Source organism: Aeromonas sp. S12(2024), assembly GCF_041402305.1.
In the GTDB taxonomy this organism is placed as follows: Bacteria; Pseudomonadota; Gammaproteobacteria; order Enterobacterales; family Aeromonadaceae; genus Aeromonas; species Aeromonas veronii.
This window is the reverse complement of record NZ_JBGLRB010000008.1, coordinates 1-57671: the sequence shown is the minus strand read 5'-3', so window position 1 is coordinate 57671 and position 57671 is coordinate 1. Positions and strand designations below refer to the sequence as shown.

Sequence of the window (57671 nt, the reverse complement as noted above, 5' to 3'; positions counted from 1 at the left end):
GAATGCGGCACAGACTCAGGCTACGATGGACGGACTATTTATCTGTATATCACTTGTGCCGATATTGGGTAGCATATTACGGGTGATTATCATGACCCGCTACAATTTCACCGAAGATAAGCACGCCAAAGTACGTCATGCTCTAAATAAATGGCGATCCATTTCGTCTCTTTAACATAAAAACAATAAATGCTTTACCATAAAATATACTGCCAGTCGAATTGAGCGCCTCTATCCATTCAACTTGACTGGCAAATCCCATTCAAGAAAATGACAACTATAATGATTGATAAATTATTTTTTCGTTGCATTGCGCATAGGAAAAGCAACCAACATAAGATACATGAATCATCGAAAGCCACTAGGTAAACTTTGGTTAAAGTATATTACACGATAATAAATATCCATTGCCTCCATTGATCTTTAAGGAGTTCAAATTTGTCGGTTTATTTCTGGCACAATATCGTTATTGTGCCAATCGCTCTCTGCATTCTGGTTTTCTGGCTCGACACCGCCAACCTCGGTCTCTGTGCAGCCTTTCTGACCACAGGATCTTTTGCCTTGCAAGTTATACAAATCATAAAGACCCAAGAAACCAGGGCCATCTCAACCAATATGTATCTGGCCTTCAGCTGTGGCGTACTTCTATGGTTGATCTACGGCCTGCGCACTAACGACATGCCCATCACCATAGCAAACAGCATTACTCTCGCTCTGGCCTGCGCCGTCCTGATGCTCAAGCTGCATAACGAAAGGAACTGATGAGCATTCATACAACCTGGGGCTGGCACTCGGGGATCACGACGGCTTCTGTCTTGAGGCGAAGCAGCTGCCGGACAGCCCCAATCGCCCCGAGCTGGGCGACCCCTGGCTGTTGCCGGGCGGGCGTTATCACCACCAGACCCGCTACCGCTTTATCCGCGACTAACTTAAAGAATTCATGATTTTTACATAGCCTCAGCAGTCACAATCGAGCAAGATATGCCGCCCCGAGACCCTTTCGGGGCGTTTTTACATCAACGAAGTTAAGGATTGTTTGTTCGATGACTGACACTTATAGCCTGCTGGTCGCCTTTATTCTGGGCGTCGTCGAGGGGCTGACCGAGTTCCTCCCCGTCTCCTCCACCGGCCACATGATTATCGTCGGCCATCTGCTGGGCTTTGAAGGGCCCAAGGCTGCCACCTTCGAAGTGGTGATCCAGCTTGGCTCCATCCTCGCCGTCGTCGCCGTCTTCTGGCGCCGCCTGTTTGGCCTGATTGGCATCCACTTTGGCCAGAAGCCCTCTCAGGATCATGCCACCCTGTCGCTGATCCACGTCATCCTCGGCATGCTGCCCGCCATCGTGGTCGGTCTGGCCATCCACAGCTGGATCAAGGCCAACCTGTTTGGTCCGCAGACCGTCATGTACGCGCTGGTCGCGGGGGGCATCCTGCTGATCATCGCCGAGAAGTTCCGCCCGGCCGTCACAGCCGAAACCCTGGATGACATCAGCTACAAGCAGGCGTTCGGCATCGGTCTGTTCCAGTGTCTGGCCCTGTGGCCCGGCTTCTCCCGCTCCGGCGCCACCATCAGTGGTGGCATGCTGATGGGGATCAGCCGTCACGCTGCCGCCGAGTTCTCCTTCATCATGGCAGTGCCCATGATGGTTGCGGCCAGCGGGCTTGATCTCTACAAGAGCCGCGATTTCCTCTCGATGGCCGACTTCCCGATGTTTGCAGTGGGCTTTATCACCGCTTTCGTGGTAGCGATGTTTGCGATCAAGACCTTCCTGACATTGATCCGCCGCATCGACTTCATCCCGTTCGCCATCTACCGCTTTATCGTGGCATTCGCCGTCTATCTGGTGTTTGTCGCCTGACCGGCAGCCTGCAATGAAATGACAAAAGGGACCTATCTGGTCCCTTTTCATATGGCGTCATGGTGCTCAGTAGAGGTGCTGGCTGATGCCGTTCAGCAGCCGCGACAGCCCCTTGGTGAACTGCACCGGCGCATCCTGTACCGTGTAGCAGAGGCAACCATCGGGCGTATGCGGGCTGTGGGAGTGGCTGGCATCGCGCCAGATGAAATCCCCCGCCTTGTAAAGGGTATCGCCATCCTGAATATTGCCCGCCAGCAGCAGGGTCAGCTCATAACCCTGATGGGTGTGCTCGGGGATGCGGCCGCCCGCTTCGATATGGAGCAAACTGGCGCGCGCGCCCATCTCGTCCAGCGGCAAACTATGCTGACGAATAGCCCCGATATGGCGCCACTTGGGCGAACGATAGCGGGCCAGCACCCGTGGCAAACGGTAGGCGTGCCCGGCCACCTCCAGCTCGCCGTGCTGCGTTCGGGGCTGGTCATGTGTTGGCTCGGAGAGGGGCTCTGCCAGCGGCTGGGCCAGAATATCCGCCAGCATGGCGTCGAATCCGGCGTCCAGCGCCACGTCATCGCGGGAGTCCAGCTCGGGCTCTACTGTCGAGGCAAGATATTGCTGCGCCAGCTCCTCTTCGAATGTCTTTAGTCGGGCAGCACAATCGGGGCAGAGTTCACAGTGGGCGGAAAGCCCTACCGCCAGCGGCAGAGGGAGCTCGTCGGCGGCGAAGGCACGCAACATAGGGTCGGTCGGATGGGCTTTAATCATGGCCTTGCTCCACTTGCTCTTTCAGTTTCTGTAACGCCAGCCGGAGGCGGGACTTGATGGTACCGAGCGGCACGCCGAGTCGCTCCGCCAGCTCCTGCTGGGAGAACTCCTGCAGATAGATGCCACGCACCACCTGCTGTTGCGGCTCAGGCAGGGTGCCCAGATAGTGGGCCATCTGACGGGTCAGCACCGCATCCTCACCCCCGCTCAGATGCTCCTCTTCGGCTTGAAACTCCAGCACCGGCCACAGCTCTTCGGCACAGAGATCCTCCTTGCTGGCGCGACGCCGGCGCAGCATGTCGAAGCACTGGTTGCGCATCACGGTATAGATCCAAGTGGTCGGCGCCCCCTTCTCGGGGTGGTAGAGACGCGCCTTCTGCCACACCAGCAGCATGGTCTCCTGCACCAGCTCCATGGCGTTGGCTTCGCTGCCGAGGTGGCGCAGGCCGTAGCTGCGAATACGCGGCGCAAAGTGTTGGAACAGGCGGGCAAAAGCAGCCTTGTCGGCCTGCTCTGCCACCCTGATCAGCAGAGATTTGAGGTCGCCATCCGGGTTATCCATCACGGGCGAGGTCCTGCGTATGGTCGAGTGTGGTTGGCCAGTATATGCCATTGCGCCATCCCTTTGGTGTGCTGTCGAACATGCTGTGGTGATGACTTGTACGGCGCTGCGGCGCTGGCGGATCTGCGGGTCAGAAAAAATCAGTGGCTGGCCACAAGTACCCCCTTGAGCAGGGCGATGGCGGGCTGATTGTCGGCAGCGGCCAGCAGCAGCTGCTTCTGTTCGGGGGGGATAGGCAGCACTTCCAGCCAGCGCTGGGCCACCCAGTTACCATCGTCCCAGCGGGGGGCGGGATAGAGGGCAGCATAGTCGGGATAGTCGGCAAACACCTCCCGCAATGCCTCGACCAGCGGTTGCTGATCGGGATGGAGCCGGCGGGGCGGCCAGGCCGTCAGCGGCGTCACCTCGCCGATACGCAGGCCATCCTGCTCCTGCCACAGATCCTCTATCTGCACCCGCTCCACCCCCTGCACCGTGATCCCCAGCATGCCGTCCGGCAGCCGGTCGAAATCGATGATGGTGACCCGGGTGGCGATGGGCAGCATGTTGCGCAGGGCGTCGGGCTGACGAGGGTCCACCATGCAGAGGGCAAAGCCGGACTCCCCCGCCTCGGCGATCATCCGCTGGTATCTCGGTTCGAAGATCCGCAGCGGCATGACGCCGCCGGGCAGCAGGTGGGCAGATAGGGGAAACAGCGCCAGTCGCATCGCAAACTCCTCGGTTGGGAACGTATGTTGATACGCCGGGCCAGAGGGAGGAGATCATTCCCGTCAGCGGAAAGGAAAAACCCTTAACAATCAGGGGAAAATAGCCTGGACAAGCCGCTTCGATATGCAGTAGAAATGGATAAGCACCGTAATTTCCGCCCAATATTCTGGAATATGGCGCTAAACGCAGTGAAATATCCGCCCGACAGCGAGCGGCGGGTCATCCCTATAGTTTTCTCGGGCCGATGCGGGTAAAATTCACGCCCTTATATATCAGTCATTTTTCGACGCGCAACCTTGGTGGTCAGTTATGAAAGAGCATATTCATCATCTACTTGAACAAACGGTAGCCAATCTCAAGTCAGCAGGCGTCCTGCCGGCGGACCTGGAAGCCCGCGTGCAAGTAGACCGATGCAAGGAAAAAGCTCACGGCGACCTGGCTACCAACCTGGCCATGCTGCTGGCCAAACCGGCCCGCAAGAATCCCCGTGAGCTGGCGGCTGCCATCATCGAGCATCTGCCTGCCTCCGACCTGATCGCCAAGGTCGAGATCGCCGGTCCCGGCTTCATCAACTTCTTCTTCGACCAGCGCTGGCTGGCCGGTCAGGTCGAGGCCATGGTGACCTCTGCCAACGCCAACGTACGGTTGCCCGCGCCACAAACCGTGGTGGTGGACTACTCCGCCCCCAACGTGGCCAAAGAGATGGCGGTGCACCACATCCGCTCCACCGTACTCGGTGACGTGGCTGCACGCGCGCTGGAGTTCCTCGGCCACATAGTGATCCGCGCCAACCACATCGGCGACTGGGGCACCCAGTTCGGCATGCTGATCGCCTATCTGGAGAAGATGTCCAACGAACACGCCAGCGACATGGCACTCAAGGATCTGGAAGCCTTCTACACCCAGGCCAAGCGTTGCTACGACGAAGACGAAGCCTTCGCCGAGCGCGCCCGTAATTACGTGGTCAAGCTGCAGGGCGGCGATGAGTACTGCCGTACCATGTGGAAGAAGCTGGTCGACATGACCATGGAACAGAACCAGATCAACTACGACCGCCTGAATGTCTCCCTGACCAACAAGGACATCATGGGCGAGTCCATGTACAACGACATGCTGCCGGAGATCGTTGCAGACCTGAAAGCCAAGGGGCTGGCGGTCGAGAGCGAAGGCGCTACCGTTGTCTTCCTGGACGAGTTCAAGAACAAGGATGGCGAGGCCATGGGCGTCATCATCCAGAAGAGCGATGGCGGTTTCCTCTACACCACCACCGACATCGCCTGTGCCAAATACCGTTATGAAACCCTGGGCGCCGACCGTGTCATGTACTTCATCGACTCCCGTCAGCACCAGCACCTGATGCAGGCCTGGACCATCACCCGCAAGGCGGGTTATGTACCGGAATCCGTCCCCCTCGAGCACCACGCCTTTGGCATGATGCTGGGCAAGGATGGTCGTCCCTACAAGACCCGTTCCGGTGGTACCGTCAAGCTGGTTGACCTGCTGAACGAAGCGGAAGAACGCGCCGCTGCCCTGCTGGAGAGCCGCAACAGCGACCTCTCTGCCGAAGAGAAGGCCAACGTGGTCAACGCCATCGCCATGGGCGCGGTCAAGTATGCGGATCTCTCCAAGAACCGTACTACCGACTACATCTTCGACTGGGATCTGATGCTGTCGTTTGAAGGCAACACTGCCCCTTACCTGCAGTACGCCTACACCCGTATCCAGTCCATCTTCCGCAAGGCCAACATCGATGCCGAGACGCTGACCGGCAACGTGACCCTGAACGAAGAGGCCGAAGAGGTGCTGGCCCAGAAGCTGATCCAGTTCTCCGACGCGGTCAACGGCGTGGCCGACAAAGGCATGCCGCACCTGCTCTGTACCTACCTGTACGAGTTGTCCGGCAACTTCATGACCTTCTATGAAGCCTGTCCGATCAACAAGGATGGCGTGGACGAAGCGACCCGTCAGAGCCGTCTGCTGCTGTGCGCCGCCACCGCCAAGGTGCTGAAACTGGGCCTCGGCGTACTGGGCATCCATACCCTGGAGCGCATGTAATAGATGGCAACCCGGGATTATGTCGGCAGCCGCCCGCGACGTCGGGCGGGTGGCCGCAATACCAAGAAAGCGGCCCCTCGCCGCTTTCCTGTTATTCCAGTGCTGCTGGTCGTGGCACTGCTGGCAGGCTTTGGTGGCTTCCTTTACATGATCAATGGCAAGGGCAACGACGCCCCCACCATTGAGGAGCAGGTAAAGGCCAACAAGCCAAAAGCGCAGAATAACGGGCTGCCTCAGGAGAAGTGGAGCTACATCGAACGGCTTGAGAACAAGCAGGTCGATATCATAGAGCCGCCGACCCAGCCGGGTGTGCTGCCGCCACCGCCGGCAGATACCATGACCCTGCAGCCGGAAAAACTGCCCCAGCCGGTGCCGACCGACATTCCCCAACCGGGAACGCCCATCGGCCAGCCCAAGCCCTATCAGCCCAATCCGGCGACCACCCCTTCCACCTCCGGTGCACCGGTTGCCAGCGCGCAAGAGCAGGTGATCGACCGCAAGGCCGAACGGGAACGGATGGAGCGGGAGATCCGTGCCGAGCTGGAGCGGGAGCGCGCCGAAGCGGCCAAGGCCAAAGCGGTCACTCCGCCAGCCCAGACCGTAGCCGCCGACAGCGGTCGCTACATGATGCAGTGCGCCGCCCTGCGCTCGCAGGATTCCGCAGAGTCGCTCAAGGCGCGTATCGCCTTCACCGCCGGCCTCTCCTCCAGCCTGCAGGTGATCAATGGCGCCAACGGCACCGTCTACAAGGTGATGGTGGGCCCCTTCAACGGCAAGGCGGCCGCCGACGCGGCCAACAGCAAGCTGCAGAGCTCCGGCATCAGCGGCTGCATTCCCAAGAAAGGGTAATCCGCTTACCGATGACGCAGGGCCGGGTGGCAACACCCGGCCCTGTTCTTTTGGTGTCACTCGCCCCCCACCCTGATTGCTACCCCGTTTATCCCGACCAAAGGCAGGGTTGAAAAGCCCGTTTGCCATCCCCATCTTTCTTGCCATGCACAGTCAGGCCGTCATTCGGCTCAAGCGAGGTAAGTAAAGTGACTACCATAGTTTCAGTTCGCCGCAACGGTCAGGTCGTCATCGGTGGCGATGGCCAGGTCTCTCTTGGCAACACCGTCATGAAGGGCAACGCCCGCAAGGTTCATCGTCTCTATAACGGCAAGGTGCTAGCCGGTTTCGCTGGCGGTACCGCCGACGCCTTCACCCTGCTCGAGCGTTTCGAAGCAAAACTGCAGGCCCATCAGGGTAATCTGGAGCGCGCCGCCGTGGCGCTGGCCAAAGATTGGCGCACCGATCGTGCCCTGCGCCGCCTCGAAGCGCTGCTGGCCGTGGCCGACGAACACAAATCCTTCATCATCACCGGCAACGGTGACGTGGTGCAGCCGGAGCACGATCTCATCGCCATCGGCAGCGGCGGCAACTTCGCCCAGTCCGCCGCCATCGCGCTGCTGGAAAACACCGAGCTGGATGCCAGGACCATTGTCGAGAAGTCCCTCAAGATTGCGGGCGACATCTGCGTCTTCACCAATGGCAACCACACCATTGAAGTGCTGGACTATTCGGCGAAATAAGGCCGCCAAATAAGGCCGCCAGCCAAACCCCATTCTCCAAGGGGCGGGCCCTGCCCGCCCCGGATACAGGAACACCATCATGTCCGAGATGACCCCGAGAGAAATCGTCCACGAGCTGGATCGTCACATCATTGGTCAGGCCGATGCCAAGCGTGCCGTTGCCGTTGCCCTGCGCAACCGCTGGCGCCGGATGCAGCTCAACGAAGAGATGCGCCATGAAGTGACCCCGAAAAACATCCTGATGATCGGCCCGACCGGTGTCGGCAAGACCGAGATCGCCCGTCGTCTGGCCAAGCTGGCCAACGCCCCCTTCATCAAGGTGGAAGCGACCAAGTTCACCGAAGTGGGCTATGTCGGCAAGGAAGTGGACAGCATCATCCGCGATCTGACCGATGCCGCCATCAAGCTGGTGCGCGAAACCGAGATGGAGAAGATGAAATACCGCGCCGAGGAAGCCGCTGAAGAGCGCATCCTCGACGCCCTGCTGCCCAACCCGCGCAACACCTGGGGTGAGGAAGAGAAAGCCGACAACTCCAACACCCGCCAGATCTTCCGCAAGAAACTGCGTGAAGGTCAGCTGGATGAGAAAGAGATCGAGCTGGAACTCTCCGCCTCCCCGATGGGCGTCGAAATCATGACCCCGCCGGGCATGGAAGAGATGGCCAACCAGCTGCAGGGGCTGTTCCAGAATCTGGGCCAGAACCAGAAGAAGAAGCGCAAGATCAAGGTCAAAGAGGCCATGAAAGCGCTGATCGAAGAGGAAGCGGCCCGTCTGGTCAATCCGGAAGAGCTTAAGCAGAAAGCGATCGCAGCGGTCGAGAACAACGGCATCGTCTTCCTCGACGAGATCGACAAGATCTGCAAGCGCGGCGAGAGCTCGGGCCCCGATGTCTCCCGTGAAGGGGTACAACGCGACCTGCTGCCGCTGGTTGAAGGTTGCACCGTCAACACCAAGCACGGCATGGTCAAGACCGACCACATCCTGTTTGTCGCCTCCGGCGCCTTCCAGATCGCCAAGCCGTCCGACCTCATCCCCGAGCTGCAGGGCCGTCTGCCGATCCGGGTCGAGCTGACCGCCCTGACCACAGATGACTTTGAGCGTATCCTGACCGAACCGAACGCCTCCCTGACCGATCAGTACAAGGCGCTGATGGCCACCGAAGGGGTCAACATCGAGTTCACCAAGGATGGCATCCGCCGTCTGGCCGAAGCGGCCTGGCAGGTCAACGAGCGTACCGAGAACATCGGTGCCCGTCGTCTGCACACCGTGATGGAACGTCTGATGGAAGATATCTCCTACGACGCCTCCGAGAAGTCCGGCGAGACCTTTGTCATCGACACCGACTACGTCAACGCCCACCTAGGTGCGCTTGTCGAGGATGAGGATCTGAGCCGCTTTATTCTGTAAGCGCAGTTCTGTTTGTAAAAAAACGCCTCCAGAAATGGGGGCGTTTTGCATTTTAAGCCCCAGCCCCCTTCTCTCCTATGTCCCACTCGCACCCAGCACCAAAACACTCAACTGGTATACCTATTTTTGTATATCTTTGAATTTTATCGAATTACCCCTGACGAGATATATAAATAGACACTTGATTTGCATCAATTGCCCGCCCCGACTGACTGGGTAGCCTAGCCCCAGAATGATGTTTTATTACTCCAAACTAGAGGCAATCATGAGCAAAGTCAGACTGGTCGTTGTGGGCAACGGCATGGTGGGGCACCGCTTCATCGAAGAGTTGATCGAGCGGGCCGAGCCGGGCCGCTACGAGATCACCGTCTTCGGTGCAGAACCCCGTCCCGCCTACGATCGCGTCCATCTCTCCTCCTACTTCTCCCATCACACCAGCGAAGATCTCTCCCTCGTCAAACCCGGCTTCTACGACAAGCACGGCATCCGCCTGCTGCTCGGCGAAGCGGTGAAAAAAATCGACAGGGCCAACCGCGAAGTGCACTCCAACAAGGGCACTGTGGTCGGGTACGACAAGCTGGTGCTGGCCACCGGCTCCTACCCCTGGGTGCCGCCCATTGCGGGCAGTCAGCACCACGAGTGCTTCGTCTACCGCACCATCGAGGATCTGAAAGCCATCCGCAGCGCCGCCAGGAGTGGCAAGAGCGGGGTGGTGATTGGGGGCGGCCTGCTTGGCCTCGAAGCGGCCGGTGCCCTCAAGGCGCTGGGTCTCGAGACCCACGTGGTTGAATTTGCCCCTGTGCTGATGGCCGAGCAGCTCGACGGTCAGGGCGGCCAGCTGCTGCGCCGCAAGATCGAATCTATGGGCGTGCAGGTGCACACCAGCAAGAGCACCAGCGAAATCCTGATGCATGGCGGCGAGCAGGCGAAACACCGCCTCGCCTTTGCCGACGGCAGCCAGCTTGAAGTGGACGTGGTGGTCTTCTCCACCGGTATCCGTCCGCAAGATACCCTGGGCCGCTACGGTGATCTCGCCATCGCCGAGCGCGGCGGCATCGTCATCGACGATCACTGCCTCACCTCCGACTCCGATATCTATGCCATCGGCGAGTGCGCCGCCTGGCAGGGCCGCTTCTTCGGGCTGGTGGCACCGGGCTACAAGATGGCCCAGATCACCGTCGACCATCTGCTCGGCGGCGACAGCCGTTTCGAGGGGGCGGACATGAGCGCCAAGCTCAAGCTGCTCGGCGTCTCCGTCGGCTCCATCGGTGATGCCCACGGCCGCACCCCGGGCAGCCACAGCTATGTGTTTCAGGACGATCAGGCCGGCGTCTACAAGAAGATCGTGGTGAGCGAGGACAACAGCCGATTGCTCGGCGCCGTGCTGGTGGGTGACGTGGAAGATTACGGCAACCTGCTGCAGATGATGCTCAACGCCCTGCCGCTGCCGAGCCACCCGGACACCCTGATCCTGCCCGCCTACGCCGGTGCCAAGCCGACGCTGGGAGTGGATGCCCTGCCGGAGAGCGCCCAGATCTGCTCCTGCTTCGACGTCTCCAAGGGTGACATCGCTCAGGCCGTCGCCGAAGGTCACACCACGCTGGCCGCCATCAAGCAGCACACCAAGGCCGGTACCGGCTGTGGCGGCTGTGTGCCGCTCATCAGTCAGGTGCTCAACGCCGAGCTGGTGAAGCAGGGCATCGAGGTCAACAACCACCTCTGCGCTCACTTCCCCCACTCCCGTCAGGAGCTGTTCCATCTGGTCAAGGTGGAGGGGATCAAGAGCTTCGACGAGCTGCTGGCCAAACACGGTCAGGGCTATGGCTGCGAAGTGTGCAAACCGACCGTCGGCTCCATCCTCGCCTCCTGCTGGAACGAGCATGTGCTGAGCCCGCGCAACATCCCGCTGCAGGACACCAACGACATCTTCCTCGGCAACATGCAAAAAGACGGCAGCTACTCCGTCATCCCGCGCATGGCCGGTGGTGAAGTGACCCCGGAAGGGCTGCTGGCGGTGGCCGAAGTGGCCCGCGACTACAAGCTCTACACCAAGATCACCGGCGCCCAGCGCATCGGCCTGTTCGGGGCCCAGAAGGATGACCTGCCCGCCATCTGGCGCAAGCTGCTGGCGGCCGGATTCGAGACCGGTCAGGCCTACGCCAAGGCACTGCGCATGGCCAAAACCTGCGTCGGCAGCACCTGGTGCCGCTTCGGCGTGCAGGACAGCGTCGGCCTCGGGGTCTTCCTCGAGAACCGCTACAAAGGCATTCGCACCCCGCACAAGATGAAGTTCGGCGTCTCCGGCTGTACCCGCGAATGTGCGGAAGCCCAAGGTAAGGATGTCGGCATCATCGCCACCGACGCGGGCTGGAACCTCTATGTGGGCGGCAACGGCGGCATGAAGCCGCGCCACGCCGATCTGCTGGCTTCTGACCTCGACCGCGAGACCCTCATCAAGCTGATCGACCGCTTTATGATGTTCTACGTCACCAGCGCCGACAAACTGCAGCGCACCTCGGTCTGGCTCGGCAATCTGGAAGGGGGCGTCGACTACCTGCGCGAGGTGATCGTCGACGACAAGCTGGGACTGGCCGACACGCTCGAGCGCGATATCCAGACTCTCATCAACAGCTACGAGTGCGAATGGTCGCGCACCCTCAATGAAGAGGAGGCGCTCAAGCGCTTCAGCCACTTCATCAACAGCGACAAGCGCGATCCGGACGTCCAGTTCGTCGCCGAGCGCGACCAGCACCGACCGGCGACCCCGGCCGAGCGCATCCCCGTCTACCAGATCGAGGTGGAAACCAAATGATGAAACTTGCCTGCCAACTCAACGACATCCTGCCGGGAACCGGTGTCTGCGCACTCATTGAAGGTCGCCAGATCGCCCTGTTCCGCCCGAGCGCGGCGGCCGAGGTGTTCGCCATCGACAACCGGGATCCCTTCTTCGCCGCCAACGTGCTGTCGCGGGGCCTGATCTGCGAACACGACGGCGAGCTCTGGGTGGCCAGTCCGCTCAAGAAGCAGCGCTTTCGCCTGAGCGATGGCCACTGTTTCGACAACCCTGCGATGTCGGTGCAGAGCTACCCCGTTGAAGTGCGCGACCAGCAGGTCTGGGTCGCCGTCTAAGCCGATTTCACTCTCTTTCAGGCTGCCTGAGGGCAGCCCTTTCAAGGACTCACAAGATGTACACGGAAACCATCAACAAGTGCGCCGCCAACGCGGCCCGCATCAACCGCTTCGAGCGCAGCGACAAGCTCGGCTTCTGGCTCAGCTCCGCCATGGCAGGGGCCTATGTGGGCCTCGGCATCATCCTTATCTTCACCCTCGGCAATCTGGTGGATCCAAGCATCCGGCCGCTGGTGATGGGGGCCACCTTCGGCATCGCCCTGACGCTCGTCATCATCGCCGGCTCCGAGCTGTTTACCGGTCACACCATGTTCCTCACCTTCGGGGTGAAAACGGGCAAGATCACCATGGCCGACCTGCTGCGCATCCTGCCGCAGACCTGGGCCGGCAACCTGATTGGCTCCGTCGTGGTGGCGCTCATCTACTCCTACGGCGGCAGCCTGCTGCCGGACGCAGGCAGCCTGGCCCACAAGGTGGCACTGGCCAAGACCCAGGCACCGGCACTGACCCTGTTTATGAAGGGGATCCTCTGCAACTGGCTGGTCTGCCTCGCCATCTGGATGGCGCTGCGCACCGAAGGGGCCGCCCGCTTCATCGCCATCTGGTGGTGCCTGCTCGCCTTTATCGCCTCCGGCTACGAGCACTCCATCGCCAACATGACCCTGTTCGCCCTCTCCTGGTTTGGCGCCCACTCGGAGGCCTACACCCTGAGCGGCATCGGCCACAACCTGCTGTGGGTGACGCTGGGCAACACCGTCTCCGGCGTCCTCTTTATGGGCCTCGGCTACTGGTATGCCACCCCCAAGGCGGAGCGCCCGGTCGCAATGAGCGAGACCACCAGCACCGCCAACCAGACCCGAACCGCCTGATCCGGAGGCCCCATGGACTACTTGCCCATCTTTTGCCGACTCGACAACAAACCCGTGCTGCTGGTCGGCGGCGGCGAGGTAGCGGAGCGCAAGGCGCGCCTGCTGCTGGATGCCGGTGCCCACCTCACAGTCGTAGCACCCGAGCTCGACCCCGAGCTGGCGGAACTGGCTGCCAACGGGAGCATCGAGTGGCTGGCGGGTGAATTTGCACCGCAGCAACTGGCGGGCAAGTGGCTGGTGGTGGCAGCAACCGATCGGCGCGAGGTGAATGCGCTGGTTTACCAGAGCGCCAATCAGGCGCGGATCTTTGCCAACGTGGTGGATGACCCGAAACGCTCCAGCTTCATCATGCCGTCGATCATCGACCGCTCACCGCTGATGGTAGCCATCTCCTCCGGTGGCAAGGCGCCGGTGCTGGCCCGGCTGCTGCGGGAAAAACTGGAAGCTATGCTGCCGCAACATCTGGGGGCCGTGGCGACCTTTGCCGGCAGCCTGCGGGATCGGGTCAAGGCCCGCTTCGCCAGCATGGGCGAGCGGCGCCGCTTCTGGGAGCGGCTGCTCGGGGCGGATCGGCTCGGTCAGGCGCTGGCGCGGGGCGATAGCGCCTCTGCCCACCAGCTGGCCGACAACCTGTTTGCCGACGAAAGCCAGAGCGCTGGCGAAGTAGTGCTGGTGGGAGCTGGCCCCGGCGATCCGGGCCTGCTCACCCTGCACGCCCTGCGCCAGATGCAGCAGGCGGACGTGGTGGTCTATGACAGACTGGTCTCCGACGAGGTGATGGCGCTGGTGCGCCGGGATGCCAAGCGCATCTTCGTCGGCAAGCAGGCGGGCAACCACTGCGTGCCGCAGGAGGGGATCAACCAGCTCTTGCTGGAGGAGGCGAAGAAGGGGCAACGGGTGGTGCGGCTCAAGGGGGGCGACCCCTTTATCTTCGGCCGGGGCGGCGAAGAGCTGGAGACGCTGGTCGGCAGCGGCATCGGTTTTCAGGTGGTGCCGGGGATCACTGCGGCCAGCGGCTGCGCCGCCTACGCCGGCATTCCGCTGACCCACCGCGATCACGCCCAGAGCGTGCGCTTCGTCACTGCTCACGGCAAGGGGGGCGCCCGGGATCTCGACTGGCCGCTGCTGGCCAAAGATCGGCAGACGCTGGTGTTCTACATGGGGCTCTCATCCTGCGCCACCATCCGCGAGCAGCTGCTGGCCCACGGCAAGGCGGGCAACACCCCGGTGGCGCTGATCGAGCGCGGCACCCAACCCTGCCAGCGGGTCATTCGCGGCACTCTCGATGAGCTACCCGCGCTGGCGGTGGGGGTTGAGAGTCCGGCGCTCATCATGGTGGGTTCTGTGGTAACCCTGGCCGACCGGCTCGCCTGGTTTGGCGAGGCACCGCAGCGCCAGCGAGCCCTCGCCTGAGGGATCCTCGGCAACTCACCATGAGGCCACCAGCAGGTGGCCTCACTTTTACCCCCCTCTTCTCCTATCACGGTCATAACCTGTTGTTTTAAGTCTGGTATCCTATGGGCATTGAGCCCTTGGCTACCATCTCAGGAATTCATCCCATGTCTCTTCCCATCAAGAACAGCGCCCGGCAGCGCGCGGATGACAGATCCCGCATTCTCACCCTGCTGCTGCGCGATGATGCCCTCACCGACAGCCTGCTCGACCCGCAGGCGGTGCAGGATGCCGAGCAGCGCGATCAGACCAGCGAACTCACCGCGCTGGTCAACGGGCTGCCTGCCGCCGACGTCGCCGATGCGCTGGAGTCGCTGCCGCCCGATGAGCGTCATGCCCTGTGGGCACTGGTGGAGGAGGAGAAGCGCGGCCAGATCCTGGTCGAAGCGTCGGAGACGGTGTGGGACAGCCTGATCAGCGGGATGAGCGACAAGGAGCTGCTGCACGCCCTGCGCACCCTGGATATCGACGACCAGATCTATCTGGGCCAGTACCTGCCCCGCAACCTGATGGGGCGGCTGCTCACCTATATGGCCCCCGCCGAGCGGGATCGGGTGCGGGAGGTGATCCGCTACGGCAAGCACACCGTCGGCGCCATGATGGACTTCGAGATCATCACCATCCGCCCCGAAGTGAGTCTGGCCACAGTGCAGCGCTATCTGCGCCTGCGCGGCAAGATCCCCGCCAACACCGACAAGCTGTTCGTCATCGATCGGCGCAACCACCTGCTGGGGGAGCTGGCCCTCACCACAGTGCTGCTGCACAAACCCGCCACCCTGGTGAGCGATGTGATGGAGCGAGATCCGGTCACCTTCGATCCGGAGGATAACGACGAAGCGGCGGCCCGCACCTTCGAGCGGGATGACCTGCTCTCCGCCGCCGTGGTGGATGGCAAGGGCAAGCTGATGGGCCGCCTCACCGTCGAAGAGGTGGTGGATCTGGTCTATGAGGAGAGTGACACCGACCTGCGCCGGATGGGGGGTATCAGCGAGGATGAAGACGTGTTCGCCCCGGTCTCCAAGGCGGTCAAGACCCGCTGGGCCTGGCTTGCCATCAACCTCTGCACCGCCTTTGTCGCCTCGCGGGTGATCGGCCTGTTCGAGCACACCATCTCCCAGCTGGTGGCACTGGCGGCGCTGATGCCCATCGTCGCCGGGATCGGCGGCAACACCGGCAACCAGACCATCACCATGATAGTGCGGGCGCTGGCGCTGCAGCACATTCAGGCGGGCAACCTATCCTTCCTGCTGCTGCGGGAACTCGGGGTCGCCTTTATCAATGGGCTGGTGTGGGGTGGCACCATGGGTATTGCCACCTATCTGCTCTATCAGGATGCGGCACTCGGCGCCGTGATGACCCTGGCCATGATGCTCAACCTGCTGGTGGCCGCCCTGATGGGGGTGATTATCCCCATGACCATGACCCGCCTCGGCCGCGACCCGGCAGTCGGTGCCAGCGTGATGATCACCGCCATCACAGATACCGGCGGCTTCTTTATCTTCCTCGGGCTGGCGACCCTGTTCCTGCTGTAAACCATGCGTTGAAAACAACAAGGGAGCCACTGGCTCCCTTGTTGTTTCAGGCGCGTTTGCCCACCCCTGCCGTTAGCTGCTTATCGCTTGTCAGCGGTGATCAGCAAGCCATTGGTGTCGGGGAAGCCGATGACCAGCGCCTCTTTTTTGGCATCCGTGGTATAGGTGGTGACATAGGCGACGCGGTTATCCATCGCCCGGGCCAGAGCAGCATTCCAGAGGTTTTCGATCGGCGTGGCGGCAGCGGATTGCTTGAAGTTGCACTTGCCAAACCCGGTCATGGTCAGCTTGCTCAACCCGGCCGTCGCACTCCCCTCGCCCACCAGCGTACAACCTGCCGCCGGAAACTCGATCGCCACCGTCAGCTTGCCGCCGTTGTTGGTGGTATCCACCTTGCCCACCATGTCGCTGCTGAAGCCATCGCTGCCCGTGGCACTCCAGCTGGCCGTGGTCACCGCTTTGGTGGTCAGGGCCGTCACCGCCACATGACCGCTGAAACCGGAATAGATGGGGGAGTTGTCGGAGAACTTGGTGCCGGTCCGGGTGAAATCAAAAACCCAGCGCTTGATCTCCTTGCCCTGCAGATCGATGACCGGCTGATCCTGGAAGGTGATGAGGTTGTGGTCGTTGGTCACCGAGCTGAGCGCCGTGCTGGTGCCGAGCCGCTCGCTGTTGCGGATCAACTGCACCGGGTAGATCCCGTCTTTGTCGGCTTTCTGGTCAGCCTGACCCAGCCACTGGCTGTTGGTCTCGACCTTGCCCACCTGATGATCCACCCAGACACCCCAGTACTGCACGGTTTCACCCTTCGGGTAGACCAGCGCCAGACCATCCAGATCCTTGATCATGCGCGGCGTCGCCTTGTCACCGTCGCGGCTCAGCAGATTCGCTTGGTAAAGACCCGCCTCCGGCAGAGCCAGAGGCACCCGCTTGGCGATGCTGTTGGCAGCTTTTTCGCTGTCACAGGCAGACAGGGCCGCAGCGCAGGCGATGGCCAGCAGCGCTTTGTTGTGCATTTTCATGAAGTTTTATTCCTTGCTGTCGCTTTGTAATTTTTTAGATGCAATCAATCGCCGCTGAATTTAAGGGAAAGGTCATCTATCAGTCGAATGGAGATCTGTAACCAACCATTACAGCCTCGCAGGAGCGGCAGGCCGCGCAGCTTGCCCCGACCGCACAACGGTGACGACAGAGTGACTAACGGCGGAAAAGCAGCGAGGGTAGCGCACCAAAAAAACAGATGAAAATCAGAGTCATAACTCTATTAACAGGAGGGTAATTAGCCCGAATTGCCAGCCTGCTCACAATCGGATTCTTTTGCTGTCGATAGAATGCACCACGCTGGCATACCCATAACAAGAGAATCCAACAATGAAAACCACCCTCAAACTGAGCGCGGTGGCAGTTATCTTTTTGCTGTCCGGCTGTGATGACAACAACTCTCAGGCCCCCGGTGATCTCACTCTGCGGCTGATCGAAACCTCTGATATCCACTCCAACCTGCTGAGTTACGACTACTACCAGAACAAGCCGGATGCCTCGCTGGGCTTCGCCCGCACCGCTGTGCTGATCCGCAAAGCCCGCGAAGAGAACGCCAACAACTTGCTGATCGACAACGGCGACCTGATCCAGGGCACCCCGCTGGCCGACTATATCCACGACCAGCAGGTCAAACAGCAGTGGCTGAGCAAGCAGACCCACCCCGCCATCAAGGCGCTCAACACCATGAGCTATGATGTCGGCAACCTGGGCAACCACGAATTCAACTTCGGTCTCGACTTCCTCTCAGAGACCCTGAAAGGGGCCAACTACCCCTACATCAACGCCAACGTCTTCCAGGCCGATGCCTTCAGCCGTGATGGCAAGGGCACCATCGACTGGAGCAAGCAGAAGTTCAAACCCTATGTGGTGCTGGATCGTCAGGTGAAGGATGCCAACGGCAATACCCAGACCATCAAGGTCGGTGTGCTGGGGCTGACTCCGCCCCAGATCACCCAGTGGGACAAGCGCAATCTGGAAGGCAAGGTGGTGGTGGCCGATATGGTCGAGACCGCCGAACACTATGTACCCGAAATCCGCGCCAAGGGTGCTGACATCGTCGTGGTCGTGGCCCATACCGGCATCATAGGTGACCCGCGCGAACCCATGATGGAGAACGCCGCCCTGCCGCTGGCCAAGGTGAAGGGGGTCGATGCCCTGCTGCTGGGGCACGCCCACCGCACCTTCCCGGGTGACTACCCCAACATGACCGATGTGGACAACGAGAAAGGCACCCTGGCGGGCGTACCGACCGTGATGCCGGGCGTCTGGGGCAACCACCTCGGCATCATCGACCTGCACATGACCTGGAAAGAGGGTCGCTGGGAAGTGGCCTCCAGCCAGTCCCAGCTGCGCAAAATCGACAGCAGCGCCAGCAGCACCGAAGATCAGGCGGTAGTCGATCAGGTCATTGCCGAGCATGAGCAGGCCAACCAGTGGCTGGACGAGCCCCTCAGCAAGATCACCAAGCCGATCCACAGCTTCTTCGCACTGGTGCAGGATGACCCCTCCATCCAGATCGTCAGCGACGCCCAGCTGTGGCACGCCAAGAAGCTGCAACAGGATGGTCAGCTCAAGGAGAAATGGCCCATTCTCTCCGCCGCCGCGCCATTCCGTGGCGGTCGCAACGGCCCGACCGACTTCACCTATGTACCGGCTGGCGATATCTCCCTGCGCAACGTGGCCGACCTCTATGTCTACCCCAACACCCTGCAGGTGGTCGCCATCAATGGCGCGACCGTACAGGAGTGGCTGGAGAAGAGTGCCGTCCAGTTCAACAAGATCGATGCCGCCAGCACCGCTACCCAGTGGCTGGTGAACGAGAAGTACCGCACCTACAACTTCGACGTGATCGACGGGGTGAACTATCAGGTCGATGTGACCAAACCCGCCCGTTACGATGTGGATGGCAACAAGGTGAGCGACAGCTATCGCATCACCAACCTCACCTATCAGGGCAAGGCGATCGACCCGGCCCAGATGTTCTACGTGGTGACCAACAACTACCGCGCCAGCGGTGGTGGCAACTTCCCGGGCATCAACGCCAAGGTGATCGTCCATGAAGATCAGTTCGAAACCCGCGAAGTGCTCTCCGAATACCTCAAGGATCTGGCAGAGAAGAATCCGGCCGGTTTCGAGCCCCCGGCAGACAACAACTGGCAGCTGGCACCCCTGCCCGCCAATCTGGATCTGCGCATCTACAGCTCGCCACGCAGCGAGGCGCAAGCCCTGACCGGTGGCAAGCTGAACTATGTGGAGACCCTGCCACCCACCGATGCCAAACACCCCGGCTTTGGCGTCTACAAGCTGGTGCTGGCACCCTGAACCTCAGGGTTCATCCGGCAATAACCTCTGCAACCCCCTCATGATACGAGGGGGTTTTTGATGGTGCAGGCAGAGGGGTCAGCTCTTGTACGCCAGCCGCTCCCCGCAGCAACTCACGCAGCCCCTTTATCCCTTCACGCCACCATCCCCCTCTATCACACCATCCAGATCCCGGCTGGTCTGCCCCATCCCGCCCATAAAAAAACAGGCCCACCGAAGTGGGCCTGCTGTTATCTGCGTGATCGGGAATATCGCAATAAAAGGCGCTACTCCCGCTCCTTCACATAGGGGGTACCAAGTGCCTTGGGAGCCACAGCTCGGCCGATAAAACCGGCCAGCAGGAACACGGTCAGGATGTAGGGCAGTGCCTCGATGGCCTGCACCGGAATGGCGAAGCCACCGATGCTGACCCCTTGCAGACGGATGGCGACTGCATCGAGGAAACCGAACAGCAGACAGGCTGCCATGGCATTCCAGGGGCGCCACTTGCCGAACACCAGCGCCGCCAGCGCCATAAAGCCCTTGCCCGCACTCATATTGGGGATGAACTGGGCCGTCTGGGCCACCGCCAGATAGGTGCCACCGATACCGGCCAGCAGGCCGCCGATGAGGAGCGCGGTGTAGCGCATCCGCACCACAGAGATACCGGCGGTATCGACCGCTGCGGGCGCCTCGCCCACCGCCCGCAGACGCAGACCGAAGCGGGTACGGAACATCACCCACCAGGCCAGCGGCACGCAGGCGAACGCCACATACTCCAGCAGGGAGTGGCCGCTCAGCAGTTCGCTGTAGAGCTGGCCGATCACCGGCACATCCCACAGCTCCTTGGCATAGGGCAGATCGATGGGAGCAAAGCGGGCATCACCGGAGAGCGCCGGGGTCTGGCCACCCTGATCGAACCAGTAACGGCCCAGGGTGACGGTCAGACCGGCCGCCAGAATGTTGATGGCCATGCCGCTCACCACCTGATCACCGCGATGGGTGATGGTGGCAAAGCCGTGCATCAGGGCAAACAGGATGGAGACACCCACCCCGGCCCCCAGACCTACCCAGGCAGAACCGGAGACCGCCGCAGCCGCACCACTGGCGAACGCCGCCGCCAGCAGTTTGCCTTCCAGCGCGATATTGACCACCCCGGAGCGCTCGCAGAACATACCCGCCATGGCCGCCAGAATGAGCGGCGGCGCAGTACGAATGGTCGCATCCAGCATCAGGATCAGAATTTCAAACATGATCAGACTCCTTTAGCTTGCGCGGCTGAGCGGTTGGCAAACGCCAGATAGAGCTGCTCGATGCGCGGACGCATCATGTGCTCAAGGGCACCACAGAACAGGATCACCAGACCCTGCAACACCACCACGATGTTGCGGTCGACACCGAACTCGAAGCTGAGCTCGGCGCCCCCCTGATAGAGGAAACCGAACAGCAGGCTGGCGATGATGACGCCGACCGGGTGGTTGCGCCCCATCAGCGCCACCGCGATACCGGTGAAACCGAACCCTTCCACGAAGTTGAGCTTGATCTGGTGCAGCTCACCCTGCAGCACGTTGAGGGCAAAGAAGCCCGACAGCATGCCGGAGATCACCATCGCCAGGATCACCACCTTGGGATAGGAGATACCGGCGTAGGCAGAGGCACTCTGGCTGGCCCCGACCGAGCGGATCTCGTAACCCCAGCGGGTGTGCCAGATAAAGACCCACACCAGCGCCGCACAAATCAGCGCCCAGAAGAAGCTGATATTGAGGGGGCTGTTGGGGATCTCCATCCCGAACAGGTTCGCCAGCCCGCTCATCTTGGGCAGCCAGCTTGCTTCGGCAAACACCTTGCTCTCGGTCGCCATCGAGCCGGGCGGCTTGAACACCTCCACTAGCAGATAGGCCATCAGCGAGGCGGCGATAAAGTTGAACATGATGGTGGTGATCACGATATGGCTGCCGCGCTTGGCTTGCAGCCAGGCCGGAATAAAGGCCCAGGCCGCACCGAACAGACCACCGGCAATGATGGAGAGCGGCAACAGCAGGGCAAACGGCAGCACATCGCCGAGCATCAGACAGACCAGACCGACACCGAGCCCGCCGATATAGGCCTGACCTTCACCACCGATGTTGAACAGACCGGCGTGGAAGGCGACCGCCACCGACAGACCGGTAAAGATAAAGCCGGTTGCGTAGTAGAGGGTGAAACCAACCCCTTCACCTGTGCCGAACGCGCCGTACCACATGATCTTGGCGGCATCGACCGGGTTGATGTCGAGGTAGTAGAACAGAATGGCCGACACCAGGAAGGCCAGCAGGATGTTGACCGCAGACAAGACGCCTACGGAGACCCAGGCAGGAATACGTACTTGGCTCATCAGTGGGCCTCCTTGGCAACTTCGTCCGGCACTATGTTCGCCATCATCAGACCAATGGTGCGCTCATCCGCCTTGGCACCATCCAGCTCGCCGACGATGCGACCATCGGCAATGACCAGAATGCGATCTGCGAGGCTCATGATCTCGTCCAGCTCCACCGAGACCAGCAGCACCGCCTTGCCCTTGTCGCGCATGGCGATGATCTGCTGGTGGATATACTCGATGGCGCCGATGTCGACCCCGCGGGTCGGCTGGCCGATCAACAGCACATCCGGGTCCTGCTCCACTTCACGGGCGATCACCAGCTTCTGCTGGTTGCCACCGGAGAAGTTGGCGGTCTTGTGATCGGGATGGGGCGGGCGCACGTCCCACTTCTCCATCTTGGCCTGGCAATCCTGCTGGATCGCCTCCTTGTTCTGCAGCCACCCCTTGTTGTATTGCGGACGGCGGTGATAACCGAGAATAAAGGCCTCTTTCGCCTCGAAGCGGTTGATCAGCCCCATCTTGTGGCGATCTTCCGGCACATGACCGAGGCCGTAATTGCGCACCAGCTCGGGATCGGCCGGGTGCTCCGCGCTCACCTTGTGCACGCCGCTGCGGCTGCTGATGGTGAAGCCGCCCTTGCTCGGCTTGAGAATACCGCCAAGCAGGCTGAGCAGTTCGGACTGACCGTTGCCGGAGACCCCGGCGATGCCGACCACTTCACCGGCCCGCACCTCGAAGCTGACCGATTTGACCCGCTCCACCTTGCTGGCATCGACGTAGCTGAGCCCTTCGATCTTCAGCTTGGCTTCACCGGGCTGGGTTGGCCCCTTGTCGACCTTGAGGCGCACCTTGCGGCCCACCATCAGTTCGGCCAGCTGCTCCTTGTCGGTATCCTTGGTGGCGACGTGGGCCACCATCTCGCCACGGCGCATGATGGAGACCTGATCGGTAATGGCCAGGATCTCCCGCAGCTTGTGGGTGATGAGGATGATGGTTGCCCCCTGATCCCGCAGCTTTTTCAGCACCTCGAACAGGTGATCCGCCTCTTGCGGGGTCAGTACCCCGGTCGGCTCGTCGAGGATCAGGATGCGGGCGCCGCGATAGAGCGCCTTGAGAATTTCAACCCGCTGTTGCAAGCCAACCGGCAGATCTTCGACCTTCTCGTGCAGCGGCACGTCTAGGCCATAATCCCGCGCCAGTTCGCCAAGCAACTTTTCGGCTGACGCCACGCTCTGCTGAAGGTGCCAGCCGTTCTCAGCGCCGAGGATGACGTTTTCCAATACGGTGAAGTTATTGACCAGCATGAAGTGCTGGTGAACCATGCCCACGCCTGCGGCAATCGCATCTTGTGAGCCATGGGGTTTGAAAGGATTCCCGTCGATCAGCATCTCGCCTTTGTCGGCATGGTAGAAACCATAAATGATGCTCATCAGGGTGGACTTACCGGCGCCATTTTCGCCGACAATGCCGTGGATACTGCCTTTGCGAACCTTAAGGTCGATCAGCTTGTTGGCGTACACTTCGCCGAACCGCTTATCGATACCTCTTAATTCGATGGCATAGCGATCTGTCTGGTCCATGATGCAGCCCTGCGTTTCATGAAATAAGACTAAAAACCGGCCCGTGCGGGCCGGTGGTGCGTTGAGAGTCGTAGCAACTATCTAATTAGTATTTGCAGGTGTTATCGCTCATGTAGTCATGAACCTTGACCTTGCCAGCGATGATTTCAGCCTTGATGGCATCTACCTTGGCTTTCATTTCCGGGGTGATCAGCTTCTCGTTGTCCTTGTCGAGCGCCCAATCCACACCGCCTTCCGCCAGACCCAGGTTCTTGATACCCGGCTTCCACTCGCCTTTGGCAGCGTCATCCCAGGTCTGGTAAGCGGCCAGACCCACAGACTTGACCATGGAGGTCAGCATGGTGCCCGGTTGCAGGTGGTTCTGGTTGGAGTCCACCCCGATGGCGAACTTGCCGCTGTCCTTGGCTGCCTGATAGACACCGATACCGGTACCGCCAGCCGCGGCGTAAACCACGTCAGCGCCCTTGGCGAACTGGGACTTGGCCAGCTCGGCACCTTTGGCCGGGTCAGCAAATGCGGCCGGGGTAGAGCCCGCCATGTTCTGGAACACTTCGATCTTCGGATTGACGAACTTGGCACCCTGCTCGTAACCGCACTGGAATTTGCGGATCAGCGGGATATCCATGCCGCCCACGAAGCCGACCTTGCCGCTCTTGGAAGCGATGGCAGCCAGCGCGCCCACCAGGAAGGAACCTTCATGCTCCTTGAAGATGACGGACTGGACGTTCGGCTTGTCGACCACCATGTCGATGATGGTGAACTGGGTTTTCGGGAATTCGGTCGCCACTTTCTCAACGGCAGAGCCCATGTTGAAACCGACCGCCACGATCGGGCCGTTGCCACGGCTGGCCAGACGACGCAGACCCTGCTCGCGCTGGGCTTCGTTCTGGGGTTCAAACTCTTTGACCTTGACGCCCTTGTCCTTGTTGTAGAGCTCGACGCCGTTACGGAACACGGCTTCGTTGAATGATTTGTCATACTTGCCCGCGGTGTCATAAATGACGGCTGGCTCGGAAGCAGCCTGAGCAGAGAGAGCAGCGAGAGTGAGGGAGGCCACAGTGGCCAGCTTGAGCACTTTAGTCACGATCGTATCCTTGATTGTTATTAAGTGAGGGAACTTGCTTGCCTGTCAGAGCAGGCTATCTAGCACGCAGGCTTACTCTAAGTCAGCCCCGATGCGGGTCAAGCAAATGATAAGGGAAAAACGTTTGCGTTAACGGTTTGAATTCTAAGCAAATAACCTTATAAGCAGTTGTTTTTTAGCTACTTTTCAGTTTTTTATGCTAACAACCAAAAGACCCAAACGACATTTCTCTTATTGTTCAGCAAGTTACTGTAAACCGTTTTCCCCTCTTATTCATCCAGCCCCCCGGCAAGCCCGTGATCCGGCTCGCAAAATCCCTACAAACCGCGCGAGCAAGGATTGGCTACAGCTGGAAACCTCCCCGCCCTCCTCTCTCTGCGCCAGCCAAAAATGGCCGCACCGGCGCCCCTGCAAGACCCCATCTCGCCCCTCCCCCCGAGTTTGGATTTGGTCTGGCAGGGGGGATGGCCGTATAATCCCCGCCTGTATAAATAAACAGGAGTGGTGATGGACGTTTCAACCCTGCTCGACGGGCTCAATGACAAGCAAAGAGACGCGGTGGCGGCCCCCCGTTGCAACCTGCTGGTGCTGGCCGGTGCCGGTTCGGGCAAGACCCGGGTGCTGGTGCACCGTATCGCCTGGCTGATGCAGGTGGAACGCTGTTCACCCTTCTCCATCATCGCGGTCACCTTTACCAACAAGGCGGCGGCCGAGATGCGCGGCCGGGTCGAGAAGGTGATCGGCGACGGCGTGCGCGGCATGTGGATCGGCACCTTCCACGGCATCGCCCACCGTTTGCTGCGGGCCCACCATCTGGATGCGGGGCTGCCGCAGGATTTCCAGATCCTCGACTCCGATGACCAGTACCGCCTCATCCGCCGGGTGCTCAAGGCGCTCAACCTCGACGAGAAGCACTGGGCCCCGCGCGCCGTGATGGGCTACATCAACGGCAAGAAGGACGAGGGCTTGCGCCCCGGCGACATCGATCTCTACGGCGATCCCGTCACCCGCACCTATCAGCAGATCTACAAGACCTATCAGGAGACCTGCGATCGCTCCGGTCTGGTGGACTTCGCCGAGCTGCTGCTGCGCGCCCACGAGCTGTGGCTCAACAAACCGCACATCCTCGAACACTACCGCGACCGCTTCCAGAACATCCTGGTGGACGAGTTTCAGGATACCAACGGCATCCAGTACGCCTGGCTGCGGATGCTGGCGGGCAATAGCGGCAAGGTGATGATCGTCGGCGACGATGACCAGTCCATCTACGGCTGGCGCGGTGCCAAGATCGAGAACATCCAGCGCTTCCTGACCGACTATCAGGGCGCCGAGACCATCCGCCTCGAGCAGAACTACCGCTCCACCGCCAATATCCTCAAGGCCGCCAACAGCGTCATCGCCAACAACGCCGAGCGCCTTGGCAAGGAGCTGTGGACCGAAGGGGCCGAAGGCGAGCCGATCTCCCTCTACGCCGCCTTCAACGAGGTGGACGAAGCCCGCTTCGTGGTCGGCCGTCTCAAGGATTGGAAGGAAAAGGGCGGCCTCCTGGCCGACTGCGCCATCCTCTATCGCTCCAACGCCCAGTCGCGGGTGCTGGAAGAGGCGCTGATGCAGGACGCCATGCCCTACCGCATTTACGGCGGCCTGCGCTTCTTCGAGCGGCAAGAGATCAAGGACGCCATGGCCTACCTGCGGCTTATCAACAATCGCGGCGACGACGCCAGCTTCGAGCGGGTGGTCAACACCCCGGCCCGCGGCATCGGCGATCGCACCCTCGAGATCCTGCGCGGCAACGCCCGCGATCAGGGGCTCAACCTGTGGCAATCGGCCAAGGCGCTGCTCAACGACAAGGTGCTGACCGGTCGCGCCGGCAATGCGGTGCGCGGCTTTGTCGAGCTGATCGACGCGCTGGAGGAGCAGGTCTCCCTGCTGCCGCTGCACCAGCAGGCGGATATCGCCATCCAGAACTCCGGCCTCAAGGCGATGTATCTGGCGGAAAAAGGCGAGAAATCCCAGGCGCGGGTAGAGAACCTGGACGAACTGGTCACCGCCTGCCGCCAATACCAGCGCCCGGACGAGCTGGAAGATATGAGCGATCTCTCCGCCTTCCTCGCCCACGCGGCGCTGGAGTCCGGCGAGAATCAGGCGGACGAATATGCCGACGCGGTGCAGCTGATGACCCTGCACAGCGCCAAGGGCTTGGAGTTCCCGCTGGTACTGCTGGTCGGCGTCGAAGAAGGCATGTTCCCCAGCCAGCAATCCACCGAGGAGTCGGGCCGGCTGGAAGAGGAGCGCCGTCTCTGTTACGTCGGCATGACCCGCGCCATGGAGAAGCTCTACATCTGTTATGCCGAGAGCCGCCGCATCTACGGCCGCGAGATGTTCCACAAACCGAGCCGCTTTATCCGCGAAATGCCCGCCGAGTGTCTGGAAGAGATCCGGCTGCGCACTCAGGTCAGCCGCCCCACCCAGTACGGCCGCTTTAGCCAGAATGAGGTGCAGCAGAGCTTTGACGCCAGCGGCATCAAGCTCGGCCAGCGGGTGCTCCATCCAAAATTCGGCGAAGGGGTGGTACTCAACTTCGAAGGGGTCGGCCAGCAGAGCCGGGTGCAGATCCAGTTCGACGACGTCGGCGCCAAGTGGCTGATAACAGCCTATGCAAGATTGGAAACCTTGTAAGATGGGCGTCTAAATGCAAGGCTCACGAACCTCATCAGCGATGACTGCTTGCAAATCACAGGGTCACCATTATAGGTTATTTTTTTCTTCCCTGTATTTTGTGGGATTACTGTGCGTGAAAGTTACAGGCTAGGGATAACGAAATGAAAATACAGCAGCTTTTATTTTCCGAAGTAGGCCCACTGATTGATCAATCAATCTGTCTAATTAATGACTGGTCAGATGACATTGAACACAATGTCTTATTGACTGGCCCAAATGGCTGCGGGAAATCAACCGTATTGCGAGCGGTAGCAATGCTTTGGTTGGCGTTGGGAGATTGGCTTGATGGGAGAAAACCACTTCCTAAAAACGCGAACACAAGAGAATGGTTACAACGCTGGGGTGGTTGTGCGGTGGTATTATCTGATATTCCAAATGTACCGCACCCTAAAACAGAAAAAGCAGGTTTGCTGGGAATCATTTTTGGTGAAACGACTTGGGTGGAGCAAGTGCAGACTCAACTGCCAGATGTTCAATGGATCGGTGAGTCAGTCAGCCGTACTGGTAAACCAGGAGCACCTAAGCGAGATTTACTGATCCCTGCGGGCCAGTGGTTGGAAGATTTGGCGTTAGCACGACGTAAAATGGTGTTAGGTTTTGAGAAATCCAGCTTCCCAAATTTGATTTATTTAGATGCAGAAGAGCGTCGCTGGGTCAGCCCACGGCGTGGTGTGGGTGGTGTCGTTGCAGATGATCCTGCCAGCCGCTGGATGCCACGTTATTTGGCAAACGAAGACTGGAAAGGCCAACTAGAAGCTTCACTCATTTCGTTGAAAACAACGCAGCTACGCACTTTTCATGCAGTAATCCGTCGTCTGAACGAATTCTTACAAGGCAAGGAAATCGACCCAGATATAAAGCCGGGTGAAAACCGCCTTCGGGTAAAGGTAAAAAGCCAGCGTGGAGTAGTGCATTCGATGGATGACTTGAGTGCAGGTGAACATCAGGTCTTGATCCTGATTTATGTATTGGAGCGCTGGGGGGAAAATGGTTGTGTAGTAATGATCGACGAACCGGATCTGTATCTGCACCCATCACTGGTCAGTAGTATGTTGGCCTGTCTTGAACTATTGGTATCTGACAAACAAGGTCAACTGCTGATTACATCTCATCAACCAGAAATCTGGAAACGCTATGAGCTAAACGGTAAGCGAATTGAGCTGGGGGCTGAATGAGCAAAATTGATCAGTTCATTGCTAGCGTTAAAACGCAACAGATCGCTCAAACAGGGAAACAAGTATTGCTTGTTGAGGGTGAGGATGATGTGAACGTGTTTAGAGCATTTCTTACCAAGAAACGTACTAACTGGGAGCAACATTGGGTTGTAATTGCAGCACATGGTAAATCGAAGGTAATTGAGATAGTCGGCAAAGAACCAGATTGGTTAGGAGTAATTGACCGAGATGAATGGACTGATGCCGACGTACAACAAGCATCGCAACAAAATGCCAATTTATTTGTATTACCACGTTTTTGCATCGAAAGTTATCTGATTGTCCCTGACGAGATCTGGACTGCATTACCTGACGTGCAACGCGCAAAGATGCCGAATAACCAAGCTGACCTAAATGCAGAGATTAATGGCTCGTTAGTGACATGGATTAGGCATGCCGCTCTATGGCAAGTGGTCAACCCCCTATACCAGCGGATGCGTCAACCAAACCACCGAGGAACCATTCTTGATAACCCCCTAGTCGTCCCAAATCGCCAAGCGCTAGAGCAAATCTTGCAAGCTTGGCTTGATGGGCTTGACTCAACACTAATTGCCAATGAGGTTGATGCACTGGAGCAGCAATATCTGGGCATGAACCATCACGAACTTTTTACTAAGCATCTGTATGCTAAAAAGTTTTACCCTATGGTTGTGCACCAAGCATTGAATCGCTTGCTTGGGCAAAAGTCAGAAGATGTACGTATGAACGCTCTTCTGCGAACCCTTCCGCTCCCCGCGGACCTTGAACCGTTATGGGTTCAGATGGGAATCAATTGAGAAGGAAACTAGGGCCGTAGGTTCGATTAGCGAAGCGTAATCGGACGATCGCGTAATCGAACGCTTACAACGGAACAACCCTTTTAGGGGCTTACTCCAATCCCCCCGATGCCCCATCCACCGACCCGCACCAATCCGGTGGATAGACGCCGCTCACCACATAACGATGGAAGGTGGAATACGGCCAATCGGCTACCCGCGTGACATGACCATGCTTGAGCGGGTTGATATGGACGTAATCCATATGGCGGCGGTAATCCTGCTCATCCCGGATCAGGTGCTCCCAATAATGGCGTTGCCAGATGCCCCGCTCCCCGTGGCGTAAGCGGGTCTGGCTGTGCCGCTCGTTCACCGGCAAGGCGCGGGAAAAGTGGCTTTTTATCAACCGCCAACGCAGGGGGAAATCGGTATCCCCCTCCGGCAAAGAGAGAATGCAGTGGAGATGGTCGGGCAACACCACCCATGCATGCATGGCGAAGGGGTGAGCCTGTTGCACCTTGGCAACGCTGTGACGCAGCAGCTCGATCTGCTCCACCAGCAACCGGTTGTTGCGCCGCTCCAGCAGGTTGACGGTAAAGAACCAGGTTCCTCCTGGCCACCATGCCCGCCGCCAGTTGGCCATCCCTTTCCCCTCGTTGAGACAGAAAAGCCAAGCATAACCTTGCCTCACTTCGATCTGCTTGCGGGTCGTGATGGTGCGGATGTTCGATTACGCGATCGTCCGATTACGCTTCGCTAATCGAACCTACATGGACAGGAAATCTGGAACACCCACTTTCGGGCAAAGGCGTAACTGGTGAAGCTACGCCTTGTTTTTAATGAAAGCATCTAGTCACTTAACCAGCTTGCTCTCCATCACCCCTTGTTTGCCTTCTTCCTCACTGACCTGGCTCAGCTTGGAGCGGGCCATCAGCAGGCCCATCTTGACCTCCTGCCAGACGTAGTAGTTTTTACCCGCCTCGGTGCTGAGGGTCAGGGTGGCATCGTTCTCCGACTTGGAGGTGATGGTGTGACTGCCCGGAGTCACCTGCTTGAGGATATAGCTGTGGGCCACGGTATCGCCGACCGCCATACCATCCACCAGCAGCGGCATTTTAACGGCCGCCCCGAAGGTCTCGTTGCGATAGATATAGAGGTTGGCCGCATCTTTGGGCGCCACAAACTGCTTGGCCTGCGCGTCTGCGGTGGTATCGGCCATAGGCACGGAAGCACAACCGGAAAGCAGCGCCGCCGACAGCAGGGCGGCACTCATCACTATTTGCCTGAACATAGTCGTTATTTTTTAGTGGGTTAACGGGATTTAAAGGTTCGCATGAGCCTGCGCTGGCTGACAATCGCTCAAATCGAGTGGGGTGTGACCCGGCTCAATTTTTCGGCATTTGGTGGGATGAAGGTGGGGGAAATCAGAAACCCGGCCGCCAGATGGGGCGCGGCGGCCGGGTGAATTGTAAAGAGTAGGGTGACAGGGAAAGGGATCAGCCTAGTCTAATCAACTCGATGGGGGCGTAGCGCTCACCGGAGTTTGCCAGCAGCACGCACTTCTCATGCTCCGCCTGATAGGGGGTCATGTTGTCGGTGTGGGCCTCTTTCAGAAAATCGACTGCGCCAGTGGCGGCAATCATGACGCGCTGACCCAGGTTCAGCACATTGCGGTTACGGTCATAGATCTTCATTTCATTCTCCTTTTCTTGTGTCCTGGCGAATGCGCAGGCGTCTGTCCAGGACAACGGCATTCAGCCTACGCCCCTGAAAAAAGGTGATTTATGTCACAGATCAAAAAAGGGGCGATAAGGGACTCGCAGGCTCAAAAAGCGAGCATGGCGGCTTGGCCAACGGCTGTCGCGCGAAGTAGCGCTACTCTGCCCTTTTCGTCGCGACGGGCTCGAACCCGGCAGCGGTTGGGGTATATTGGTGGCCGATTAGCCAGTCTCATTCACTGTGGCCGCGCAAGCGAGCCGCTGTTTCAACAAGATGGAGAGTGCTCATGAATCGCGATATCACCGCCCAGTTCATCAAGATGCTGACCAATCTGGATCACTGTCTGGCCAAGGCCGAGGCCCACGCCGCGGCGAAGCAGTTCAACGTGGATAACTTCTTCGGCGAGCGGCTGATCGTCGATATGCTGCCGCTGTCCAAGCAGGTGCTAATCTGCTGCGATTCGGCCCGCGCCGTGGTCGCCACCGCCAGCCACAGCGAGCTGCCGGCCATGGGCGATGACCCCAAGACCATAGCGGATCTGCGCGCCCATATCGGCAAGACCATCAGCTATCTGCAAGGCAAGCTGGACGCGGACTACAGCCAGTATGCCAGCGGCCGTTACGTGCCCCACTGGGCGGGCGGCAAGGGGATGGATGGCCATACCTGCGTCCATGAGTACGGCATTCCCAACTTCTACTTCCACCTCACCATGGCCTACGCCCTGCTGCGCCGCGCCGGGGTCGATCTCGGCAAGCGCGACTATCTGGGCGGGCTCAACCTGCAATAAGCGCTGCTCGCCACAGGTGGCCAAGAGATAGCAAAAGCCTGCCACACGGCAGGCTTTTTCATATCGGGTGGTGCAGATCTGGTGCGCAGAAAGGCTCCGCCCTAGAAGGGGCCGTTGCGCTCGCGCAGCTTGTCGGGCAGGCCGTCGTGATCACCCAACTCGCGCTCGGGTACGTCATCCCAGTGCAGCTTGCCGAGGGTGATATTGCGCTCGGGATGCACGGCGTAATGGATGCGGTTGTCCTCCCGATCGGTATCGCCAATGCAGAGCAGGCGGACAGTCTCTTCGGTGTTGTTGATAAAGGCGTGGGCCAGCCCGTCACCGGCCTTGAAACCGACCGAATCGCCCGGTTGCAGCCGATAGAGCACGCCGTCGAGCCAGACATCCGGCGTCCCCTCCAGCACGTGAACAAACTCGTCTTCGGTCTTTTCGGCATGGGGCCAGCTGGTGCGATGGCCGGGCTCGACGATCTCGTGGTGAATGCCGATGCGGCTAAAGCCGAAGTGTTTGCCGAGGGCGCAGCCGCGAGAAAGGGGCTCCTGACTGCCGGAGTAGTAGCGCGGCGTCTGCTCTTGCAGCTCGCTCCAGTGTTTGATGCAGGGGTGGCGATTCATAGTGGTTCCTTTTCTATGAGGATGCGGTCACGGGAAGGGTCATCCTAACTGCCTGAATGCGGCTGAGAAAAGCAGAAATCGGTCAGCCCACTTCGCAGCAGATGGTGAAAAGACGGACTCGGCTGCGGGTCGATTCCCATCCTGCAAGGGCTGTGCGGCCATGCCAGCGGCAGCGGTGCGGACAAAAATGGAGACAAAAGAGGGAGCCGCTGGCTCCCTCTCTCGATCTGTCTGCACCCGTTTTCTGAGGCTCTTATTTCCTGCTCTTATTTCCCCAGATTGTCCGCCAGCTGTTTGGCACGGCTGGCCGCCCACTGGTCGATCATCTTCTCCATCTCCTCGGCGGTGATGGGCTCATCCTTGTGGGTGGTATCTGTGCTCTCGCGGGCATCCATCACCCGCACCAGCAGCTTGCCACTCCGGGAGTCGAGCAGTTGGGCCATGCTGCCCACCTTGAGCAGGTAGGGCTCCTTGCCGATCACTTCGCGGGTGACGTTGATGGCGATCTTGGCGGGCAGCAGGTCACGCAGCTTGGGATCGGGGCGAGTCAGGTCGAAGTTGGTGACAGCGGCCTGGATCCGCATGACTTTCGGGCCGGGGGCTGTGGCGATCTTGACGCCCTGCTTGATCAGCTCGCTCTGGAACTTGTCGTGGTAGTAGCGGCCAATCTGGTTCTGTTCGTTGGCGGTCAGCAGATACCACTGACCGTTCTCCTGCCGGATAAACTGCAGCGGATCGAGCAGCACCTCATTGTATTGGCGCAGGTCAACACCCGGCTCCTTGTAGACGCGCTGATTGGGGTTGCTCTCGCTCTGCTGGAAGGCTGTCAACGGGATTGCCTGCAAGCTGTGGGATACCTGATTCTTGACGGCGCAGCCACCCAGCAGGGCCGCAGCCACGGCAACCATCACGACCTTTTTCATATTTGCTCCTGCATTTTACTGTTTGTTTTTGCGGTGGATTTCGCACCACATGGCTGGATAACCCGTGCCGGATGCCGCCAATGTCACAGAGAAATAACCTATTCATCACCTTCCCACAAGGGACAGATCAGGATTGTTCAGCTCACATCCAAGTTGTCACAATTGAGGCACTTTTGTACAGGGTCAGCCAGGGTACGAACGGCAATCTGGCGAGGGTTCGGTTGTTTAATCCGGCTAAATGGGATTGCGGAAAGCGCGCAGTTTTTTCAAACGATGGGGGCCAACGAGCGGCGTGGGTTGAATGGGGGAATGCTCTGGAACGCGCGATGACCGATCATCAGCCATCTTGCGCAAACTTGCCTGCCGCCGGAGAAGCGACAGGACACTCCTCTTCAGTTATCCAGATCCCAGGGGCACTGCTTGACCAGCCCCTCTTTGCCGCTGGCGACGATCGCCTGCTGCACCATCCGTTTGTAGCGATTCTTGATATGGGCGGGCAGCGCGGGCACCAGCAGTCGCTCGTCAAACTCCGGCAGCGGGCGATCCGGCAGCACCGCCTGCTCCTGCGGACTGAGGGGCGGCCGGGAGGCCATATTGCTGGCCGAGATGGTGGGCGTGCCCACCAGCATCTGGCGTTGCAGCGGCGCGCTCAGCAGAAAATCCACCAGCAGGTAGGCAGCCTTAAGCCGTGCGGGATCATCCCCGACATGACGGGCGATGGAGATCGCATCGAGGGCATAGATGGCCCCCTCCTGCACCATGGCGATCCGCCACTGCTGATCGTTCTGCTTGTTGCACTCCACCAGCTCCAGCCCCCAGGTGGTGGCAAAGGTCTGCTGACGCAGATCCTCGCAGCGGTTGGCCTGATTGAACCAGAAGCCGCGACTGGCCTGCAGCCGCTGCGAGAGCTGCTGCTCCACCTCTTGCTGCAACCTCTTGTCGGCCAGCATCTCGCCGCTGGCAAACAGGGCGGGCGACTTACCAAGGGAGAGCAGCACCGAAAAGAGCAGCGGCTCGAACTGGTCGCAGAACTCGGCAAACTGACCCGATGGCGAGCTGTTGGCGAGCACCTGCCAACTGGTGGGCGCTTGCGGCACCTGCTTGCTGTCATAGGCGAGGCTGAACATGGCGTAGGAGAAGGGCACCGAGTAGTTGCGCTCCCCCTGCTTGTCATACTCGGTGTTCTTGAGGGCGGGTTTCACCTCGGCGTAGTGCTGCAGGCGACTGAAATCGATGGGGAGCAGCAGCTTGAACAGCGGCTGGTGATGGGCCTTGTAGAAGTAGCTGGTCGGCAGCACCACATCGGCGCTGCGGGTGCGCAGGGCGCGGTAGACGCTGTCGAAATCGGTCAGCAGCGGCTCGATCCGGCTGACCGTCGCCTCCACCCCATGGGCTTTGGCGTAGTCGGCAAACTGTTGTTCATAACCCGCAGGCAGATAGCCCCACTCCAGCAATTTGAGCTGAACCGGGGCCGCCAGCGCCGGGGTCATCCCCAACAACCAGCAAAGAGGCAGTAGACGCATGGCCGGGCACTCCTGACAGGTAAACCTTGTTGGAGTATAGGCCCATGCGCCGACTCGTCAGACCATCAGCTCGGCGCCCATGCTCGCCAGAATGGAGAGGCTGACCACCGCAAACAGCACGCCGGTCACCAGATTGAGTGGCCGCTGCACCCGCAGCAGCAGGCGCTGGGCACGATCGGTGGAGAGGCTCAACGCCAGCAGCCCGAACCAGCAGAGGGAGATGATGAAGAGCTCGCCCACCAGCAGGCTGCGGGTCATTCCATCCACCTCTGGCGTCACCATGGCAGCCAGCAGACCGATAAAGAACACCAGCGCCTTGGGGTTGAGCAGATTGGTGGCAAGGCCAGTGCGCACGCCCCTGCCCCAGCCGCGCAGCTCGTTGGCGGCGCTCTGCATCACGGTACTGCTCTGCTGGCGAGCCGCCATCAGGGCGCCCCACCCCAACCAGCCCAGATAGAGGGCGCCGCAGCACTTGATCACCATAAACAGCAGCGGATGGCTGGCAATCAGCATGCTGATCCCGGTCAGGCTCAGGGTGGCGTGCACCATGATCGCCAGCGAGATGCCCAGCGCCGCGCCAAGGGCGGTCGGCCGGTGCAGGCTGGTGCGCAGGATCAGGGCGAAATCGGGGCCGGGGCTGGCCAGTGCAATCAGGTGCATCAGGCCGAGGGTAACGAACAGACTGGTCAGCATAACAACTCTCGCTTTAACGACGGAGAGCCAGCATGGCGGATCAGCGGGAGACTCGGCTTGTAAAAGATTGCATCTGGGCACGAAATTCGGCGGGTGTCAGACCGAATGCCTGGCGAAAGCCGTGGTGGAAGTGACTCTGATCGAAGAAACCGACCGCCAGCGCCACCTCGCTCACCGCCATCCCGCTCGCCAGCAGCCGTTTACCCTGCTCCAGCCGCAGCCGTTTCAGCCAGGCGTAGGGGGTCATGCCGCTGCGCTTCTTGAACTGGCGCAGGAAGGCGAAACGGTCGAGCCCGAGCAGCCCCGCCAGCTCTTCCAGCGAGTGGGGCTCGTCGAGGGCGGCCATCAAATAGTCGCGCAGGAATCGTAGTTGGGGATCGGCCAGCTGGTGTACCTCGGGGGCCAGATGCAGCAGCTCCCCCAGCAGGGCGAGCAGCTGGCTCTCGATCAGCAGGCCATCGGCCTTGGGGTTGTCGAGATAGCCGTGCAGCTGGGCAAAGCCCTGATAGAGGTCGGGGCGGCTCTGCAATCCCTTGTCGAAGAAGGGTTCCGGCTGCTCCGGCAGCCAGAGCGCCAGCTGCTGGGGATCAATGGCGAAGACCCGCACCTCGTACCCTTCCGGCAGCAGGCTGAGGCCGTCGTGCACCTCATCCGGGTTAACGGTAGAGAGCACCCCGCGCACCAGATGGTGGCTGTTCCCCTTGTGGATAAACTTCTGGCCCCCCCGCTGCACCAGCCCGATATGGTAGTCGAGATGGACATGGCGGCCGTAGCTGAACGCCCTGTGGTGGGAGTGTGACAGCTCGACCCCCGGCAGGTGCGGGGATTGCCAGTAGCGGATGAGGGAATCGGTGGTATTCATGGCTTATAGATACACCAGAAGCGGGCCTTGGACTTGTAGATTATTGCACGCAACCCCCTCTCAACGCCCCCACAGCCGCGGGGTTGGCTCCACCAGCGAGGCGAGCGGCACCCGCTCCACCATCTGACGCATACGCTGCACCAGTTCGGGATTGCCGTCCCCCAACGACTTGTTCAACACGATATGCACCTGCAGCGGGGTGACCGGCAGGTAGATGAGGCGGGTCGCCGCAGGAAGTTTGGCGCGAAAATGGTTGGCGGAAATATCGTTGGAGAAGAGCGCGGCATCGATGCGCCCGCGCAGCAACTTCTGCATGTTGCCATGCTCCCAGCTGAGCTGGGATAGGGTGTCGATGTGGATCTGCGGATGCTGCAACAGCGGCGGCACGATCGCCTGACTCGACCAGCCGATAGTCGTGCCGAAGAGATCTTCCTGCCGCTCAACCGCATGAAGTCGCGATGGCACCAGTACCACCAGCACCGGCCGCAGCAGCAACAGGTGGGGGTCTATATAGCGAAAGTGGCGAGCACGCTCGGGACTGTAACTCAGCAGCGGGGTCAGATCGCACTCGCCGCTCTCGAGGTTGCTGAGCAGCCGCGCCACATTGAGCCCCTGCCACTCGATGGTACGCCCGATCGCGGGTTCGATATGACGGCGAAAGTAGTCGATCACCGGCCCGGAGACCTCGCCCTGCTGATCGATGGTGACCAGCGGCGCCAGCTGGAAGACGCATCCCCGCAGTGGCGCGTTGATCTCCACGGCCTGGCTGATGGTCATAAGAGGGGGAAGAAGTGCCGATAGCAGTAATACCAAACGCATACCCGAACGAGAGATGCCCATAAGTGCCGACCCGATGCCCTGATAGCCATCAGCATGGCACAAGGCAAAGGGGCGGGCTATCCGCTCCTGCCGCGCTTCGGCCTCTTGCGCCCCCGACTCCCATGACCAATGGGCCCCCGTTTTATTGCGGTGAAAATCAATAATTCCGCGGCTTTGATGGATTTTGGTCTCTTGAGATATAGTGCGGCCCCATTCATTAAACCGGCGGATGAGCGCCCCGCCGGACAGGTAGATTCATGAGACTGTTTTTGCTGTTGTTGTCGTTGTTTGCTGCGACCGTAAGTTCTGATGAAAAGCCGCGCCTGCCCTATTACGACTGGGGTCGCTGCCCGTTTGAGGGTTGTACCTATCAGGCGTGGACCACCAAGCAAGAGGTGATCGTCAGAGCCGAGCCATCCCTGACGGCCAAAGCGCTGTTCCGGCTACCCCGCGGCCAGCAGGTGGAAGGGCTGACCGGGGTCGTCATTACCGAACAACCGGGGATCGTCGAGATACTCAGATCGGTCAAGCTGGGCTACAGCAAAGAGGGCAAAGGGCCGCTGTTGAATATGAAGGCAGGGGAAACGCTTTATATCCTCGGCGGACTGGGCGAAGGCAATAGCCTGTTCTGGTACAAGGGCAAAACCTACATTCTCGATTATGACTATGCGCGCAAAGAGATCAGATACGGCCGGTCACCGCAGAACCAGGGGTGGGTAAAAATTCGGGACAAGCAGGGGCGTGAGGGTTGGGTTGCCGAAGCCAAAAACTTCGCCCATATGGACCGTTTCGAATAGTGACAGCCAGCCCCCCGAGACCGGGGGGCTGGCCGTGAATGACTCACTGCTTGGGTTGCAGCTTCATCTCTTGCAGATACTCCAGCACCTGGGTTTTGTAGTCCGCCTGATAGGAGAACTTGGTGCTATCGCACGCCGCAATCAGGTTCACCGCGGTGCAGAACAGGGTGGCTGCCAGCAGCCCCTTGCCAACCCACTGCGGGTAACGGCGGCTCCAGCGCACCAGTAACAGCAGGATCGGGAACAGGGCGTAGGGGAAGATCAGCATCAGGTGCCAGTAGTTGAAGATGATGGGCGAGAGCGCCGAACTCACCAGCACCGCCAGCACCGCCGCCAGCGCATAGAGACCGAGCCAGCTTTCACCATCCACTGGCGCGCGATCGCTACGCAGCAGACGTGGCTTGAGTTCGCGCCACAGCTGCCAGTTGGCCTTGGCCGCCAGCAGCACAGTTGCCGAGCCTACCCCGTAGATCACCACCCGCCACAGCCAGACTGCCGCCATCTGCAGGTATTCGTGCCCCGCCAGCCAGATGAACTGGGTGTCGTTGACCAGCTTGCTGGCAAACAGCCAGGAGCCGTAGCGCAGCCAGTAGAGCACTGATTTCAACACCGGATAGACATGCACCAGCCCCCAGCCGATATAGCGCTGGCGCGCCTCGGGATCGACGTTCTGGGTGATGTGGCTGTTGCTCATCACTTCCATCGCGTAAGGGATCAGGGAGGCACCGATCAGCAGGGTCGCCACCACCACCCCGCTCCAGCTCACCTTGAGAATGCGGCGCCAGAACAGATAGGTGGACATTACCGCCAGCAGCGGCCAGGAGTAGTGCAGCTGCATCGCCATGCCGATGGCCAGTAGGTGAACGATCATGTGCCAAAAGGAGGCCCGCTCGCGCATATGCCAGGCAGACCAGCAGTGCATGGCCGAGAAGAGGAACAGATAGGAGGGGTTGTAGAGCAGACTCTCGTACTGGAACCAGGGGTTAAGCCAGCAGAGCACCAGAAACAGCAGGCGCACCCTGTCATCAAACACCTGACGGATCACCGCATCAAACAGCAGGAATCCGACCAACCGCATCGCCAGCAGCAACACCATGGGGGCATAGGGAGAATCCCACAGCAGCAGCGGCCCGCCAATCAGCCAGGCCGACAAGCTCCCCGGCACATTGCCCACCGCACTCGCCGCATTGCCATAGCTGAGCCAGACCCCCTCATAAGCCCCAAGGTAACCCTTGTAGAGCATCTGGGTCTGGTCGCCGGAGAGGAGTTGGTGATCGGAAAACAACCAGGAAAGCAGCAGCCCGGCAAATATACAGGCCGCGAATAATGCGTTATGGTAGCGCCCACTAAGACCAATCATTGATCCATACCTATTGAAAAAATTGCTAACGACTTTAACAGTTGCCACCTGATTTTGCTCGTTTACGATTCACATTTTTAGTAGATTTACCAGTCAGTTATGAGACCCGCGGAGCAGTTATGACCCCACCAGTTAAAAAGTTTTTATTCATTGTTGAAGACTTGTATGGTGGTGGTGCGGAAAAGGTTTTGCTCAATACCGCATCCTTGCTAAAAGATGCCGGTGCAGATGTAACCTTGTTTACCTTGCGGGAAAAAATAGACCATACGCTACCTGACAACATTCACCCGATTAATCTTGGCATTGTCACAAAGCTGACTAAAGCCATATCCAATGTTGCGGTTGAAAAAATACAAGCGTCGCTGATCCTGAAAAGAATCAAAGAGATTTCACCTGACGTCATCATCTCATGCTCATGTGATAAAATTACCAGGCACCTGCCTGATACACTGAATATCTATTACTGGATCCACGGTAATGTCACCGGTTTTGCCAAAGACAATGCCAAAGGATATGGAAAATTCAAGTGCTTCTATAATGGCAAGAAACTGATCTGCGTATCTCGTGGCATCGCGGACGACATTTTACAAAATGTAAAAGCCACACCAAAATCGTGTCAGGTTATATACAATCCGTTTGATATCGAGAATATTCAAGCGTTGGCTAATGTGCCTTTCAGCAAGCCATTCGACAAGTATTTTATCCATGTCGGCACCTTCGAAGAGCGGAAACGCCATGATCGTCTCTTGCAGGCATATCAGCTAAGCGGCGTTGATACACCACTCGTCCTGATGGGAAAAGGGGAGCGGCGTCCTCACATTGAGGCCATGATCGAGGAGATGAACCTTGCCAACAAGGTGAAAATCATCGATTTTCAGAAGAATCCCTACCCCTATATCAAAGCTGCCCAAGCACTTATCCTGACATCAGATGCAGAAGGGCTACCAACAGTGCTTATTGAAGCGCTTATCTGCCATACGCCGGTTATCAGTGTGGATTGTCCATCTGGACCGGCAGAAATTCTTACTGGGCCACTGCAAGATAACCTTTGCGCCCTTTTTGACATTCCCAAAATAGCGCAAAAAATATCTCGTATGGATATTGATAAAATGCATATACCAGATCATTTTTACAGCCCATTCTCTAGTACAGAGACCATAAAATCATTTATGTCACTTTAGTTTATTAAATTTAATGAAATAACATTGAAATGTCATTTTGAGAGCGAATCCAATGAATATCCTATTAATAGGTATTGATAACGCAGGGCTCATTACCCCGATAGTTGAAGAGATGCGACAACAAGGACACGTGGTTACATTTATTGAGAATGGAGAAATATCTAGATATGATTACCTGCACCCAGTAGAGAGAATATCAAACTTAATTTCAAAGGCTCTGTTTAAAAGAAATTTAAAACAAGAAAGAAGCTGGCTGTCGACCACCCAGTTTTTGAATGGTTTTACAAAAAACCGCCACTTTGATATCACGATCCTCACTAATCCTGATATTTACACGGCAGAACATCTGACACAGCTCAAAAAATGCACCAACAGGATGATTTGCCACCTGTGGGACAGTACTCTCAGAATGCCAAATAATATCAAAAACATTTCACTTTTTGATAAAGTTTTGAGCTTTGATCCGCAAGATGTTAAAAAATATGGCTTTACACCAGTAACTAACTACTATAAAAAGAATTTAACCCCACTCCAACCAAACAGAAACTATGATGGTGATGTGTTTGGTATTTTTAGCTTTGATCGTGAACGCTACGCCTTTATAACTGCATTTCTGGATGCCAACCCAGACTTAAAAATTAAAATCATGATTTATGTTGATCACCACCGAAAGATCAAAAAAATAAGAGACAAGAGAATAGAAATAATTACCAAGCCAATTACTGGTGATGAACTATTGGCAATCTCATCGGCTTATCACTGTATTCTTGATATAGGATACCAGTCACAAAAAGGCTTGTCTTTTAGATTCTTTGAGTCTCTTGCCTATGAACAAAAGATAATATCAAATAACAATACCGCAGAGACATTTCCGTTCTTTCATCCCAACAACATATTTTGCATAACAGATACAGATCTAAAAGTCTCACCTGACTTTTTAACGATCCCTTATCATCACATATCTGACGATATAAAAAATCAATACAGACTAGATATATGGGTAAATAAATACATAAAGGCGATGCTTTAATTTTTATTCTGCACCAAGCTATGGTGCAGAAATCTAAATTATTGTGCTATGTACTGAACATACCAATCATTAAATTGATTCTCAAACCCCTCCATATTAATGTAGTTTACATTTTGTTCTTTTTTGGCATCAACATACATTACCATGGCTTTCTCAAAATTTGGTAACCACTCCCGGTTTTCACCTTTACCAAAATTATCATTATATATTCCAAATATAGGTTTTTTAAGCCCTGCAGCAATGTGTACTGTCGCCGTATCTACAGACACGATACCGATACTATTTCTTATTTGAGCGAATAGAACACCTAAAGAATGGGATGAGTCATGTGTGATAACTCTTTCCCTTAAGATATCAGGCATTCTCCTGATATTGTGTTCTGTTTCAATTTTCTTTATCGGTGGATAGAGCAAACATACATTATATCCAGGCTTGCTCAACATAACCTTCAGGATCTCGATAATTTTTTCATCATTAAATGTTCGTGAGCTGCCACTACCGTAAGGATTAAAACAGATTGTGGGATTATCAGGCCAGCTAGATTTAACGCTTGACTCATCTTCAAGATATTCTGGAACAATATAATCTGTATCGGGGTTATCAACCCCCATTTTATTAACGGCCAAGGCAAACTTCTGTGAGAAGTGAATATTCTTGGTTAAATGACCAATTTTAATATTCACACATTTTATTTTGTCATCTATACCAATAACATTTTTTACAGATAATTTTGAGATAAAGAAAATATCTTTCATCTTCATTTCATTAGTAAGATGAACAAGATATTCAACATCTCCTATATCTCTAGCCAATGAGGCGAGTGCTGCATAACTTGGTCTTTTCGGAATAGAATAAACTTCATCAAAAAGAAATTGGTTTTTAAATAAAGACCTCATCTCAGGAGTTGTAATTGCAACTACTTTTTTTCCTGGAAACTTCTTTTTTATTTCACGAGCAACCCAAGATGATACTATGGCATCCCCCAATTTGGCATCCCAACGAACAAAGACTATAGCACCATCATCACTTGAAGCTGATTTCAAAGACCGGTCAAAAAGCACAATCCCTATTTTACGACGAATGATATCGCGCCATGATTGCAATTTCTTAATCATTTTCTTCCCTCCAGAGGCGATACCTTTATTGTGGTAGTTAAAGCCGAAAATAAAAACATGAAGAATATCATCCCGGAGTTATGACTTATAAATGCTTGACTCAAGCTATAATCAACAAGAGTTAATGATGAAACCGCCAACATACTACTAACCAACAAGTTATCTCTATTTTTACTCGCAACCCAAAGTGGATAAAAGTACAGCAGAGCTAACATCAAGAAGCCTATAATGCCGCGTTTAGCCAATTCATCTAAAAATTGATTATGTGCATGTGAGTTAAAATTATAAATGAACTCGGATATAGAACCATTATTATATTGGTTTAATTGTGATAAGCGAATGCCGTTATTTCCCCAACCAAAAATTGGTTTTTCCAAAAAAGAGTTATATGCACTTTCCCACAACTGCAATCGAATGCCTAGAGATGTATCCGGGTTCACACCATCAAAATAATGAACAACATCTGCTTTCGCATTATATATCCTGTCCATTACGCCACTTTGCGGAAGCATAGCCAAGAAAAACAATAAGGCACATACTGTACTTGCATAGAGACCATCTTTGAGGGATAGCTGTTTTCGAAAATAAAAAACTATTGTAAACAATACGATTGGAAGTAAAACCCAGCCACCTCTGGTCCCGGAGAGAAAACTGCCTATCCCCCCCATTAAAAATGAAAGAAGCATAATGGCAGCAATGCTTTTCTTCCCTAAATGGCGGAACCAAAAAAAAGCACATAGACATAACAATGCCAATGTCATGCTGATGTTGCCTGACTGAATTGGCATGCTTTCATCAAAAGCTCGTGGCATTCCTAAATAAACTTTCTCATATATCGCAATTAGACCTGAACTAATTGCTCCAATAGAAAGCCCCGCAATAAACACATTAATATTCACGGGAAACAAACTCAATAAAGGCAATGTCATTGCAGCCATTAATAGGCGACTGGGTCGGTCTAACTCTTTTAGAGCACCACCATCAATCCAGATTGACACTGCCTGGATGATAAAAAAAGAGATGAATATATATGATAATATTTTTACCTCAGAACTCATTGCCACATAATACTTTTTACGCCAAAAGACAAAAACACTTGCCAAAACTAAAATGCTAGGCCCATATCCATAGCCACTGGGAACAGTTAAAACTATTGCACCAAATAAAAAAGCTGCAAATTGCACAATATTATTTAGTCGTAAGTACTTTTTATCTAAATTCACAAGTCATTTCCTAAACACATAATTACCGCGAATTTTGCGCCACAATCCGAACACATCGGTTCGGGGGAAGATAGCAATCCGGCGGATCTGGTAGGGGTCCTGGTGCATCGCTTTGGGGCCGCTATTGGTAGCAACGGCAAAACGATACCCGGCAGCGATAGCCTGCTCCTTGGCACTCTCGTTCATATCTCCGTAAGGGTAGGCAAACGAGAGCAACGAATGGCCAAGCAGGGCCTCCAGTTGGCGTTTATTCTCCTGAATTTCATGGGCTTGTTGTTCGGGTGTGAGCTTGCTCAAGCGGGGGTGAGTCAGGGTATGACCCCCAATCTCCACATGACCGCTAGCGGCCAGCGCCTTGACCTGCTCACCACTCATCAATGAGACCTTGGTATCCGGATTGGTCGGATGATCCACATCCCAACGGTTATAACCTTCGCCGGTGACCACGTACACCACGGCTTTGTAACCATATTTTTCCAGCAGTGGCAGCATGCGGGTCAGGTTGTCCTGATAGCCGTCATCGGCGGTGATCATCAGGTACTTCTTGCCGTATTGCAGACGGTAGATAAAGCCTTTGTCTGCCAAATCACGGAAAGTTAGTGTTTCGTAGCCGAGCCACTTCATCAGTCGCAGATGCTTCTCGAACATGGAGATCGGCATCCAGGTGCCATGCACCCCTTTCTCGCTATCCTGCTCGATAAAACGGTGGTACATGATGACCGGCATCTCGCGGCGCAGTGTTTCGACTACGGCATCCTGATAGATGGTTTCGAGGCCAGATACTACCCCCTGCAAGCCATACTCATCTTGAATGCGTTGGCGAATGGCTTCCGGCACCGTCTTGCTGGTCAAAGCGGTCTCGATTTCTCCCTTAAGGGCAGCAAAATCGATAGCCAGATCCTTGGGGCCGATATCGCCAAAATTGCTGGCCAGCGCCTCATCGAGATTTCGTTCCGTCACCAGACCAATGGCCCTGGCTTCACCAATGGCAAAGGCGGGCCGACCACAGAGCAGTGCTTCCATCGCTACCCGACCGGCGCCGATCACCAGATCGCAACTCGCCAGCAGAGCGGGCACATCGTCAACATAGCCAACAAACTCGGCACGGCCTTCGAAACGGGCAAAGCGCTCAGGCACCTTGGTACCACTGACAATCCGCACCTTGCAGGCATCCAGATCGAGTACCTCGTCGAGCAGACGGTAACAGAGCTCCCCTTTGGGGCCGCTCAAACGGCCAATGATAGCAATCACCGGCTTTGGGTTGTCCGGCACAGGCACAGGCTGGAATTTGTCGGTTTCGATACCGTTGCGCAGCACCTGCACAATGGCGGGATCCACGCCAAGGTTGTCGATGATCTGCCGGGCAATATCCTCACAAACGGCAACCGCCCTAAGCCCAAGGGCATGGAAGGCTTTGCGCGAAGCGTGCACTGGCTGGCGACCATGAACCGTGGTGATCATCGGGGTGCCAGTCAGCTTGCAGGCCACATAACTGCTCCAGCCGGAGGCGCGGGAGTGAGCATGCACCAACTGAATATGATGCTTCTTGATGAGATAGATGAGGTAAAAGACGTGCCAGAAGCGGCGCAGAATGCTGCGCTTGTTGAATCTCAGCTTGAAGACGGGACCAAGCGTCGGCTTGGTCAGGGTATCTGACACATAAAAGACGTTGTGACCACGCCGGGTCAGTTCGTTACCGACCGTGGTGGCATAGACCTCAGCTCCCGTTACCTCGAGCTGGGAGAGTGCCATCAATATATTCATCGCGCGGTTACCCGGTAGATAAGAGAGGAACGGCAAGCAGCCACAGAGACCAGAAACCGGAAGCAGGCGAGTGCCCACTTCCGGTTTTGCGCTCAAACTGCCGCGTTGTGCTCACCTGTTAGCGGTTGAGCCAAGCCATGTAATCCGCTACCCCTTCGGCAACGGTTTTAAACTCGGCGTCATAACCCACGCTGCGCAGCTTGGTCATGTCAGCCTGGGTGAAGCTCTGGTAGCGACCCTTGAGGTGATCCGGGAAGGGGATGTATTCGATAGAACCCTTCTGATGATGCTTGATCACCGCTTCAGCCACGTTCTGGAATGGCTCGGCACGGCCGGTACCGCAGTTGAAGATGCCGGAGTGCTGCGGGTTCTGCCAGAACCAGAGGTTTACCTTGCAGACGTCGTCGATATAGATGAAGTCACGCATCTGACCACCGTTCGGGAAGCCATCGCAACCTTCGAACAGCTTGGGATTCTCGCCCTTCTTCACCTGGGTATTGAGATGGAAGGCAACGGAGGCCATGGAGCCCTTGTGCTGCTCGCGCGGACCGTAGACGTTGAAGTACTTGAGGCCAACAACCTGAGAGTTGATCTCCGGCATCCAGCGGCGCACGTACTGGTCAAACAGCTGCTTGGAGTAGCCATAGACGTTGAGCGGCTGTTCGAACTTGGGATCTTCGATGAAGTTGTCGTTGCGGCCACCGTAGGTCGCGGCAGAAGAGGCGTAAATGAATGGAATTTCACGCTCGATGCAGTAGTGGAACAGATCCTTGGAGTACTCGTAGTTGACCTCCATGATGAACTTGCCGTTCCATTCGGTAGTCGCAGAGCAGGCGCCTTCGTGGAAGATCACCTCGATGCCGTTGTCCCACTCTTCAAACTCGTCGCCGGAGACGATGCGCGCCTGAAACTCGTCTTTGTCCATGTAGTCAGCGATGGTCAGATCGACCAGGTTGACGAACTTGGTGCCGTCGGTCAGGTCATCAATGACCACGATATCGGTCCGTCCTTGAGCGTTCAGCTGCTTGACCAGATTGCTGCCGATAAAGCCAGCACCGCCAGTTACTACGATCATGGAGTTTGCCTCTCGTACGTTGATGGCTACATGTGACTGCTTGTTAAAGCTGTGTATAGTGAGCCAATTTGAAATTGCCGAAAAGTTTATCACGGGCCGTCCGGGGATTCGACCTTGTTCAAAACTGCCCCGAGCGGAACCTGTTGGAGGAATGAGTGATGAAAACCAGAGACAGGATCATTCACAGCGCGACCGAGCTGTTCAACGATCAGGGTGAACGCAACATCACCACCAACCATATTGCGGCGCACATGGGTATCAGCCCGGGCAACCTCTACTACCACTTCCGCAATAAAGAAGACATCATCCACTCCATCTTCGACCAGTATGCCCGTCACCTGAGCGAGAGCTTCGTGCCGACCCGCAACCGTGAAATCACCCTGCAGGATCTGATGGGCTATCTCGATGCCATCTTCTATCTGATGTGGCAGTTCCGCTTCTTCTACGCCAATCTGCCGGACATCCTGAGCCGTGACGAGCCGCTGCAACAGAAGTACCTCAAGGCCCAGGAGCAGATGCGTTCTTCCGTGGTCGCGCTGCTCAGAAGCCTGCGCGAAGGGGGCATCATAGATGTCAGCGATGAAGACCTGCCGGATCTGGGCCAGACCATCAAAATGGTGGTGACCTGCTGGATCCCGTTCCAGATTGCCCAGGCCCCCAACACCCGCATCACCAAACCTCTGCTCTATCAGGGCGTGTTGAAGGTGCTGTTCCTGCTGCGCCCCTATGTGCAACCCCAGGTGGCCGGACAGATCCAGCAACTGGAACAGCACTACCGTCAGCTGGCCCAACCAGCTGGGTGAGATCTGTTTCACATTTGTTGAATATCAGCACAATCATTTGAATTTACCGCAACAGATTGCAGTAAAATGTCGCCCTCTGTTGATACGCAGCTGAAATAGCCACTAAGGATCGAGGATGTCTAACGGATTCTATCGTCACCTGACCGAGCAACTGAACCAGGTGCAAGCTGAAGGGTTGTACAAGCAGGAGCGCATCATCACCTCCGCCCAACAGGCCAGCATCGCCGTCGGCGGTGAGCAGGTACTGAACTTCTGTGCCAACAACTATCTTGGGCTGGCCAACCACCCGGATCTGATCGCTGCCGCCCATCAGGGACTCGACAGCCACGGCTTCGGCATGGCCTCGGTGCGCTTCATCTGTGGCACCCAGGATCAGCACAAAGCGCTGGAGCAGAAGATGTCTGCCTTCCTCGGTACCGAAGACACCATCCTCTACTCCTCCTGTTACGATGCCAATGGCGGCCTGTTCGAGACCCTATTCGGCGCCGAAGATGCCATCATCTCCGATGCCCTCAACCACGCCTCCATCATCGACGGCGTGCGGCTGTGCAAGGCCAAGCGTTATCGCTACGCCAACAACGACATGGCCGAGCTGGAAGCCCAGCTCAAGCAGGCTGACGCCGATGGCGCCCGCTTCAAGCTGATCGCCACCGACGGTGTCTTCTCCATGGATGGGGTCATCGCTGACCTCAAATCCATCTGCGATCTGGCAGACAAATACGATGCGCTGGTGATGGTGGATGACTCCCACGCCGTCGGCTTTATCGGCGAAAACGGTCGTGGCACCCACGAATATTGCGGCGTGATGGATCGGGTCGACATCATCACCGGCACTCTGGGCAAGGCGCTCGGCGGCGCATCCGGCGGCTATACCTCCGGCAAGAAAGAGGTGATCGACTGGCTGCGCCAGCGCTCCCGCCCTTACCTCTTCTCCAACTCGCTGGCCCCCTCCATCGTTGCCGCCACCATCAAGGTGATCGACATGCTGGCCGAGGGTCACGACCTGCGCGCCCGCCTGAAAGAGAACAGCCGTTACTTCCGCGAGCGGATGAGCGCCGCTGGCTTCACTCTGGCTGGCGCCGACCACGCCATCATTCCGGTGATGCTGGGGGATGCCAAACTGGCCTCCGAAATGGCGAGCCGCATGCTGGCAGCCGGCATCTATGTGGTGGGCTTCTCCTTCCCGGTCGTGCCCAAGGGTCAGGCCCGCATTCGCACCCAGATGTCTGCCGCTCACACCCGCGAGCAGCTGGACAAGGCGATCGACGCCTTTATCCGCATCGGCCGTGAACTCGGCGTTATCTGATTTGAATCAAGGGGCTGCAGCCCCTTTTTTCTGCATTCATATTGAAGGAACAGCCATGAAAGCACTCTCCAAACTGCACAAAGAGGTCGGCATCTGGATGACGGATGTGCCGGCTCCCGAGCTCGGCCACAACGACCTGCTGATCAAGATCCGCAAAACCGCCATCTGCGGCACCGATATCCACATCTACAACTGGGACGAGTGGTCCCAGAAGACCATTCCGGTACCCATGGTGGTCGGCCACGAATATGTCGGGGAAGTGGTCGCCATCGGTCAGGAGGTGCGCGGCTTCGCCATCGGCGATCGGGTCTCCGGCGAAGGGCACATCACCTGCGGTCACTGCCGCAACTGTCGCGCCGGCCGCACTCACCTCTGCCGCAACACCATTGGCGTCGGCGTCAACCGTCCGGGTGCTTTTGCCGAGTATCTGGTGATCCCCGCATTCAACGCCTTCAAGCTGCCGGACAATATCCCGGACGAGCTGGCTGCCATCTTCGACCCGTTCGGCAATGCGGTGCACACCGCCCTCTCCTTCGATCTGGTGGGTGAAGATGTGCTCATCACCGGGGCGGGTCCTATCGGCATCATGGCTGCCGCCGTCTGCCGCCATGTGGGTGCGCGCCACGTGGTGATCACCGATGTCAACGAATACCGGCTGGAGCTAGCCCGCAAGATGGGCGCCACCCGCGCGGTCAACGTGGCCAAGGAGAAGCTGGCCGACGTGATGAGCGAGCTGGGCATGACCGAAGGCTTCGATGTGGGGCTGGAGATGTCCGGCGTCCCGAGCGCCTTCCAGGAGATGCTCGACAAGATGAACCACGGCGGCAAGATCGCCATGCTCGGCATCCCCCCCTCCACCATGGCCATCGACTGGAACAAGGTGATCTTCAAGGGGCTGTTTATCAAAGGGATCTATGGCCGCGAGATGTTCGAGACCTGGTACAAAATGGCCAGCCTGATCCAGTCCGGGCTGGATCTCTCCCCCATCATCACCCACAGATTCCACATCGACGAATTCCAGCAGGGGTTCGATGCGATGCGCTCCGGCCACTCCGGCAAGGTGATCCTGAGCTGGGACAAATAACCCATTTCACCCCTTGGGTACCCGAAACCCGGCGAATGCCGGGTTTCTTTTTATCTCCACCACCCGAATTGCCGTGATATCGCCCAAAACTTTGTACGCAGAGTGTTTAACACTTCACACACAAGCGTTTAAATGGCTGTAACTATTCGGTTATAATCCCGTCGTTTACATGGATAATAAAAGACTGCTGGGAGTATATGAGCGTGTTGAAAAAACTGAGCTATTTGCTGGCTGTCGGGATGACGGCCGCCAGCTTGTCTGGGGCAGTGCTTGCTGCCGATGAGATGTCACCGGAGGCCATTGCCGAGCGGATTAAACCAATCGGTCAGGTCTATACCGCCAAGGATCTGGAAGGTATTGCCGGCGCGAGTGCTGCACCGACGGCGGCCGCCTCTTCCGGTCCCCGCGATGGCGAAACGGTATACAAGGGCGCCTGCTTTGCCTGTCACGACACCGGCGCCGCCGGTGCCCCCAAACGGGGTGACAAGGCCGCCTGGGATCCTCGCATCGCCCAGGGCATTGATACTCTCAAGAAACATGCCATTGAAGGCTTTACCGGCAAGTCCGGCATGATGCCTCCGCGCGGCACCTGTGCGAACTGTAGTGATGAAGAGATTGAAAACGCCATCCACTACATGATCGACAAGCTGTAAGTATTTGAAAGGGCCGCAATTGCGGCCCTTTCAATCTATCGGCTTCCGACTACTCTTGTAAGGTAGACATATCGGGAGTTGCACATGTCGTCCCAATCCATCGAACCCCATTACTCAACTCCTCTGTTGGCGTTGGTCTCTTCCATTATGGACTTCCCGGCGCCACAAACCGCCACGTCTGACGATTACGATGCCCTGATCCAGCAGATTGACCAACTCTGCCCGCTGCAACATTTCGGCATGCTGGGCCTCTCCGATACCGGTCTGAACTGGCTTTACGCCTACAAGGTCAGCGACATCTTCAAGCAACAGCTGGGCCGTGAGCAGTCCCGCATCACCGATCAACTCACCCAGCTGGATGAAGCCGAAGGGTGGTGCGTCTTCCCCATCGAGCATGGCCAGATACAGTGGTTGCTGGCGCGTGGCACACCAGCCGACCTGCCGACCCTGCGTCTGCTGCTGGAGTGTCTGGCCAAACGGCTGACCGAAACCCAGGCGGGATCCCATCTCACCGAGCTCCCTTCACCCCTGATCCGCAAAGACCCGAACTGGAAAAAGAAAATCGAGAGCATCAGCCGCATCATGCGACTGGCCAACACCCTGCCCGGTCAGGCGCTCTTCTCCCAGCTGGAGGCGGTGCTGCGCCAGATGCTCGCCATTGAGGATATGCTGCTGGTCAGGCTAACCAGTCAGAAGCTGGAAAAGATCTACCCTGCCCATCCCCATCAAGGAGATGAGTTCATCAGCGGCTTGTGCCACAGCACCAGCAATATCGAGGTGAGCAGGGAGTCACGCTACTGGCACAGCATGCCGCTGCGGCTGCAACAACAGTACTTCGCCCACTTCATCATCAGCACTGCTCAACCGCTGGAGACCGACGACAAGCTGTTTCTCGACTTCCTGCGTGGCCAGCTCACCCTGCTGCTGGAGCTGAGACGGATCCGCCAGCAGCTCAACGACATCAATACCGAAGACTCCATCAACCAGCGGCTGCAACAGCTGCGTCAGACCAACCTCAGGCTGCAAAAGCAGCTCAAGCAGCATCAGGAGCTGGAACGGCGGCTGCAATTCGATGCGCTTCACGACCCGCTGACCCAGCTGCCCAACCGCGCGCTGTTGATGAACCACCTCAACCACGCCATGACCCACTACAACCGCTACAAATCGCCGGGATTCGCGGTAATTTTTATCGATGTGGATCATTTCAAGCAGATCAATGACACCCTGGGCCACAGCGCTGGCGATCAGCTGCTCAAGGAGGTGAGCCGCCGCCTGCAGACCTGCATCCGGCAAAACGATCTGGTGGCCAGACTGGGGGGCGACGAATTTGTCATCTATCTGGACAGCAGCAAGAGCGACGATGACATCAGCCCGGTGCTCAACCGCATTATCAGCCGTCTCTCCTATCCGTTCCGGCTACTCGGCAACGAGCTGAGCATTACCGTCAGCCTGGGGGTATCGAGCGTCTCCGAGCAAACCTCAGATATCAGCCAGCTGCTCCATCAGGCCGATTTGGCCATGTATCAGGCCAAGCGCAATGGTCGCAGTCGCATCGTCAGCTACTCGGATGATTGCATCAACCAGAACTGGAATTCGCCGGAAGAGATGCTGGCCAGAGCCCTGCGGGAGGGGCGTATCGTCCCCTATTTCCAACCGGTGATCCGGCTGCAGGATAGCCGCCTGACCGGACTGGAGGTGATGGCGCGCTGGCTGACCGAGGAGGGCATCCTGAAGGATGCGTTCGACTTTATTCCGCTGGCAGAGCAGTGCGGCCTGATTCTGGAGCTGGATTACCAGATCCTGCGCCACACCTGTCAGCAACTGAAGAACTGGCTGCCAATCTCCGGGCAGGGCAAGTTCAAGATCGCCATCAATCTGTCGGGCAAGCATCTGGTCAACCATGACCACATCATGCGACTGATGGGGATCATCGAAGAGGAGGGGGTCGCCCCCGGCTATCTGATTTTTGAATTCAACGAGCGGGAGCTGTCGCGGCAAGATTCCGATGCGCTGGCATCCCTGCACGAGCTGCGCGCCAAGGGCATCCAGATCAGCCTCGATGATTTTGGGACCGGCTTCTCCTCCCTCAACGCTCTGTTCCACTTCCCGGTGGATTACATCAAGGTGGATGACAGCTTTACGCAGCGGATGCTGCAATCACCCAAAGATTTGGCGCTGATCCGCGCCATGCGGGATATCTGTCAGGATCTCGATTACACCCTGGTCGTCGAGGGGATCGAGAACCAGCAGCAGTTGCAGAAGCTGATTGATATCGGCTGCCGGATGGGGCAAGGGCGCTATATCTCTCCGCCCATGCCGGGAGCAGACATAGTACCGCTACTGACCCCGGCCAATCCTTAGGGTTAATCCTTCTTGAACAACGCCCGTAGGTTGGCAACACCGACCTGCCCCTTCTGCTGGCGCTCCTCGGCAGTCACCTTCTTCTGGTTTTCCCATTCAAGATCATCCTGTGGCAGCTCCAGCAGGAAGCGGCTTGGCTCCGGACGTACCGACTCGCCAAACTGGCGCCGCTCCTTGCAGAGGGTGAAAGTCAGTTCGGTCTGAGCCCGGGTGATCCCCACGTAGGCGAGACGCCGCTCCTCCTCCACATTGTCCTCGTCAATGCTGGTCTGGTGGGGCAGCAAGCCCTCCTCCATCCCCACCATGTAGACATAGGGGAACTCCAACCCCTTGGAGGCATGCAGCGTCATCAACTGCACCTGATCGGCGTCATCCTCCCCCTCGTTACGCTCCATCATGTCGCGCAGGGTGAGGCGAGTGACCACCTGTGCCAGCGTCATCGACTCCTCCAGCTCATCCCCTTCAAGCATCTCGGTGATCCAGCGATAGAGGGTGGAGACGTTCTGCATCCGCATCTCGGCCGCTTTCGGGCTGGGGGAGGTCTCGTAGAGCCACTCTTCGTAGTGGATCTCCTTGATCATGTCCCGCACCGCCTCCACCGGATTGCCACGCTGCGCCTGATCGCCAAGGCGAACCAGCCAGTTGGTGAAGGCCTGTAATGCAGTGAGGCCACGGCCGGATAGGTGCTGCTCGAGCCCCAGCTCGAAGCTGGCGGCAAACAGACTCTTGCCGCGCTGGTTAGCATACTGACCCAGTTTTTCGAGGGTAGTGGGGCCAATCTCGCGGCGCGGCAGGTTGACCACCCGCAGGAAGGCGGTGTCCTCATCCGGATTCACCAGCAGCTTGAGGTAGGCCATGATGTCCTTGATCTCGGTGCGGGAGAAAAACGAGGTACCGCCGGAGATACGATAAGGAATCCGGTTGGTCATCAACGCCTTCTCGAAGATGCGCGACTGATGGTTGCCCCGATAGAGGATGGCGTAATCCTTGAACCGGGTGCGGTTCATAAACTTGTGTCCCATCATCTCGGCAGCGATCCGCTCCGCTTCGTGCTCCTCGTTCTTGGCGAACAGCACCTTGAGCTTCACCCCTTCATCCAACTCGGAGAAGAGCGCCTTGTCATAGACGTGCGGGTTGTTGGCGATCAGGATGTTGGCGCACTTGAGGATCCGCTGCTTGGAGCGGTAGTTCTGCTCCAGCTTGATCAGCTTGAGGCTGGGGAAATCCTCGCTCAGCAGCACCAGATTCTGCGGCTTGGCACCGCGCCAAGAGTAGATGGACTGGTCATCATCCCCTACCACGGTAAAACGGGCCCGCTCGCCGACGATCTGCTTCACCAGCTCGTACTGGCTGGTGTTGGTGTCTTGGTACTCATCGACCAGCAGATAGCGGATCTTGTTCTGCCAACGCTCGCGCACCTCCTGATTGCTCTTGAGCAGCAGGGTCGGCATAACGATGAGGTCGTCAAAATCCAGCGCGTTGTAGGCCACCATCTGGCGGTGATAGCGCTCGTAGAGCTGGGCCATCAGCACCTCTTCCGGCCCGCGGGCGATACGCATGGCGCGGGCGGGCAGGATGAGGTCGTTCTTCCAGTTGGAGATTTGGCTGATCAGGGCCGAGAGCTTGTCCTTGTCGTTGTCGAGCTCGTCTTCAGTCAATTCTTTCAACAGCGCCAGCTGGTCGGTGTCATCGAACAGGGAGAAGTTGGCCTTGAGATTCAGGCTCTTGTGCTCACGACGAATGATATCGAGCCCCAGGGTATGGAAGGTGGAGACCATCAGCCCCCGCGCCTCCTTGCGCCCCAAAGTCTGGCCAACCCGCTCCTTCATCTCCCGCGCCGCCTTGTTGGTAAAGGTGACCGCAGCTATGTTGCGCGCACTGTAGCCGCACTGCTGCACCAGATAGGCAATCTTGTTGGTGATGACGCGGGTCTTGCCCGATCCGGCACCCGCCAGCACCAGGCAAGGGCCGGAGACATACTTGACCGCTTCGTTCTGATTGGGGTTGAGCTTCATGGGCCGGATCTCTTGGCTTATGATGAGGGGCGGCATTGTACCAGAAATCACCCGATGAGCCGTACCTGCTGCACGGCAAGCAACCGCCAATCGGGCTTATCGCGCCTTGTGTTCGGGCGCTATTTTCAGGATCATGGCCGACCTTCGAAATGATGACTTTTTCCAGATAGTGAGGGGAGCATGAATCAGCAACAGCACAACCAACTGCGCAGCCAGTTTCCGGCCTTGGCGCAGGAGGTAAACGGCCACCCTCTGGTCTATCTGGACAACGCCGCCACCACCCAGAAACCGCAAGCGGTACTGGATGCCATCGCTCACTACTATCGGGTCGACAACGCCAACGTGCACCGTGCCGCCCACGCCCTGAGTGGCCGTGCCACCCGCGCCTTCGAAGCGGCCCGCGAGACGGTCGCCCGCTTTATCAATGCGCCCCGCAGCCACGAAGTGATCTGGACCCGCGGCACCACGGAGGCGATCAATCTGGTGGCCCAGAGCTGGGGGATGAGCGAGCTCAAGGCGGGGGACGAAATCATCCTCAGCACCTTGGAGCACCACGCCAATATCGTCCCGTGGCAACTGGTCGCCCAGCGCACCGGCGCAGTCATCCGGGTTATCCCCCTCGATGAGCGGGGCGATCTCGATCTGGCCGCCTATCACGCCATGCTGGGGCCACGCACCCGGCTGGTAAGCGTGGCCCACGTCTCAAATGCCCTCGGTACCGTCAATCCGGTCAAAGAGATGGTGGCAGCGGCCAAGGCAGTCGGCGCTCTGACCCTGCTCGATGGCGCTCAGGCGGTGGCTCATCTCGATGTCGATGTGCAAACCATCGGCTGCGACTTCTACGCCTTCTCCGGCCACAAACTCTATGGCCCGACCGGCATCGGCGTGTTGTGGGGACGCACCGAACTACTGGAGCGGATGCCGCCCTGGCAAGCCGGTGGCGAGATGATCGATCGGGTCAGTTTCAGCGGCACCACCTTCAATACCCTGCCCTTCAAATTCGAGGCGGGCACCCCCCACATCGCTGGCGCTATTGGCCTCGCCGCCGCCATCGACTTTGTGATGGGGCAAGATCGGCAATCGCTTGCCCAGCATGAGGAAGCGCTGACCGACTATCTGGTCGCTGGCCTGCAACAGGTGCCGGGGCTGCGTCTGGTCGGCGAACCAGGCCAACGCGCCGGTGCTGTCTCTTTCTTGCTCGACGACATCCACCCGCAGGATGCCGCCACCCTGATCGATATGCAGGGGATCGCCCTGCGAGTCGGCCATCACTGCGCCATGCCGCTGATGGAATCGCTCGGGATCGGCGGCACCATGCGCGCCTCCTTGGCCTGCTACAACAATCGGGATGATGTCGACGCCCTGCTGGCCGCCCTGCACAAACTCAGTGACTTCTTCTAAGGCAGACAACCGAATGAGTGACCTCGCAAGCTATACCCAGATTGGCCTTGAGCCCAACGCTGACACCATCCGCCAGCAGTTTGCCGCCGCTTACGGCTGGGAGAACCAGTACCGGCTCATCATCCAGCTCGGCAAGCAGTTGCCGGTTCTACCCTGCGAATGGCAGCAGGAAGAGTTCCGCCTCAAGGGGTGTGAAAGCCAGGCTTGGCTGAAGGGAGAACAAAGCGAGGATGGCTGCTGGCATTTTGCCTGTGATTCCGATGCCCGCATCGTGCGCGGGCTGATCGTTATCGTGCTGGCGGCGCTTAACCACCAATCGTCTGCGGTGATCCAGGCTTTTGATATGGAAGGGTATTTCAGCGAACTGGGGCTTGAGAAACACTTGAGCCCGTCACGAGGTAACGGGCTCAGAGCGATCGTGCTGGCGATCCGGGAGCAGGCAGTCTAACCCGCCTTGTTCATCGGTCGATTACGCTTCGCTAATCGACCCGGCGTTTTCATTCCCAGCATCTTTCTCGGCACGGGCACCCCGCTCGGCAATTTTCTTCAATACCCGGGACGCGGCAACCAGCCCAAAGGTTGCCGTCACCGGCGTCACAGCGCCAAAGCCGGAGGCGCAATCCATCTTCATGGTGCCATCGCTGGCCGCTTTGGCCTGACAGGTGCCACCATTGCCATCCGGATAACTCAGCTGCTCGGTTGAGAAGACACACTCCACCCCGAACTTGCGCGCCGGATTCTTGCTGAAGTTGTGCAATCGGCGCAAATCGGAGCGCACCTTGGCGGCCAACGGGTCTTGAAAAGTCTTGGCCAGATCGGCCACGGTAATTTGGGTCGGGTCCATCTGCCCGCCAGCACCACCCGCCACAATCACCGGGATCTTATTGCGCTTGCAGAAGGCAATCAGCGCCACCTTGGCCTTGACCGAGTCGATGGCGTCCACCACATAGTCAAATTCCTGCTTGATATGCTCGGCCAGATTGTCGGCGGTGACGAAATCGTCCACCTCGATCACTTCGCAATCCGGATTGATGGCGCGAATGCGCTCGGCCATCACCTCTGTCTTTAGGCGACCAACCGTACCCTGCATGGCGTGGATCTGGCGATTGGTGTTGGTGATGCAGATATCGTCCATGTCGATCAGGGTGATCTGGTTGATACCGGCGCGGGCCAGCGCCTCGGCCGCCCAGGAGCCCACACCGCCGATCCCCACCACACAGACCTTGGCCTGGCTAAAGGAACGCTGGGCATTCTGACCATAAAGACGGGCAATGCCCCCGAATCGCTGTAGATATTCTGCTTTCATACCACCACCTTGCTTGAGGGCGGCCATTATAGCGACAACCACCGCCAGCCGCGATGGCATAATCGGAGAAAATCGGGGAGGAAAAACAGGGAAAACGGCAGAGAAGAGGGAATAAAAGGTTAGTTATCAGACGATTTAATAAATTGCAGGCAATAAAAAACCCCGCTCGATGAGCGGGGTTCTTAAATTGGGTGCCTGGCAGTGTCCTACTCTCGCATGGCGAATGCCACACTACCATCGGCGCTACCGCGTTTCACTTCTGAGTTCGGCATGGGATCAGGTGGTTCCACGGCGC

General features: G+C 57.7%; 51 protein-coding genes, 1 rRNA gene and 1 pseudogene (1 of these 53 running past the window's edge). 28 read left to right on the top strand and 25 right to left on the bottom strand.

The genetic code is table 11. From position 1 onward, the window contains the following. The 4 genes and pseudogenes from ACB035_RS09795 to bacA all read left to right on the top strand — a co-directional run. A protein-coding gene (locus ACB035_RS09795) for an MFS transporter (RefSeq protein WP_371167184.1) crosses the window boundary here: on the top strand, positions 1 to 175 show its end. It extends 1172 nt beyond the left edge of the window; only the last 175 of its 1347 coding nucleotides appear in the window; the start codon falls outside the window, past its left edge; its stop codon occupies positions 173 to 175. A 263-nt stretch (positions 176 to 438) separates the two neighbouring features. Then, positions 439 to 762 carry a SemiSWEET transporter gene (locus ACB035_RS09790; RefSeq protein WP_371167183.1) on the top strand — a complete coding sequence of 108 codons (324 nt, stop codon included), beginning with the start codon at positions 439 to 441 and terminating at the stop codon, positions 760 to 762. Positions 763 to 796: 34 nt separating this feature from the next. Next, positions 797 to 928: pseudogene (locus ACB035_RS09785) on the top strand (galactose-1-epimerase); the annotation flags it as partial. A 115-nt stretch (positions 929 to 1043) separates the two neighbouring features. After that, entirely contained in the window at positions 1044 to 1859 is an 816-nt protein-coding gene (bacA, locus tag ACB035_RS09780) for an undecaprenyl-diphosphate phosphatase (protein WP_167571508.1), read from the top strand. A 66-nt stretch (positions 1860 to 1925) separates the two neighbouring features. Here the strand turns inward: bacA and ACB035_RS09775 are convergent, their stop codons facing one another. From ACB035_RS09775 to ACB035_RS09765, 3 genes are all read right to left on the bottom strand, one after another. Beyond that, complete coding sequence (locus tag ACB035_RS09775; protein ID WP_371167182.1) at positions 1926 to 2621, bottom strand: ChrR family anti-sigma-E factor; 696 nt, start codon at positions 2619 to 2621, stop codon at positions 1926 to 1928. Continuing rightward, a complete protein-coding gene (locus ACB035_RS09770; RefSeq protein WP_005355542.1) occupies positions 2614 to 3183 on the bottom strand; it encodes a sigma-70 family RNA polymerase sigma factor in 570 nt (189 codons plus the stop codon). Before ACB035_RS09770 ends, ACB035_RS09775 begins: the two co-directional genes overlap by 8 nt. Positions 3184 to 3323: 140 nt before the next feature. Then, positions 3324 to 3890: an LON peptidase substrate-binding domain-containing protein gene (locus ACB035_RS09765; protein ID WP_346212838.1), complete on the bottom strand. Its 567-nt coding sequence runs from the start codon at positions 3888 to 3890 to the stop codon at positions 3324 to 3326. A 310-nt stretch (positions 3891 to 4200) separates the two neighbouring features. Between ACB035_RS09765 and argS the strand changes: the two genes are divergently transcribed. The 9 genes from argS to mgtE all read left to right on the top strand — a co-directional run bounded on the left by argS (position 4201) and on the right by mgtE (position 15907). Further along, positions 4201 to 5946, top strand: coding sequence for an arginine--tRNA ligase (argS, locus tag ACB035_RS09760; RefSeq protein ID WP_371167181.1), 1746 nt, complete (start codon positions 4201 to 4203; stop codon positions 5944 to 5946). A 3-nt stretch (positions 5947 to 5949) separates the two neighbouring features. After that, entirely contained in the window at positions 5950 to 6795 is an 846-nt protein-coding gene (locus tag ACB035_RS09755) for an SPOR domain-containing protein (RefSeq protein WP_335848915.1), read from the top strand. Positions 6796 to 6983: 188 nt separating this feature from the next. Beyond that, on the top strand, positions 6984 to 7517 hold the full coding sequence (hslV, locus tag ACB035_RS09750; RefSeq protein WP_005340772.1) for an ATP-dependent protease subunit HslV: 534 nt from the start codon (positions 6984 to 6986) through the stop codon (positions 7515 to 7517). 79 nt (positions 7518 to 7596) lie between these two features. Further along, a complete protein-coding gene (hslU, locus tag ACB035_RS09745; RefSeq protein WP_371167180.1) occupies positions 7597 to 8925 on the top strand; it encodes an HslU--HslV peptidase ATPase subunit in 1329 nt (442 codons plus the stop codon). Between the two features lie 265 nt (positions 8926 to 9190). Then, on the top strand, positions 9191 to 11737 hold the full coding sequence (gene nirB, locus ACB035_RS09740; protein WP_371167179.1) for a nitrite reductase large subunit NirB: 2547 nt from the start codon (positions 9191 to 9193) through the stop codon (positions 11735 to 11737). Next, positions 11737 to 12054, top strand: coding sequence for a nitrite reductase small subunit NirD (gene nirD / locus ACB035_RS09735; protein ID WP_041202829.1), 318 nt, complete (start codon positions 11737 to 11739; stop codon positions 12052 to 12054). The genes nirB and nirD overlap by 1 nt, the downstream gene beginning before the upstream one ends. Positions 12055 to 12110: 56 nt before the next feature. Further along, positions 12111 to 12923 carry a nitrite transporter NirC gene (nirC, locus tag ACB035_RS09730; RefSeq protein WP_335874457.1) on the top strand — a complete coding sequence of 271 codons (813 nt, stop codon included), beginning with the start codon at positions 12111 to 12113 and terminating at the stop codon, positions 12921 to 12923. A 12-nt stretch (positions 12924 to 12935) separates the two neighbouring features. Then, positions 12936 to 14336, top strand: a complete 1401-nt coding sequence (cysG, locus tag ACB035_RS09725; RefSeq protein WP_371167178.1) for a siroheme synthase CysG — start codon at positions 12936 to 12938, stop codon at positions 14334 to 14336. A 146-nt stretch (positions 14337 to 14482) separates the two neighbouring features. After that, a complete protein-coding gene (gene mgtE, locus ACB035_RS09720) occupies positions 14483 to 15907 on the top strand; it encodes a magnesium transporter (protein ID WP_201902629.1) in 1425 nt (474 codons plus the stop codon). Between the two features lie 80 nt (positions 15908 to 15987). Here mgtE and ACB035_RS09715 read toward each other — a convergent pair whose 3' ends face one another. Continuing rightward, complete coding sequence (locus tag ACB035_RS09715) at positions 15988 to 16929, bottom strand: hypothetical protein (protein ID WP_371167177.1); 942 nt, start codon at positions 16927 to 16929, stop codon at positions 15988 to 15990. 349 nt (positions 16930 to 17278) lie between these two features. Here ACB035_RS09715 and ACB035_RS09710 point away from each other — a divergent pair, with 349 nt between their 5' ends. Continuing rightward, positions 17279 to 19270, top strand: a complete 1992-nt coding sequence (locus ACB035_RS09710) for a bifunctional 2',3'-cyclic-nucleotide 2'-phosphodiesterase/3'-nucleotidase (RefSeq protein ID WP_021230729.1) — start codon at positions 17279 to 17281, stop codon at positions 19268 to 19270. 266 nt (positions 19271 to 19536) lie between these two features. Here ACB035_RS09710 and ACB035_RS09705 read toward each other — a convergent pair whose 3' ends face one another. The 4 genes from ACB035_RS09705 to ACB035_RS09690 form a co-directional block, all read right to left on the bottom strand. Further along, entirely contained in the window at positions 19537 to 20502 is a 966-nt protein-coding gene (locus ACB035_RS09705; RefSeq protein ID WP_005340795.1) for an ABC transporter permease, read from the bottom strand. Positions 20503 to 20504: 2 nt separating this feature from the next. Then, positions 20505 to 21623 carry an ABC transporter permease gene (locus ACB035_RS09700; RefSeq protein ID WP_005357011.1) on the bottom strand — a complete coding sequence of 373 codons (1119 nt, stop codon included), beginning with the start codon at positions 21621 to 21623 and terminating at the stop codon, positions 20505 to 20507. Beyond that, a complete protein-coding gene (locus tag ACB035_RS09695; protein ID WP_043821432.1) occupies positions 21623 to 23188 on the bottom strand; it encodes an ABC transporter ATP-binding protein in 1566 nt (521 codons plus the stop codon). Before ACB035_RS09695 ends, ACB035_RS09700 begins: the two co-directional genes overlap by 1 nt. 85 nt (positions 23189 to 23273) lie before the next feature. After that, the gene (locus ACB035_RS09690) at positions 23274 to 24272 is read right to left on the bottom strand and encodes a BMP family protein (protein WP_005340803.1); all 999 of its coding nucleotides are present in this window, start codon (positions 24270 to 24272) and stop codon (positions 23274 to 23276) included. Positions 24273 to 24779: 507 nt separating this feature from the next. Here ACB035_RS09690 and uvrD point away from each other — a divergent pair. The 3 genes from uvrD (at position 24780) to ACB035_RS09675 (ending at position 28983) form a co-directional block, all read left to right on the top strand. Then, a complete protein-coding gene (gene uvrD, locus ACB035_RS09685; RefSeq protein WP_371167176.1) occupies positions 24780 to 26951 on the top strand; it encodes a DNA helicase II in 2172 nt (723 codons plus the stop codon). 143 nt (positions 26952 to 27094) lie between these two features. After that, positions 27095 to 28168, top strand: a complete 1074-nt coding sequence (locus tag ACB035_RS09680; RefSeq protein ID WP_371167175.1) for an AAA family ATPase — start codon at positions 27095 to 27097, stop codon at positions 28166 to 28168. Further along, positions 28165 to 28983, top strand: coding sequence for a DUF3226 domain-containing protein (locus tag ACB035_RS09675; protein ID WP_371167174.1), 819 nt, complete (start codon positions 28165 to 28167; stop codon positions 28981 to 28983). The genes ACB035_RS09680 and ACB035_RS09675 overlap by 4 nt, the downstream gene beginning before the upstream one ends. Positions 28984 to 29074: 91 nt before the next feature. On the opposite strand, the gene ACB035_RS09670 is transcribed toward ACB035_RS09675, so the two are convergent. The 3 genes from ACB035_RS09670 to ydfZ all read right to left on the bottom strand — a co-directional run bounded on the left by ACB035_RS09670 (position 29075) and on the right by ydfZ (position 30656). Then, a complete protein-coding gene (locus ACB035_RS09670) occupies positions 29075 to 29605 on the bottom strand; it encodes a transposase (protein WP_371167173.1) in 531 nt (176 codons plus the stop codon). 210 nt (positions 29606 to 29815) lie between these two features. After that, positions 29816 to 30253, bottom strand: coding sequence for a DUF2846 domain-containing protein (locus tag ACB035_RS09665; RefSeq protein ID WP_371167172.1), 438 nt, complete (start codon positions 30251 to 30253; stop codon positions 29816 to 29818). Between the two features lie 205 nt (positions 30254 to 30458). Next, a complete protein-coding gene (gene ydfZ / locus ACB035_RS09660) occupies positions 30459 to 30656 on the bottom strand; it encodes a putative selenium delivery protein YdfZ (RefSeq protein ID WP_005342516.1) in 198 nt (65 codons plus the stop codon). A 311-nt stretch (positions 30657 to 30967) separates the two neighbouring features. Here ydfZ and ACB035_RS09655 point away from each other — a divergent pair, with 311 nt between their 5' ends. Further along, positions 30968 to 31468: a DUF1993 domain-containing protein gene (locus ACB035_RS09655; protein WP_371167171.1), complete on the top strand. Its 501-nt coding sequence runs from the start codon at positions 30968 to 30970 to the stop codon at positions 31466 to 31468. A 101-nt stretch (positions 31469 to 31569) separates the two neighbouring features. Here the strand turns inward: ACB035_RS09655 and ACB035_RS09650 are convergent, their stop codons facing one another. The 6 genes from ACB035_RS09650 to ACB035_RS09625 all read right to left on the bottom strand — a co-directional run bounded on the left by ACB035_RS09650 (position 31570) and on the right by ACB035_RS09625 (position 36902). Then, positions 31570 to 32082: a cupin domain-containing protein gene (locus ACB035_RS09650; RefSeq protein ID WP_005357028.1), complete on the bottom strand. Its 513-nt coding sequence runs from the start codon at positions 32080 to 32082 to the stop codon at positions 31570 to 31572. Between the two features lie 266 nt (positions 32083 to 32348). Then, complete coding sequence (locus tag ACB035_RS09645) at positions 32349 to 33005, bottom strand: DUF3313 domain-containing protein (RefSeq protein WP_005340820.1); 657 nt, start codon at positions 33003 to 33005, stop codon at positions 32349 to 32351. A 392-nt stretch (positions 33006 to 33397) separates the two neighbouring features. Then, a complete protein-coding gene (locus tag ACB035_RS09640; RefSeq protein ID WP_371167170.1) occupies positions 33398 to 34528 on the bottom strand; it encodes a PotD/PotF family extracellular solute-binding protein in 1131 nt (376 codons plus the stop codon). Between the two features lie 57 nt (positions 34529 to 34585). Then, the gene (locus ACB035_RS09635; RefSeq protein WP_371167169.1) at positions 34586 to 35221 is read right to left on the bottom strand and encodes a LysE family translocator; all 636 of its coding nucleotides are present in this window, start codon (positions 35219 to 35221) and stop codon (positions 34586 to 34588) included. 40 nt (positions 35222 to 35261) lie between these two features. Continuing rightward, on the bottom strand, positions 35262 to 36083 hold the full coding sequence (locus tag ACB035_RS09630; RefSeq protein ID WP_335842365.1) for an AraC family transcriptional regulator: 822 nt from the start codon (positions 36081 to 36083) through the stop codon (positions 35262 to 35264). Positions 36084 to 36143: 60 nt separating this feature from the next. After that, a complete protein-coding gene (locus tag ACB035_RS09625) occupies positions 36144 to 36902 on the bottom strand; it encodes a substrate-binding periplasmic protein (RefSeq protein WP_371167168.1) in 759 nt (252 codons plus the stop codon). 257 nt (positions 36903 to 37159) lie between these two features. Here ACB035_RS09625 and ACB035_RS09620 point away from each other — a divergent pair, with 257 nt between their 5' ends. Beyond that, entirely contained in the window at positions 37160 to 37699 is a 540-nt protein-coding gene (locus tag ACB035_RS09620; protein ID WP_371167167.1) for an SH3 domain-containing protein, read from the top strand. Between the two features lie 43 nt (positions 37700 to 37742). Here the strand turns inward: ACB035_RS09620 and ACB035_RS09615 are convergent, their stop codons facing one another. Continuing rightward, the gene (locus ACB035_RS09615; protein ID WP_371167213.1) at positions 37743 to 38942 is read right to left on the bottom strand and encodes a 3-deoxy-D-manno-octulosonic acid transferase; all 1200 of its coding nucleotides are present in this window, start codon (positions 38940 to 38942) and stop codon (positions 37743 to 37745) included. A gap of 236 nt (positions 38943 to 39178) precedes the next feature. On the opposite strand from ACB035_RS09615, the gene ACB035_RS09610 reads away from it, so the two are divergent. After that, positions 39179 to 40240, top strand: a complete 1062-nt coding sequence (locus tag ACB035_RS09610; protein ID WP_371167166.1) for a glycosyltransferase — start codon at positions 39179 to 39181, stop codon at positions 40238 to 40240. A gap of 52 nt (positions 40241 to 40292) precedes the next feature. Further along, positions 40293 to 41270 carry a hypothetical protein gene (locus tag ACB035_RS09605; RefSeq protein WP_371167165.1) on the top strand — a complete coding sequence of 326 codons (978 nt, stop codon included), beginning with the start codon at positions 40293 to 40295 and terminating at the stop codon, positions 41268 to 41270. A gap of 38 nt (positions 41271 to 41308) precedes the next feature. Here ACB035_RS09605 and ACB035_RS09600 read toward each other — a convergent pair whose 3' ends face one another. The 4 genes from ACB035_RS09600 to rfaD form a co-directional block, all read right to left on the bottom strand. Beyond that, entirely contained in the window at positions 41309 to 42385 is a 1077-nt protein-coding gene (locus ACB035_RS09600; RefSeq protein WP_371167164.1) for a glycosyltransferase family 9 protein, read from the bottom strand. Beyond that, positions 42382 to 43608 carry an O-antigen ligase family protein gene (locus ACB035_RS09595; protein ID WP_371167163.1) on the bottom strand — a complete coding sequence of 409 codons (1227 nt, stop codon included), beginning with the start codon at positions 43606 to 43608 and terminating at the stop codon, positions 42382 to 42384. The genes ACB035_RS09600 and ACB035_RS09595 overlap by 4 nt, the downstream gene beginning before the upstream one ends. Positions 43609 to 43611: 3 nt before the next feature. Next, entirely contained in the window at positions 43612 to 45372 is a 1761-nt protein-coding gene (locus tag ACB035_RS09590; RefSeq protein ID WP_371167162.1) for a polysaccharide deacetylase family protein, read from the bottom strand. A 118-nt stretch (positions 45373 to 45490) separates the two neighbouring features. After that, positions 45491 to 46447 (bottom strand): ADP-glyceromanno-heptose 6-epimerase, encoded by a 957-nt coding sequence (rfaD, locus tag ACB035_RS09585; protein ID WP_040069912.1) that lies wholly within the window; start codon positions 46445 to 46447, stop codon positions 45491 to 45493. Positions 46448 to 46605: 158 nt separating this feature from the next. Here rfaD and ACB035_RS09580 point away from each other — a divergent pair, with 158 nt between their 5' ends. The 5 genes from ACB035_RS09580 to ACB035_RS09560 all read left to right on the top strand — a co-directional run bounded on the left by ACB035_RS09580 (position 46606) and on the right by ACB035_RS09560 (position 52654). Next, entirely contained in the window at positions 46606 to 47250 is a 645-nt protein-coding gene (locus ACB035_RS09580; protein WP_005340848.1) for a TetR/AcrR family transcriptional regulator, read from the top strand. 115 nt (positions 47251 to 47365) lie between these two features. After that, positions 47366 to 48556, top strand: coding sequence for a glycine C-acetyltransferase (gene kbl, locus ACB035_RS09575; RefSeq protein WP_371167161.1), 1191 nt, complete (start codon positions 47366 to 47368; stop codon positions 48554 to 48556). Between the two features lie 55 nt (positions 48557 to 48611). Further along, on the top strand, positions 48612 to 49640 hold the full coding sequence (gene tdh / locus ACB035_RS09570; RefSeq protein WP_005340852.1) for an L-threonine 3-dehydrogenase: 1029 nt from the start codon (positions 48612 to 48614) through the stop codon (positions 49638 to 49640). Between the two features lie 197 nt (positions 49641 to 49837). After that, positions 49838 to 50293 (top strand): cytochrome c5 family protein, encoded by a 456-nt coding sequence (locus tag ACB035_RS09565; protein ID WP_041234042.1) that lies wholly within the window; start codon positions 49838 to 49840, stop codon positions 50291 to 50293. A gap of 84 nt (positions 50294 to 50377) precedes the next feature. After that, positions 50378 to 52654 (top strand): putative bifunctional diguanylate cyclase/phosphodiesterase, encoded by a 2277-nt coding sequence (locus ACB035_RS09560; RefSeq protein ID WP_371167160.1) that lies wholly within the window; start codon positions 50378 to 50380, stop codon positions 52652 to 52654. 2 nt (positions 52655 to 52656) lie between these two features. Here ACB035_RS09560 and rep read toward each other — a convergent pair whose 3' ends face one another. Then, positions 52657 to 54669, bottom strand: coding sequence for a DNA helicase Rep (gene rep, locus ACB035_RS09555; RefSeq protein WP_371167159.1), 2013 nt, complete (start codon positions 54667 to 54669; stop codon positions 52657 to 52659). 180 nt (positions 54670 to 54849) lie between these two features. On the opposite strand from rep, the gene ACB035_RS09550 reads away from it, so the two are divergent. Together ACB035_RS09550 and ACB035_RS09545 are read left to right on the top strand one after the other, a co-directional pair. Beyond that, positions 54850 to 56070, top strand: a complete 1221-nt coding sequence (locus ACB035_RS09550; RefSeq protein ID WP_371167158.1) for an aminotransferase class V-fold PLP-dependent enzyme — start codon at positions 54850 to 54852, stop codon at positions 56068 to 56070. A gap of 13 nt (positions 56071 to 56083) precedes the next feature. Beyond that, positions 56084 to 56518 carry a SufE family protein gene (locus ACB035_RS09545; RefSeq protein ID WP_362772680.1) on the top strand — a complete coding sequence of 145 codons (435 nt, stop codon included), beginning with the start codon at positions 56084 to 56086 and terminating at the stop codon, positions 56516 to 56518. 21 nt (positions 56519 to 56539) lie between these two features. Here the strand turns inward: ACB035_RS09545 and tcdA are convergent, their stop codons facing one another. Together tcdA and rrf are read right to left on the bottom strand one after the other, a co-directional pair. Beyond that, entirely contained in the window at positions 56540 to 57376 is an 837-nt protein-coding gene (gene tcdA, locus ACB035_RS09540; protein WP_371167157.1) for a tRNA cyclic N6-threonylcarbamoyladenosine(37) synthase TcdA, read from the bottom strand. A gap of 193 nt (positions 57377 to 57569) precedes the next feature. Further along, positions 57570 to 57671, bottom strand: a 5S ribosomal RNA gene (rrf, locus tag ACB035_RS09535); the annotation flags it as partial.

What these genes read in the sequence shown, in the direction of transcription:
- nirC (WP_335874457.1), top strand. Translation starts at nt 12,111, where the DNA reads ATGTACACGGAAACCATCAACAAGTGCGCCGCCAACGCGGCCCGCATC.
- uvrD (WP_371167176.1), top strand. Translation starts at nt 24,780, where the DNA reads ATGGACGTTTCAACCCTGCTCGACGGGCTCAATGACAAGCAAAGAGAC.
- ACB035_RS09620 (WP_371167167.1), top strand. Translation starts at nt 37,160, where the DNA reads ATGAGACTGTTTTTGCTGTTGTTGTCGTTGTTTGCTGCGACCGTAAGT.
- nirD (WP_041202829.1), top strand. Translation starts at nt 11,737, where the DNA reads ATGAAACTTGCCTGCCAACTCAACGACATCCTGCCGGGAACCGGTGTC.
- hslU (WP_371167180.1), top strand. Translation starts at nt 7,597, where the DNA reads ATGTCCGAGATGACCCCGAGAGAAATCGTCCACGAGCTGGATCGTCAC.
- ACB035_RS09715 (WP_371167177.1), bottom strand. Translation starts at nt 16,929, where the DNA reads ATGAAAATGCACAACAAAGCGCTGCTGGCCATCGCCTGCGCTGCGGCC.
- kbl (WP_371167161.1), top strand. Translation starts at nt 47,366, where the DNA reads ATGTCTAACGGATTCTATCGTCACCTGACCGAGCAACTGAACCAGGTG.
- argS (WP_371167181.1), top strand. Translation starts at nt 4,201, where the DNA reads ATGAAAGAGCATATTCATCATCTACTTGAACAAACGGTAGCCAATCTC.
- ACB035_RS09705 (WP_005340795.1), bottom strand. Translation starts at nt 20,502, where the DNA reads ATGTTTGAAATTCTGATCCTGATGCTGGATGCGACCATTCGTACTGCG.
- ACB035_RS09650 (WP_005357028.1), bottom strand. Translation starts at nt 32,082, where the DNA reads ATGAATCGCCACCCCTGCATCAAACACTGGAGCGAGCTGCAAGAGCAG.
- nirB (WP_371167179.1), top strand. Translation starts at nt 9,191, where the DNA reads ATGAGCAAAGTCAGACTGGTCGTTGTGGGCAACGGCATGGTGGGGCAC.
- ACB035_RS09590 (WP_371167162.1), bottom strand. Translation starts at nt 45,372, where the DNA reads ATGAATATATTGATGGCACTCTCCCAGCTCGAGGTAACGGGAGCTGAG.
- cysG (WP_371167178.1), top strand. Translation starts at nt 12,936, where the DNA reads ATGGACTACTTGCCCATCTTTTGCCGACTCGACAACAAACCCGTGCTG.
- ACB035_RS09635 (WP_371167169.1), bottom strand. Translation starts at nt 35,221, where the DNA reads ATGCTGACCAGTCTGTTCGTTACCCTCGGCCTGATGCACCTGATTGCA.
- mgtE (WP_201902629.1), top strand. Translation starts at nt 14,483, where the DNA reads ATGTCTCTTCCCATCAAGAACAGCGCCCGGCAGCGCGCGGATGACAGA.
- ydfZ (WP_005342516.1), bottom strand. Translation starts at nt 30,656, where the DNA reads ATGAAGATCTATGACCGTAACCGCAATGTGCTGAACCTGGGTCAGCGC.
- ACB035_RS09580 (WP_005340848.1), top strand. Translation starts at nt 46,606, where the DNA reads ATGAAAACCAGAGACAGGATCATTCACAGCGCGACCGAGCTGTTCAAC.
- ACB035_RS09675 (WP_371167174.1), top strand. Translation starts at nt 28,165, where the DNA reads ATGAGCAAAATTGATCAGTTCATTGCTAGCGTTAAAACGCAACAGATC.
- ACB035_RS09600 (WP_371167164.1), bottom strand. Translation starts at nt 42,385, where the DNA reads ATGATTAAGAAATTGCAATCATGGCGCGATATCATTCGTCGTAAAATA.
- ACB035_RS09625 (WP_371167168.1), bottom strand. Translation starts at nt 36,902, where the DNA reads ATGCGTTTGGTATTACTGCTATCGGCACTTCTTCCCCCTCTTATGACC.
- ACB035_RS09695 (WP_043821432.1), bottom strand. Translation starts at nt 23,188, where the DNA reads ATGGACCAGACAGATCGCTATGCCATCGAATTAAGAGGTATCGATAAG.
- ACB035_RS09700 (WP_005357011.1), bottom strand. Translation starts at nt 21,623, where the DNA reads ATGAGCCAAGTACGTATTCCTGCCTGGGTCTCCGTAGGCGTCTTGTCT.
- ACB035_RS09775 (WP_371167182.1), bottom strand. Translation starts at nt 2,621, where the DNA reads ATGATTAAAGCCCATCCGACCGACCCTATGTTGCGTGCCTTCGCCGCC.
- ACB035_RS09755 (WP_335848915.1), top strand. Translation starts at nt 5,950, where the DNA reads ATGGCAACCCGGGATTATGTCGGCAGCCGCCCGCGACGTCGGGCGGGT.
- ACB035_RS09645 (WP_005340820.1), bottom strand. Translation starts at nt 33,005, where the DNA reads ATGAAAAAGGTCGTGATGGTTGCCGTGGCTGCGGCCCTGCTGGGTGGC.
- ACB035_RS09545 (WP_362772680.1), top strand. Translation starts at nt 56,084, where the DNA reads ATGAGTGACCTCGCAAGCTATACCCAGATTGGCCTTGAGCCCAACGCT.
- ACB035_RS09630 (WP_335842365.1), bottom strand. Translation starts at nt 36,083, where the DNA reads ATGAATACCACCGATTCCCTCATCCGCTACTGGCAATCCCCGCACCTG.
- tdh (WP_005340852.1), top strand. Translation starts at nt 48,612, where the DNA reads ATGAAAGCACTCTCCAAACTGCACAAAGAGGTCGGCATCTGGATGACG.
- ACB035_RS09610 (WP_371167166.1), top strand. Translation starts at nt 39,179, where the DNA reads ATGACCCCACCAGTTAAAAAGTTTTTATTCATTGTTGAAGACTTGTAT.
- ACB035_RS09565 (WP_041234042.1), top strand. Translation starts at nt 49,838, where the DNA reads ATGAGCGTGTTGAAAAAACTGAGCTATTTGCTGGCTGTCGGGATGACG.
- ACB035_RS09560 (WP_371167160.1), top strand. Translation starts at nt 50,378, where the DNA reads ATGTCGTCCCAATCCATCGAACCCCATTACTCAACTCCTCTGTTGGCG.
- ACB035_RS09765 (WP_346212838.1), bottom strand. Translation starts at nt 3,890, where the DNA reads ATGCGACTGGCGCTGTTTCCCCTATCTGCCCACCTGCTGCCCGGCGGC.
- ACB035_RS09665 (WP_371167172.1), bottom strand. Translation starts at nt 30,253, where the DNA reads ATGTTCAGGCAAATAGTGATGAGTGCCGCCCTGCTGTCGGCGGCGCTG.
- ACB035_RS09550 (WP_371167158.1), top strand. Translation starts at nt 54,850, where the DNA reads ATGAATCAGCAACAGCACAACCAACTGCGCAGCCAGTTTCCGGCCTTG.
- ACB035_RS09640 (WP_371167170.1), bottom strand. Translation starts at nt 34,528, where the DNA reads ATGCGTCTACTGCCTCTTTGCTGGTTGTTGGGGATGACCCCGGCGCTG.
- bacA (WP_167571508.1), top strand. Translation starts at nt 1,044, where the DNA reads ATGACTGACACTTATAGCCTGCTGGTCGCCTTTATTCTGGGCGTCGTC.
- ACB035_RS09655 (WP_371167171.1), top strand. Translation starts at nt 30,968, where the DNA reads ATGAATCGCGATATCACCGCCCAGTTCATCAAGATGCTGACCAATCTG.
- tcdA (WP_371167157.1), bottom strand. Translation starts at nt 57,376, where the DNA reads ATGAAAGCAGAATATCTACAGCGATTCGGGGGCATTGCCCGTCTTTAT.
- ACB035_RS09710 (WP_021230729.1), top strand. Translation starts at nt 17,279, where the DNA reads ATGAAAACCACCCTCAAACTGAGCGCGGTGGCAGTTATCTTTTTGCTG.
- rep (WP_371167159.1), bottom strand. Translation starts at nt 54,669, where the DNA reads ATGAAGCTCAACCCCAATCAGAACGAAGCGGTCAAGTATGTCTCCGGC.
- ACB035_RS09670 (WP_371167173.1), bottom strand. Translation starts at nt 29,605, where the DNA reads ATGGCCAACTGGCGGCGGGCATGGTGGCCAGGAGGAACCTGGTTCTTT.
- ACB035_RS09615 (WP_371167213.1), bottom strand. Translation starts at nt 38,942, where the DNA reads ATGCTCTACAAGGGTTACCTTGGGGCTTATGAGGGGGTCTGGCTCAGC.
- rfaD (WP_040069912.1), bottom strand. Translation starts at nt 46,447, where the DNA reads ATGATCGTAGTAACTGGCGGTGCTGGCTTTATCGGCAGCAATCTGGTC.
- ACB035_RS09680 (WP_371167175.1), top strand. Translation starts at nt 27,095, where the DNA reads ATGAAAATACAGCAGCTTTTATTTTCCGAAGTAGGCCCACTGATTGAT.
- ACB035_RS09770 (WP_005355542.1), bottom strand. Translation starts at nt 3,183, where the DNA reads ATGGATAACCCGGATGGCGACCTCAAATCTCTGCTGATCAGGGTGGCA.
- ACB035_RS09605 (WP_371167165.1), top strand. Translation starts at nt 40,293, where the DNA reads ATGAATATCCTATTAATAGGTATTGATAACGCAGGGCTCATTACCCCG.